This window comes from Pseudomonas sp. TSO6 (assembly GCF_056098905.1).
The window spans coordinates 1-57671 of sequence record NZ_JBLZWV010000034.1 but is presented as its reverse complement, the minus strand read 5'-3'; the positions used below and the strand labels follow the sequence as shown (position 1 = coordinate 57671).

The following is a 57671-nucleotide window of genomic DNA, read 5'->3' as shown; positions in this document are numbered from 1 at the left end:
TGTTCTAGACATCATGTCCTCGGAGTGCGGTGGAGCACGCAGGCGAATAGGCGCCAGGTCCTGATAAGGCTGGCGTACGGTGTTGGGGAAGTGTTTGCCTGCACCGGCCTCTTCGCGGCGGTTCGACGCCTCGACGAGCCCGCTCTCACAGGAATTGCACAGGCCTTGAGGTCAGTGATTTTCCTGTGGGAGCGGGCTCGTCGAGGCGTCGAACCGCCGCGAAGAGGCCGGTACAGCGAGTAGAGGTCTAGGCCGTGCGAGCGCTGCGCCCAGCCTCACGCTGTTCAACCAGCGCACGAATCCGCGGGATCAGGTCCTGCCCGTATTCCACCGCATCGCGCAGCTGGTCAAAGCCGCGGAACAGGAAGGTGGTCACCCCCAGTTCGTAGTAGGCCAATGCGGCCTCGGCCACCTGGTCCGCAGTGCCTACCAGCGAAGTGGAGTTACCGGCACCGCCACCCAGCGCCGCAATCTCGGTCCACAGCCGGGTGTCATGCACCTTGCGCTGACTGGCCAGTTGCACCAGGCGTTCGGAGCCGGCGTTGCTCTTGCCGAAGTTTTTCTCGCGGCGGTTGCCCTGGCGAATACCGATGCGGTTCTGGGCATCGGCCAGAATACGCTCGGCGCGGGCCCAGGCTTCGGCCTCGGTGCCGCCCAGGATCGGTCGCAACGACAAGCTGAAGCGGATGTGCTTCTCGCGCCCGTAGCGGGCGGCAGCCTTGCGCACCTTGGCGATGCGCTCGCGTACCTGCTCCAACGGTTCGCCCCACATCATGTAGACGTCGGCGTGCTTGGCGGCCACCTCGACTGCGGCGTCTGACGCGCCGGAGAAGTAGATTGGCAGATGCTGTACCGGTTTAACCAAGGTCAGGTTGTCTTCAACGCGGTAGTGAGTGCCCTGGTGGTTGAACGGCTCCTGGCGGGTCCAGGTGTTGCGCAGTACCTGCAGGTATTCATCGGTACGAGCATAACGGGCATCCTTGTCGAGGAAGTCGCCATCGCGCTGCAGGTCGCCGCTATCGCCGCCGGTGATGACGTTGATCGAGGCCCGGCCCCCGCTCAGCTGGTCAAGGGTGGCGAACTGGCGGGCAGCGAAAGTTGGCGCCTGGAAGCCCGGGCGGTGGGCGACCAGCAGGCCGATACGCTCGGTAAGCGCTGCCACGTAGCTGGCCAGGATCATCGAGTCCGGCGCACTGGTGTTGACTGCCAGCAATGCCTTGTCGAAGCCGCCATATTCCTGGGCCTGGGAGAAGGCCTTGATGAAATTCAGATCAACCAGCGGGCCACGTGGCGCCTGGGATTCGCTGCTTTCCTGCGGGCCGATGAGGCCGATGAATTCGAGGCTCATGAAACAAAACTCCTTGTCTGGGTGGGCTCAGGCAACCGCTGTCTGTTTGCGGCGCAGGGTGTTGCGGTTTTCTGGCACGCTGAGGCCGAAATTGTCGCGCAGGGTTTTACCGGTGTACTCACTGCGCACCAGGCCACGGGCTTGCAACAGCGGTACCACGTGTTCGGTGAAGTACTGCAGACCGTCCGGTAGCAACGAGTTGATGATGAAACCGTCGGCAGCGTCGTTTTCGAACCAGTGCTGCAAGGCATCGGCAACTTGCTCGGGGGTGCCGACGAAGTCTCTGCGTGGGCGCGAGAAGCGCAGTGCCAGTTCGCGCAGGCTCAGGCCTTCATCACGGGCCAGTTGCTTGAGCTGGTCCGAGGTGCCCTTGTGGCTGTCGTTGCCCAGGGTGCCGAGGTCGGGGAAGGGCGCGTCCAGGTCATGCTGGCTGAAGTCGTAGTCGTTGAAGGGGCGACCCAGGGCAACCAGGGCATCCTCGATGCTCACCAGGTTGACGGCCTGCTGGTAGCGCTGTTCAACCTCCTCGGCGTTGCGGCCGACGATGGGGCGGATGCCGGGCAGGATGAATAGTGCGTCGGGGTCGCGGCCATGGCGCGTGGCACGCTGCTTGAGGTCCTGGTAATAGGCGTGAGCGTCGTCGAACGATTCCGGGCTGACAAAGATGGCGTCGGCGTTCTGCGCCGCAAAGTTGCGGCCGTCTTCCGACACCCCAGCCTGGAAGATCAGCGGCTGGCCCTGGGGTGAGCGCTGGATGTTCAGCGGGCCCTTGACCTTGAAGTACTCGCCCTGGTGACCGAGGGTATGCAGTTTGGCCGGGTCGAAGAACTGCCCGCTTTGCTTGTCGCGGGTAAAGGCGTCGTCTTCCCACGAGTCCCACAGCCCCTTGACCACATCCACATGCTCACGGGCAATCCGGTAACGCACGGCATGCGGCGGGTGTTCAGCCTTGCCGAAGTTGTCGGCGGTGCCGGAAAGCCAGGAGGTCACCACGTTCCAGCCAGCACGCCCGCCGCTAATCAGGTCCAGCGAGGCGAACTGGCGTGCTACCTGGAACGGCTCGGTGTAGCTGACCGTGACCGTGGCCACCAGGCCGATGTGCTCGGTAACCGCAGCCAGCGCCGAAAGGATGGTCAGCGGCTCGAAACGGTTGAGGTAGTGGGGGCTGGAACGGGCGTGGATGTGCAGGCTGTCGGCGATGAAGCCGAAGTCGAACTTTGCCGCCTCGGCCAGCTTGGCCTGCTGTTTATAGAAGCCGAAATTGACACTGGCATCGGCCAACGCCTCTGGGTGGCGCCATTCGCCCCAGCCGTGGCCGACGCCATGGATCATGGCGCCCAGGCGGATCTGTCGTTTGCTCATCGGAGTACCTGTGGGTTGTGCTGCAAATGGAATGGGGACGGCCATGCGTCACCTGGCCCGTGGGCGAAGATGAGGCAGGGGTGCGGGTGAGGGAGGTGGCATGCGTGCAAGGCTCCTGGGGTGGTCGTGGTGGACGGCCTCCGCCAGGAAAGGGGTCGGTCTGGAGTGACCTTAGCGGGTGTGGGGTGGGGTTGTGAAAGGCTTTGTGGTTCTATGCTAATTATAAAATGCAGAAATAATCGTAATTAATAATGATGCTTTATGTGCATTTTGAATTTGGGGCTGATCTGAGATTTCTGGGGGCGCAAAGCAGCCCCCAAGGCCCTCAAGTTCAAGCCACAACAGTGATCGACCGCCCAGGAACGGAGGCAATCAGTTCTCGCGTGTATTCACTATTCGCCGCATTGGATGTTGCAACCGGGGAAGTCATCGGCCAGCTGAAGCGCCAGCATCGAAGCACCGAATTCCTCGCGTTGCTGAGGGAAATCGACACATCAGTCCCTTTCGGTAGAATAAAAAAGGCCGAGGACATCCTTGCCTCAGTCGCCCGCACGGCACGGGCACTGGGCAGTAAATTTTTAGTGAAACTTCTAAAACATCACCCTACTGCCCTACGGCTTATCTGGGGTGTGGGGAGTAAGTTTTTAGTCGGTAAACATCTTCGGGAAGATCGCCAGGTAAGCGCCTGATCCGCATCGAAATTTTAGTATAATGGCCTTCTTTCTGAGGGATCCATGCGGTTGTATCAATTGTGCCACCCGCAGCCCTCACAACAACCCCGGCCGAGTCAGCTAAATGTTGAGGAAAATTGGTCTTCCCCAAATTGCAGGCAAGGAGTGTGATTTTTCTATAATCTTTAGGGTTTAAATTATTTGATGACATCCAGCTTGTAAGCTGCGCTTGTGTTTTATTTTGTCCTGCTATGGAAATAGTTTGCCCTTGACCATGTGTGAAAATCACTAGCTTAGGTTTACGAAAAAAATCGTTAGTGGTTTTGTAAAGTCCGTCGCCGTCTTCCCCCCAGCTGTAAATTTCCTTCAATTTTTTATACGAGTTATACTTTCGACCAAAAAAGCGTGCGACGCTGGATTGGCCGTCCGGATCAGAGTTATTAACCGGATCATTCAGTGCATAGGCGTATGAGTTGATCCCGCCTTTGCCAAACGGACTCACCCTGTCAGGGCTTGTGAACCGCATCAATGTTGAAAGCCAGCGATAGCCAGCGCCTAATGGGTACTGCTGGCTCACTGGGTCCCATAGTTCTCCATTGAATCCCACCGGCACGTCGACAATTCCACGAGCAAAGCCAAAAGCGGAGTACACAATCAACAGACGGTCATTTGGGCTGATCGCTCCCTGAAGCGAATGCATACTATCAATAGCGGCCAGATCGGAAGGGCGCGATGCGCTATGCTGTATGGCAAGCGCTTGGCGACCCTGTCGCAGTATCCGGGTAGTCTTGGGGGGATGGATTAAAGTTGTGGGGTAAGTTTGTTGGTAGAAACGCAGCATTTGATAGGCTCCCGGTTTCCCTTTACTTCACTCTCATGGTTTCTCCGTAAGCTTGCAACTGGTAGAAATGTTAGGCCGCGGGAATCGCGTGAAACATATTCATTGCGCGCAACCTGACGTTGATATAGCGACACTTAGCAGCCCATCGCGACACAGGGTCGCTCTAAAACGGACCGCGTGGCCCCGTAGTCACCGCGACCGTTCCTCTTAAGTAGTCTCTCAAGGGTTTCAAGCTCAAGCCGCAACAGTACCCAACCGCCCGGGGACAGCGGCAATCAACTCTCGCGTGTAATCACTCATCGGCCTGTCGAATACCTGCGCCACCGTCCCGCGCTCTACCACCTGCCCCTGGCGCAGCACCAGCACCTGGTCGGCCATGCTCGCCACCACCGCCAGGTCATGCGACACCAGCACATAAGCCATGCCCAGCTCCCGTTGCAGCTCATCCAGCAGTGCCAGAATCTGTGCCTGTACCGATACATCCAGCGCACTCACCGGCTCGTCGAGCAGCAACAGTTCTGGCTGAAGTGCCAGCGCCCGGGCGATGGCCACCCGCTGGCGCTGGCCGCCGGACAGTTCGCGGGGCAGGCGGTCAAGGTAATGCAGAGGCAGGTGCACGCGTTCGATCAGTTCGCGGGCGCGTTGCTCCAGTGCCGCACCTTTGAGCAGGCCAAACGACACCAGCGGCTCGACGATGCTGTCGAACACCGTGAAACGCGGGTCGAGAGCGGCGAAGGGGTTTTGCTGCACCAGTTGCATGCGTCGGCGCAAGGGGCGGAACTGGCGCCAGCCGTGGCCCGTGACATCCTGCTGGTCGAACAGCACATGGCCTTGGCTGGGCGTTTCCAGGCCCAGCGCAATGCGCAGGGCGGTGCTCTTGCCCGAACCGGATTCACCGACGATGGCCAGCGTTTGCCCCGGGTGAACCTGCAAGTCCAGGCCCTGCAACGCGATAAAGCGGTTGTCCTGGCCTTTTACCTTGGGCAACTCGAACGTTTTGCCAACCCCCTGCAGGCTGAGGATCGGCTTTGCGCCCGGCGCCAGTTGCCGGGGCTGGCGTCGAGCGCTGAATGCCGGTGCGGCATTGAGCAGGGCGCGGGTGTATGGGTGCTGCGCTGCGTGCACAATCTGCGCGGGTGGGCCTTGCTCCACCAGTTCGCCTTGCTTCATCACCAGCAGGCGGTCGGCGCGGTCGGTGGCCATGCCCAGGTCGTGGGTGATGATCAGCAACGAGATGCCACGCTCGGCCACCAGCCGCTGCAAGTGATCGAGGATCTTGCGTTGCACGGTCACGTCCAGCGCGCTGGTGGGTTCGTCGGCGATGATCAGCCGTGGGTTACCGGCCAGGGCGATGGCGATCAGCACCCGCTGGCGCATACCGCCAGAGAGTTCGTGCGGGTACTGGCGGGCGCGCACCGCCGGGTTGTCGAGGCCAACCTGGGCTAGTAACTCCAGCACATCGGCATCGACACTGCGCGAGCGGCCGCCTTGGGCCAGCACTAGCGCCTCGCCGATCTGCTGGCCAATGCGCAGGGTGGGGTTGAGGCTGACCATCGGGTCTTGTGGCACCAGGCCGACGGTACGCCCACGCAGCTGGCGTTTCTGCCGTTCGCTGGCGCGCACTACATCCAGCCCGTCGACCCACAGCTGGCCACTGTCGATGCGCGCCGTGCCCGGTAGCAGGCCGAGCAGGGCGTTGGCCAAGGTCGACTTGCCCGAGCCTGACTCGCCGACAATGGCCACGGTCTCGCCCTGGGCCAGGCTGAAGGCAAGGTGCTTGACGGCCTGCGTAGCCTGGCCGGAGGCGTGATAGCTGATGCTGAGGTCGCGTACCACAAGCAATGGCTGGTCGTTCATCGTGGGTGCTCCTCGAAGGTGCGGGCAAGGTGGTTGAGGCTGAACACCACGGCCACCACGAACAGGCCGGGCAGCAGCGACACCCAGGGGGCGGTGATCAGGAAGTGCCGGCCGTTGGCAATCAAGGTGCCCCATTCGGCCGCTGGCGGTGCTGCGCCAAAACCGAGGAAGCTGAGGCCGGCCGTGGCCAGGATGGCGGCGCCGAAGTCCAGCGTGGCCAGCACGGCCACTGGCCCCCAGGCATTGGGCAGCACATGCCGCATCAAGGTGCGGCGCCAGCTGGCGCCACCCAAGCGTGCGGCCTCGACATAGGGCAAGGTCTTGACCCGCAGCACTTCGCCGCGGGTGGTGCGGGCAAAGCCTGGAATGATGCCGACGCCGACGGCGATCGCCACCGGCACCGTGCCAAAACCGATGGCGGTGACAATGGCCAGGGCCAGCAGCAGGCCGGGCAGGGCCAGCAGCACATCGACCAGGCGCATGAGGGCGGCATCCAGACGCCCGCCGGCAAACCCGGCGAGTACGCCCAGGCTCAACCCGCCTGCCAGGGCAATGCCAACCGCCAGCAATGCGGCCTGCACCGACAGGCTGGCGCCATAGACCACGCGGGTGTACAGGTCACGGCCCAGCTCGTCGGTGCCGAACCAGTGGACGGCGTCAGGGGCCCGTAGCTTGTCGACGGGCGACGTGGCGTATGGGTCGAAGCTGGTCAGCCAGTGCGGCGCCAATGCCGCCAGCAGGGCGAACAGCACCACCACTAGCGCCAGGCTGAAGCCCGGGCGCGCCAGCAAAGGGGCGAGCGCCTGGCCGAGGCGCTGCAGGCGAGTGCGGCGCTTCCAGGTGGCTGGCGGGGCGGCGGCACGCAGGGGGTGAGTATCGGCGGTCATGGTCAGGTCACCTTCGTGGCGTGGGCGATGCGGGGGTCAAGGTACGGGTACAGCAGGTCGACGATCAGGTTCACCAACACGAAGGCCGCCGCCGACACCGCGACAATCGCCAGCACTACCGGGATGTCTTGGCGCAGCACGGCTTCCTGGGCCAATCGGCCGACGCCATTGCGCGAAAAGATGGTCTCGACCAGTACCGCCCCGGACACTGTGTTGCCCACCTGCAAACCGACCAGGGTAAGAATGGGCAGGGCCGCATTGCGCAGGCCGTGCCGCGCCTGCACCTGCGCACGGCTCAGGCCTTTGGCGAACGCGGTAGCGATGTAGGGCTCCTGCCACACGCCCTGGAACCCGCGCTGCAACACCTGCGCGTACACCGCAGCACTGGGGATGGCCAGCGTCACCGCCGGCAGTACCAGGCTGGCAAAGCCCTGGCTGCCAGTGGCCGGGAACCAGCCCAGGCCAAAGGCGAACACCTGGATCAGCAGCAGCCCCATCCAGAAGACCGGTACGGAAAAGCCCAGTGACGGCAAGCGTGACAGCGCCACTTTCAGCGGTTGCCATTGCAGGTAGGCGGTGAGGTAGGCCAGGCCGATGCCCCCAAGCAACGACAGCGCGATGGCAAAACCGGCCAGGGCCAGGGTTTGCGGCAGGCGCTCGGCCAGCAGCGCGGTCACCGGCCGGTTCAGTGACAACGACTGGCCCAGGTCGCCGTGCAGAGCCCGCCACAGCAGGTCGAAGTACTGCTCGAAGATGCCCTTGTCCAGCCCGTAGTAGGCGCGGGCCTTGGCCAGGTCTTCGGGCGACAGGCCATCGGCTTCCATGCCCGATGCACTGAGCATGATCGCCAGGGTGTCACCGGGCAGCAGATAGAGGATGAAGTAGGTGATGGTGTAGGCGCCCCACAACACCAGCAGGGCCTGGCCGATGCGGCCGATCAGGTAACGGTTCATGGCTGCGCGACCTGGATGTCACTGAGGAAGGCAAAGCCTTCGGCGGTCCAGCGGAAGTCCTTGACCCGTGGTGCGGTGGCGGCTTGCCACACGCGCTCGTACAGCGGGAACGCCGAGGCTTCGTCAACCAGCAGGTCTTGCAGCTGGCCATAGGCCTGTGCGCGTTGTTCGTCGCGGGTGGCGGTAATGCCGCTGTCGAACAAGGTTTGCGCCTGCGCCAGGGTGTGTGGCTCGTAAGTGTTTGTGGCCAAGGTGGCACTGCTGGCGGCGCGCGGGTCGAGGATGGTCTGCAGGATGATCGGATCGGCGCGCGTCATGTAGGTGGAGGTGAGGTCGTAGTTGCCCGAGGCGTTGCCGGCCACCCATTCGGCACGGGTCAGCACGTTCAGCTTGAGGTCGATGCCGACCTTGCGCAGTTGGTCTTGCACCAGCACATCGCCGGCACTTTCGGCGGGGGTGAGGTTGTAACGCAGGGTCAGGCGTTTACCGTCCTTGTGCCGGTAGCCGTCGTCACCCTTGCTCCAGCCGGCGGCGTCCAGCAGGCGCTCGGCGCCCTGCGGGTCGTAGGCCAGCTTGTCGGCCTGGGGCTTGAAGTACGGCGTGGTCACGTCATACACCCCGGTCACCACCGGGAACTCGGCGTTGTATACGGTGTGGGCGTAGCTGGTGCGGTCGATTGCTTTCTGCAGGGCCAGGCGCACCTGGCGATCGCCCAGCAGGCGGTTGTTGCGGGTGTTGGGGTAGAGGTTGAGCGCCGGGCCTGGCAACGAGCGGCTCTGGATGGTCGCGCCTTTTGCCTGGAACAGCTTCAGGTCAACTTCGGAAAACGGGTTGCGTGGCCAGAGGATGTCGGCCTTGCCTTGCAGGAACAGGCCGTTGCGCACGCTTTCTTCGGGGATGTAGCTGATTTCCACGCGGTCCAGGTGGGCGGCGCCGGGGTTTTTGACGTTGGCGGAGGCCCAGGCATAATCCGCCCGCTTGACCAGGCGTGCGCCGACTTCCGGGGTGTAGTGCTCCAGGATGAACGGGCCAGTGCCGATGATCTTGCCCAGCGAACGCTCCTGAGCAGTGAGCGCGTAGGAGGCCGGAGCGAGGATGGCCAGGTTGGTGGTGGACGTGGCCTGCAGGAAGCCGGCGTTGGGCCGTGAAAGCACCAAGCGCACGGTGAACGGGTCGACCACTTCGGCATGGTCAAAACCGGCCAGGTAGGTGGCGCCGAACGTGGCAGGCAGTTGTGCCGCGAAAGCCTTGTTGCTGTCAAAGGCGGTTTTCACGGCTTGAGCGTCGAAGCGCTCGCCGTTGCTGAAGGAGACGTCCTGGCGCAGGTGGAAGGTGTACTGCAGCGCGTCGTCACTGACCTCCCAACTGCTGGCCAGCCAAGGGATGATACGGCCTGTGGCCGGGTCCTGGTCGGTAAGTGATTCGGCGACGTTGCGCAACAGTACGCGGTGTTCCAGCCAGTAGACCTGGAACGGGTCGACGCTGACCAGCGTGGTGTTGTCGCCCCAGAAGGCGATGTTCAGGGTTTTGCTGGTGGCATCTTCGCCGGAGGGGGAGCAGGCGGCGAGCGTGAAGGCCAGGGTGGCGCAGGCCAGCAGGCTTCTGGCCAGGTGTAATGGTGGCATTGGGTGATCCTTGAATGGGGTATGAGGTGTTTGTTCGGGCCCTATCGCCGGCAAGCCAGCTCCCGCAGGATCACCACAGGCCTCAATCCAGTGGGGTTCTTGTGGGAGCTGGAGGCCACAGAAAACCTGTCAGTCCTGGTAATCCAGCCCCTCCCGGTCCAGCTGCCGGATCAGCGCATCCCAGTGCCGCTGGATCCCCTCACCCAACCCGTCGGAAAACCGCTTGGACTGCTCATGCACCTTGGCAATCGCCGCCGGCGCAGCATGCAGCAACTGGTCGTTGCCCCCGGCCTGCGCCGCTACCTGGATGTTGCAGGCCCGCTCCAGCCCGTGCAGTTCACGGAAGGCATGCTCCACGCTGACACCCCCGGTCAGCAGGCCATGGTTGCGCAGGATGAGGATGTTGCTGTCGCCCAGGTTGGCCACCAGCCGCTGCTGCTCGTCCAGGTCCAGGGCGACGCCTTCGTAGTCGTGGTACGCCACCCGGCTGTAGTACGCCAGGGCGTGCTGCGAGATCGGCAGCAGGCCGTCGCGCTGGGCCGACACCGCCGAGCCATCGCGGGTGTGGGTGTGCAGCACGGCCTTGAGGTCATGCCGGGCGCGGTGGATCGCGCTGTGAATCACATAGCCCGCCTGGTTGATGCCCAGGCCCAGCGGGTCGTCGATGATGGTGCCGTCCACGTCCACCTTCACCAGGTTGGACGCGGTGATTTCGTCGAATAGCAGGCCGAAGGCATTGATCAGAAAGTGCTCGTCAGGCCCCGGCACGCGTGCCGAGAAGTGCGTGTAGATGTGGTCAGTCCAGCGGAACAGCGCGGCCAGGCGGTAGGCCGCCGCCAGTTTGACCCGCACCTCCCATTCTTCGGCGCTGACCCGTTGACGTACGGTGTTTTCCGGGGCGGTGACGACAGACAGTGCAGTCATGGTGTTCTCCAATAAGTGTGGGTTCAGTAGCCGCGCTGGGTGTCGACCAGGTTGTGCAGCGGCGCCTGTTCGCGGTAACGGGCAAAGTTGTCGAGGAATGCCTCGAGCAGCGCGGGGTAGCCGTCCTCGGAAATCGCCGAAGTGTGCGGCGACAGGAATACCCGAGGGTGGTGATAAAGCGGGTGGCCTGCTGGCAACGGTTCGGGTTCGGTGACATCGAGGCTGGCGCGGCCGATCAGCCCGTTGTCCAGGGCTTCGAGCAGGGCGCCCTGGTCCAGCAGCCCGCCACGAGCGATGTTGATCAGGTGCAGCCCGGGTTTGGCCTGGGCCAGCACCTGGCGGTCGATCAGGCCACGGGTGGCGGGGGTGAGCGGGGCGGCGATGACCAGGTGATCGCTGCCGGCAAATAGCTGCTGCAGGTTGTCGACGCGCTGCACGCCCGGCACCTCGGCAATGGGTTGGCCTGGGCGGTTCAGCGCCAGTACCGACATGCCCAGGGCGTTTGCCTTGCGTGCCAGGCTCTGGCCGATGCTGCCGAAACCGAAGATGCCCAAGGTGCGGCCACGCACGGGGGCCAGCGGGGTCAGGCGCCAGTCGGCGTCCTTGACCCACAGGCCCGGCAGCTGCTTGGCCGCGGCAAACACCAAGGCCAGGGCGAATTCGGCCACCTGCTCGGCATTGGCGCCGCGGCCGCTGGTGACCGGCGGGCCCTGAAACACCCAGTCGGGGTAGAAGTCGATGCCCGAGGACACTACCTGCACCCAGCGCAACGACCACGGCCAGCCCGCTGGCGGGTTGTCCACGCGGTTACCGCGTACATTGATCGGGCGCACGATGAACACATCGGCGGGGACGTCCAGCTGCAACTGGCCCGGGGCGATATCGATCACCTCGTGGTCGGGCAATCGGTTGCGCAGGTATTGGTTGGCCGGTGCGTCCAGCTGGCTGGCGATGATCGAGTGGCTCATGCCGCCACCTCCGCCAGGGCGGCACGGCCGACATGGCCGAGCACAACGTCGTCTTGAGGGGTGTGGATGCGGCTGCACAGCACATCACGGTAGTGCCGCTCCAGCGGGTTGCGCCGCGACAGGCCTGGGTTGCCGGCAGCCTCGATGGCCAGTTCCACGGCCTGGATGGCGTTGCGGCTGACCAGGTGCTTGAGCTGCCCGGCGTGGCGCGGATCGACTTGCCCGGTCACGGCCGCGTTCAACAGGCTCTGGTTGGCGAACAGCAAGGTGTCGATACGCCCAACCACGTCCTGGAAACGTGGCAGGCTGGCCAGCGGTGCACCCAGGTTGGACGGTGCGCGCTGGTTCAGGAACTGCACCAGCCAGTCGCGTGCGGCCTGGGCCACCCCGTCGTACAGCGCAGGCAGCAACACTGCCATCCACAGCAGGCCGGTGCTGTCGAGCTCGGCGCGCGGTGCGCTGGCCGGGCTGACGCTGACGGCATGATCGAGCGGGATCAGCACCTCGTCGAACTGCACCTCATGGCTGCAGGTGGCGCGCATGCCCAGGTGGTCCCAGTCTTCGACGATACGGACGCCCGGGGTGGCCTTGTGCACCAGGAAACCGCCCACCAGTGGGTCCTGGTCGTCGCTGCGGGCCCATACCAGGTACCAGGTCAGGCCATGGCTGCCGGTGGAGTAGATCTTGCGCCCGGACAACCGCCAGCCTTCGGCGGTGCGTCGGGCGACGGTGGCCGGCAGGCCGCCGCGGGCGGGTGTGCCCAGTTCGGGTTCAACGCGAAACGCGTTGATCAGCGCGCCGTCGGCCACCGCGTCGCGGGCCACTTGCAGGCGCAGGTGCTTGGGCCAGCGCTCTTCGTCCTGCAGGCGAAAGTGCTGCAGGTACTGCATGACGAGGATCAGTGCGGTGGACGGGCAACCTTTGCCGACCGCGGCGATGACCTGGCGCGCACTGGCCAGGTCGGCGCCACCGCCACCTATGTCACGGGGCACGGTGAAACCCAGCAGGCCGTGGCGGTGCAGCAGGTCGAAGTTATCGGCGGGGAACTGGCCGCTGCGGTCGTAGCGTTCGGCGTTGGCGGCCAGGGCCTGGGTGAGTTCGGCGAGCGCGCTGGCGGAAGGGGGGTGACTCATGGGTATTCATCCCTGGAACACGGTGGGTTTCTAAGACCGTATTCGTATGGATGATCGCTGTAAAAGTCTTTTTAGTTCTATGCTAATTATTAACTGTAAGAATTACATTAGTATTTGATTATGCGAGTTGGTTATTTTGATGTCAGTAAAATGCTAGGGCTGCTACGCAGCCCAATCGCGACGCAAGGCCGCTCCCACAGTGATCGCGCAAACTTTAGATTTTGATCAAGACATTTGCTCTCACAAGGGATTGCGATTTCAGCTCACCCGCACAGTTGCTGCCCGGCCACCCGGCCAAACAGCTCGACCGGCTCCTGCAGGTTGCCCAGGTAGCGTGGGTGGAACAGCCACAAATCCACCTGCGGCTTGAAGTCCGTCACACTGACCACGTCCAGCGCATCTCGGTGGCGGCTGTTCTGCAACAATGGCTCGGGCACCAGCCCAAGCCCCTGCCCATTGGCCACCAGCCCCAGTTGCAGCTCGGTGCCAAAGGTCTCCAGGTTGATCGACAGCCTCAGCCCCTGTTCGCTCAGGGCGCGCTGCAACCCGGCGCGAAAGCCGCAACCATCGGGGTTGAGCACCCAGCCACGGGTGTAGCAGTCCTTGAGCTTGAGGCTGCGCTTGCCGGTAGTTCCCTTGGCCGCCACCACGCGCAGCGGCATGCGTGCGATCGACTGGCTGGCAACGCCCTCGGGGAAGATCTTGCCGGGCGGGAACAGTGCCGCGGCGCCATCAAGTTCGCCGTTTTCCATGCGCGCGATCAGGCTGCTGCCCCAGCCACTGGTGACTTGGGTGCGCAGGTCGGGGTAGGTTTCCCGAATCTGTGCCAAGGCATCGAGCAGCACCACATCGCCAAGGGTTTGCGGCACGCCCAGGCGCAGGGTACCGGACGGGGCCCCGTCGTTGGCCACCAGCTCGCGCAGCGAGTCGATCTCACGCAAGATCGCCTTGCACTGCTCGTACACCCGCAGGCCCATGGGGGTGGGCTTGAGCGGCTTGGTGTTGCGGTCGAGCAGGGTGGCGCCCAGGTCTTCCTCGAAGTTCTGCACGCGGCGGGTGATGGCCGGCTGGGTCAGTTGCAGGGCCTCGGCGGCAAGGTTGGTCGACTGGCAACGGATGACCGCCACGAAGGCGTCCATGTCATCGATTTTCATATTCGGCGCTCACATATTGGGGCGGTGGGACATACCGGAGGAGAATAATCCTCAATGGCCGGATTGTCACAGCACCTGTGCAGCTCACGCGCTCTCGCGGGCAATCAACTCACACGCCAACAGGTTGAGCCGTTGTACCTCACCCTCACATGCCACCACCCCAAGGTGCTGCAACACGCGCAACGCCGCTAGTTCGCCAATTTCCCGCGAGGGCGGGCGCAGGGTGGTGAGGCTGGGCAACAGCATGTCGGCAAAGGGGTAGTCGCCAAAACCAACGATGGCCATGTCTTCGGGCAGGCGCAAACCGGCGCGCTGGCCCGCCAACAGGGCGCCGGCAGCCAGGTTGTCGTTGGCGAAGATGATCGCCTCGGGCCTTGGGTTGCGGCGGATCAACGCCTCCATGGCCTGCTTGCCGGCCTCGAACGGTGCGGTGTCGGCGGAGGGCACGAATACCCAGGGTTCCAGCCCGGCTTCATGCAACGCTTCGACATAGCCATCGCGCCGCTCCAGCGCACTCAAGTCGCCGGCCGCGCTGTTTTGCACGAAAGCGATGCGCCGGTGGCCCTTGTCCAGCAGATAGCGGCAGGCCTGTACGCCCACCTGGTGATGAAGGAAACCCACTTGCAAGGGCGACCGCTCAGGGCGGTAGTCCCATATTTCCACGACTGGCACGTCTGCGTCGGCCAGCATCTTTTCTGTGGTCGGGCTGTGGAAATGGCTGGTCACCACCAGCGCTGCCGGCGACCAGCCGAGAAAGGCCCGCACCGCGCTTTCTTCCTGCGCTTCGCTGAAGTAACTGGACGCCAGCAACAACTGGTAGCCATGGCGGCTGAGGGTGTCGCTGAACGCCTGGATCGTCTGGGCGAAGATCGGCCCGGAGATGTTCGGTATCACCATGCCGACAATGCGCCCACGGGCCGATGCCAGCCCCCCGGCCACCAGGTTGGGCACATAGCCCAGCGCTTGTACGGCGGCTTCGATGCGCTCGCGCAATGGTGGCGAAACCTGGTCTGGCTGGTTGAAGTAGCGCGACACGCTGATGGCCGAAACCTCAGCGGCCCGAGCCACCTCGGCAAGGGTGACACGGCCAGCGCCGCGGCGCTTGCGGGGGGGATCCTTGGCCTGGCTCACCGGGCTGCCTCCTGGGGAAATGGCGCGATGGTAGCGCTAACGGGAACGCACTTGGCAAATAGCTTTATTGCATATCAATCTGACTTTTAAGTATTTGACGTGCTAAGCGCAGCCCTCCGATACTTGCTCATGTTAGCGCTAACAAGCGCAGCTGTTGGCAAGCGCCTGCCACTCGCACGAGCGAGACCAGACAACCACAGCAACTCCGTGTCGGCCCCGCCTGAAGGGGCCTGGTCTGGTTTCCCGAGGCAGTGAGCATCATGCAGAAAAGCCGTATACCATTCCCCGCTACGCAACGTCGGCCGCTGGCCGCCGCCATCCTGCTGGCCGCTTTTGGCCAGGGTGCCCACGCCGCCGAACCGGCCGAAGCGGAGGCTGAGCAGGCCACTGCACTGGGCGCGGTCACAGTGACCGCCACGCGCCGCGAAGCCACGCTGCAGGAAGTGCCGGTGGCAGTGTCGGTGATCGATGGCGAACAGTTGGAGCGCGACAACCGCAACAACGTTGCCAGCATCGTCCAGCAGGTGCCTACCCTCAATTACCGCGCCGGCGCCTCGAACAAGGACACTTCGTTGTTCATCCGCGGCGTGGGCACCATTTCGACCTCGCCCGGCGTCGAGCCAACCGTGGCGACGGTGGTCGACGGCGTGGTGTTCGGCCGCCCGGGCCAGTCGACCCTCGACCTGCTCGACCTTGAACGCATCGAGGTACTGCGCGGGCCGCAGGGCACCCTGTTTGGAAAGAACGCCTCGGCGGGTGTACTCAACGTGGTCAGCAAGGCCATCCCCGAGCAGACCCAAGGCTATGTGGACTATTCGCACTTTGGCGGTGGCGACGAGAACCGCCTGCGCTTTGGTATTGGCGGGCGCCTGAGCGAGCAGTTCAAGGGGTCGTTGAGCACCTTGTGGGGCGACTACGATGGCAATGTCGAAAACGTTGCCAATGGCCACGACGTCAATGGTTACGAACGCAAAGGCGCCCGCGGCAAGCTGGAGGTCGAGCCCAACGAAGACTTGCGCCTCACCCTGATTGCCGACTACATGAAGGGCGAGGACACCTTGCCCAGCGGCGTGATCACCAGCGCCAGCGCCGCATTCGCCAGCCAGTTGCGCCCGGTGACGCCAAGCGCCCACAACCGCGACATCAACAGCGACTTCAAGACCCACGTCGAAGACGAGAACCAGGGGCTTTCGGCGCAACTGGACTGGCAGCTGGGCGACTACACCCTGACTTCGATCAGCGCCTGGCGGGGCTGGGACAACACCCAGTACCAGGACGGCGACCGCCTTGCCTTGCTGCCGGTGACAGCGTCGCATGACAAGGGCACAGTGGACTATGACCAGTACAGCCAGGAGTTTCGCCTGACTTCGCCCAAAGGGCAGTTCAACGAATACGTGCTGGGCGCTTTCTACATGCATGGCACATCCAACGAGACCTACCAGCGCCTGTCGGTCAATGGCGGCGTGGCCAACAATGGCCGCGCCGACTATTCCACCACCAACGACAGTGTCGCGCTGTTCGGTGAGAACACCTTCAACTTCACCGATGACTTGCGCGCCATTTTCGGCCTGCGCTGGACCCACGACGACCTTGAGTACGACCACCGCCGGGTCTCTACCTCCGCCACCGCAGTGACTGGTATCCAGCCCTCCACTGCAAGTTCCGGCTCGGTGGACGAAGACGGCTGGAGCGGGCGCACCGGCTTGCAATACGACTTCAACGACAACCTGACTGGCTACGTCACCTACTCGCGCGGCTATAAAGGGCCGGCCTACAACGTGTTCTTCAACATGCAGCCGCGCGACACCGGGGCACTCAAGCCCGAAACCTCGGATGCCTACGAAATCGGCTTGAAAAGCACGGCGCTGGACAATCGCCTGACCGCCAACCTGGCTGTGTTCCACACCGACTACGACAACTACCAGGCCAACTTCTTCGACACCGTGGCCAACCAGGTGGTAACCCGCCTGGTGAATGCCGGCAAGGTCAAGACCCAGGGTGTGGAGCTGGATGCCAGCTTCCAGGCCACCTCGCGGCTGAAGCTTTCCACAGCCGTGGCCTACACCAAGGCCCGTGTCGATCACTTCAACTGCCCGGCGGGTGCGGCGGCCAACTGCAACATCGATGGCGGCCGCCTGCCGTTCACGCCGGACTGGAAGACCTACCTGCGCGCCGATTACGTGATACCGCTGGACAACGGCCTGGATGTGGAACTGAGCAGCGATTACAGCTGGCAGGACGCCGTGCAGTTCAGCCTCGACCAGAACCCGGACACCGTGCAGGGCGCCTATGGCATCTGGAACGCCAGCATTGCCCTGGCCGACTACAACGATGGCTGGCGCGTAGCCCTGTTGGGCAAGAACCTGGGCGACAAATCGTATGCGCAGATGCTGGCCAGTGGCGGCGACAACATCTACCGCTCAGTACCGCGGGATGACGGACGCTACTTCGGCGTACAACTGCGCAAGGATTTCTGAGTGGCGACCGGTGGCCTGTACCGGCCTCATCGCCGGCAAGCCAGCTCCCACAGGTACAGAGCAGCCTGAATGAATTGCGCGCTCCCTGCGAGAGACGGCGTGCCAGCTCCCACAGGTACAGCGCAGCCCGAAAGATTTGCGCGCTCCCTGTAGGAGCCGGCTTGCCGGCGATGGGCCGCAAAGCGGCCCCAATCAAGATTTCAAGGAGAACAACATGCCCCGCCAAATGAATCTGGGCGCTTTCCTCATGGCTACCGGTCACCACGTGGCCGCCTGGCGCCACCCGGAGGTACCGGCCGACCCGCTGGATTTCGCCACCTACAAGCGCACCGCACAAATCGCCGAAGCCGCGTGTTTCGATGCCTTGTTCGTCGCTGACAGCGTCGCCGCGCCCAGCGACCCGCTGGCCAGCCACAGTGCCCGCTCGGTGTACTTCGAACCACTGACCCTGTTGTCGGCGCTGAGCGCAGTCACCGAACGCATCGGCCTGATCGCCACCGCCACCACCAGTTACAACGAGCCGTACCATGTGGCACGCAAGTTCGCCTCGCTGGATCACCTGTCCGCAGGCCGTGCCGGCTGGAACCTGGTCACCTCCGACGCTGCCGCCGAGGCCGGCAACTTTGGCCGCCAGGTGCACATCCCGCATGCCGAGCGTTACGCGCGCGCCCGTGAATTCCAGCAGGTGGTGCAAGGGCTGTGGGACAGCTGGGCCGATGACGCGTTCGTGCGCGACAAGGCCAGTGGTCTGTTCCACCACCCGAAGGCCGTGCGTACCCTCGACCATGTGGGCGAGCACTTTCGCGTCAAAGGCCCGCTCAACGTCGCCCGCTCTCCACAAGGGCGACCGGTGCTGGTGCAGGCTGGCTCGTCCGAGACCGGCCGCGAGCTGGCCGCACAAAGTGCCGAGGTGGTGTTCACCGCCCAGCCGAGTCTGGCTCGGGCACAGGCTTTTTACGCCGACCTCAAGGGCCGCCTGGCTCGCCATGGGCGAGATGAGCAATCGCTGAAAATCATGCCCGGCGTGTTCGTGGTGGTGGGGCAAAGCCAGGCGCAGGCCGAGGACAAGTACGAACATTTCCAGGCGCTGGTCGACCCGCGTGTCGGCGTTGGCTTGCTCGGGCGCATGCTTGGCAACTTCGACCTTTCCGGCTACCCGCTGGACGGCCCGCTGCCAGAGTTGCCGCCCACCGAGGATGGCCAGCGCAGCCGCCAGCAACTACTGACCGAACTGGCCGGCAACGAACAGCTGACCCTGGCCCAGCTGGGGCGGCGCATCGCCGGTGGGCGAGGGCACTACAGCCTGGTCGGTACCGCGACGCAGATCGCCGATGAGCTGCAAGCCTGGTTCGAAGGCGGCGCCGCCGATGGCTTCAACGTGCTGGTGCCGCACCTGCCCCTGGGCCTGGAAGACTTCGCTGTGCACGTGGTGCCCGAGCTGCAGCGTCGCGGCCTGTTCCGCCGTCAATACCAGGGCCACACCCTGCGCGAGCACCTGGGCCTGCAACGCCCAGCCAACCCACACTTTGCCGAACGAGGCCAACCATGAGCTACACCGCCAACCCCGAGCGCTATGCGCGCATGCCCTATCGTCGTGTCGGTCGCAGCGGCCTGGTGCTGCCGGCCCTGTCCCTGGGCCTGTGGCACAACTTTGGCGATGCCACGCCTATCAGCACCCAGCGCGCCTTGCTGCACACGGCGTTCGATGCCGGTATCAACCATTTTGACCTGGCCAACAACTACGGCCCGCCCTATGGCAGTGCCGAGACCAACTTCGGCCGGCTGCTGCGCGAGGACCTGCGTAGTTACCGCGACGAGCTGATCATTTCCAGCAAGGCCGGCTGGGACATGTGGCCCGGGCCATACGGGCAGGGCGGCAGCTCGCGCAAGTACCTCATCGCCAGCCTGGACCAGAGCCTGGCCCGGCTGGGCCTGGATTATGTCGACATCTTCTATTCGCACCGCTTCGATGCCGACACCCCCTTGGAAGAAACGGCCATCGCACTGGCCGACATCGTGCGCCAGGGCAAGGCGCTGTACATCGGCATCTCGTCCTATTCGGCCGGCAAGACCGCGGAAATTGCGGCGTTGCTGCAAGCATTGAAGGTGCCGCTGCTGATCCACCAGCCGTCGTACAACCTGTTCAACCGTTGGATCGAACGGGACCTGCTCGACACCACCTATGCCTTGGGCGCCGGGGTGATCGTGTTCACTGCGCTGGCCCAGGGCCTGCTCAGCGATAAATACCTCAATGGCATCCCGGCTGATGCCCGTGTGAACCGTGCGGGAGGTGGCTCGCTGCTACCCCAGCATTTGTCGCAAGCCAACATCGCCCGCGCACGCGCCCTGAATGAGATTGCCCGTCAGCGTGGCCAGAGCCTGGCCCAACTGGCGCTGGCCTGGACGCTGCGCGACCCACGGGTGAGCTCTGCGCTAATCGGCGCCAGCCGGCCCGAGCAGATCACCGAGAACGTGGCCGCGCTCGACAACTTGGCCTTTACCGCCGAAGAGCTGGCCGCCATCGACCAGTACGCCGTGGAAGGCGGGATCAACCTGTGGGAAAAACCCTCGACCGACTGGAAGGAGTGACCCATGCGCATGCTACGCCTTGCCATGCTGCTGTTGCTGGCCTTGGCCAGCGCGGCCCAGGCCGCAGACCCGGCTACCTTGCGTATTGGCTACCAGAAGGGCTCGATCAGCCTGGTGCTGGCCAAGCAGCATCGGCTGCTCGAGCAACGCTTTGCCAACACCCGCGTGCAATGGATCGAGTTCCCCGCCGGCCCGCAGATGCTTGAAGCGTTGAACATCGGCAGCCTCGATATCGGCTCGACCGGTGATATTCCGCCGATCTTCGCCCAGGCCGCCGGCGCCGACCTGTTGTACATCGGTGCCGAGCCGCCCAAGCCCGAGGCTGAAGTGATCCTGGTGCCGAAAGACAGCCCGATCAGCGAGGTGGGTGAACTCAAGGGCAAGCGCATTGCCCTGCAGAAGGGCTCCAGCGCGCACAACCTGCTGTTGCGTGCCCTGGCCAAGGCCGGGCTGAGCATTGGCGATGTTCAGCCGGTGTACCTGGCACCTGCCGATGCCCGGGCGGCGTTTGAGCGGGGCAGCGTGGACGCCTGGGCAATCTGGGACCCGTTCTACTCGGCTATCGACCTGGAGGGTAAGGCGCGGCTATTGGCCGACGGCCAAGGGCTGGGGCTGATCGGGCCGTTCATGCTGGGTTCACGGGCCTATGTCGAAGCCCATGGCGCCTTTGTCGCGCAATTGCTGGACGAAATCAGCCGAGCCGAAGCGCTTACCCGCAGCGACGAGGCCGGCAGCATCCGCTTGCTGGCGCAGTTCATGGGCTTGCCAGAAGAAGTGGTGCAGCGCAGTTTTAGCCACCGGCCGGCGTCACCGGTGCTGCCGGTGAGTGATGAGATCGTGGCGGCGCAGCAGCGCACGGCGCAGCTGTTCTTCGACAACAAGGTACTGCCCAAGCGGGTCGATATTGCCGGGGCAGTGTGGCGGCGGCAGTAACTTTACCTTTCCGGGCCCTATCGCCGGCAAGCCAGCTCCCACAGGATTAGCAGTGCCCTTAAGGGTTATACAGTGCCTGTGGGAGCTGGCTTGCCGGCGATAGGGCCGCATCAGCACGCGTGTCACCCGCGGGCGAATGCCGCCAGCTTCTCGCCATCCAGCCGGTAGCGGACCCACTCATCCTGCGCCTCGGCCCCCAGCTTCTGATAGAAGCCGATCGCCGGCTCGTTCCAGTCCAGCACGCTCCATTCCAGGCGCCCGCAATTGTTCGCCACCGCCTCGCGGGCAATGTGCCGCAGCAATTGCCGGCCAGCGCCGTCGCCACGTTGTTCAGGCGTGACGTACAGGTCTTCCAGGTAAATACCGTTGCGCCCGAGCCAGGTCGAGTAGCTGTAGAAGTACACGGCAAAACCGACTGCCCGGCCATCGCGTTCGCACATCAGACTACGCACTGTGCTGCCCTCGTCGAACAGGCTCTGTTCGATGTCGGCCAGGGTGGCGACCACCTCGTGGCGGGCACGTTCGTACTCGGCCAGCTCGGTGATAAAGGCCAGGATCTGCTCGGCATCGGTGCGAACGGCTGGGCGAATGGTGAGGCTCATGGTGACGGCTTCCTTGATGCGGGTTAGCGGTACAGTGATGTGTATCTGAATAATTTAATATAACTGTATCGGTCGCTAGAGTGGGCGACTCCGTTAGTGTGACAGCACCTATAACGAAAGTGGAATGCCCGCCATGCTTGCCTCTGCCGATCTGCTGACCGCTTTCGTGCTATTTGCCTTCGTATCCTCCATCACCCCCGGCCCCAACAACACCATGCTCCTGGCCTCGGGGGTTAACTTCGGCGTGCGTCGCTCCATCCCTCACGCCCTGGGCATCAGTGTCGGTTTCATGGTCATGGTGCTGGCCGTCGGCTTGGGCCTGGGTGAGGTATTCAAGGCCTGGCCACCGCTGTACACGGTACTGCGCTACACCGGGGCCGCCTACCTGCTGTACCTGGCCTGGAAGATCGCCACTGCCGGGCCGGTTGGCACGGCCTCGTCCAGCGCCCGTAAACCGCTGGGTTTCTGGGGTGCGGCGGCGTTTCAGTGGGTCAACCCCAAGGCCTGGGTGATGGCGGTGGGGGCGATTACTACCTACACACCGGCGCAAGGCTACGTGACCAACGTGGTTGTCATCGCCGCCGTGTTCGCTTTGGTCAACCTGCCCAGCGTCGGTGTGTGGGTCATGTTTGGCAGCGCCCTGCGCAACGTATTGCAAAACCCGCGCTGGCTGATGCTGTTCAATGTCCTGATGGCCTTGTTGCTGGTGATTTCCCTCTACCCGCTGCTGTTTGTAGAATCGGCGTTTTCCTAGCCTCGTGAGTACAGCAAACCCATGCAGTTGATCCCTTGGTCCCACGAATGCGCCGAAGGTTTCACCCTGCGGGGTTGGCGAACCCCGGCCAGTGGCAAGCCGTTGCTGCATTTTTTGCACGGCAATGGCTTCTGTTGCCTGGCCTACCAACCGCTGCTGATGCGCCTGGGCGAACATTTCGACCTGTGGCTTTGCGACGTTCAGGGGCATGGCGACACTGACCATGGTGGGGTTTTTCGGGGGTGGAACCGTACTGCCGAGCTCGCAGTGCAAGCTTTCCAGGCCGGGCGTGGCGAGTACGGCGATGTGCCGCGGTTTGCCGTGGGGCACAGCTTTGGCGGCGTGCTTACGGGCCTGATCCTGGCCGCTGAACCTGCGCTGTTCGAGCGTGCGGTGTTGCTTGACCCGGTGTTGTTCAGCCGTCGCATGCTGGGTGTGATGGGCGCGGCAGCACTGGTTGGCCTGCACCAGCGTCATGCTCTGGCGCGCAAGGCCGCCAGCCGCCGCAGCCACTGGCCTGATCGCGAGGCAGCGCTGGCATCGCTGCAAGGGCGGGGCATCTTCAAGGGCTGGACCGATGCGGCGCTGCAGGCTTATGTCGAACACGCCATCGGCGATTGTGGTGATGCGGTAGTGCTCAAGTGCCGGCCCAGCCGGGAAGTGGAAATCTTCAGTTCATTCCCTAAACGCATGTGGGCGCGCCTTGCAGCGATCAGCACGCCGACACGCATTCTGTATGGCGAACAGACTTATCCCTTCGTGCCACATTCGGTGAACCGCCTGGTCACGCTCAACCGGCATGTAACGGCCCGGCAAGTCGGCGGTGGGCACTGTTTCATGCAGGAAGACCCGGCCATGGCGGCCGAGCAGGTGCTCGCTTTCTTGCAGGGTTGACTGTTCCATAGGTGGAACGATGCATGTCGAATAACCCGCCTACCGCCTGATTGGTATCATTGATAAGGTTATCCCAGCTAAGAGAGGAGCCTTCTCATGAAAAATATTCTGGGTATCCACCGCAGCCTACACGCCCATTGGGTAGGTGATGGTTTTCCCGTTCGCAGCCTGTTCACTTACGACAACCTGGCCAGCCGGATCAGCCCGTTCCTTCTGCTGGACTACGCTGGCCCCCATGACTTCACCCCGACCACTGCGCGGCGCGGCGTTGGCCAGCACCCGCACCGCGGCTTCGAGACCGTGACCATCGTCTACCAGGGTGAGCTGGAGCACCGTGACTCCACGGGCGCTGGCGGCCTGATCGGGCCAGGTGATGTGCAGTGGATGACCGCCGCCAACGGCATCATCCATGAAGAGTTTCATTCCCCGGCCTTTGCCCGCAGTGGCGGTACGCTGGAAATGGTCCAGCTGTGGGTCAACTTGCCAGCGCGTGACAAGCGTGCAGCCGCCGGTTATCAGACGCTGCTGGGCAGCGACATCCCGGTGGTGGCGCTGGACGGAGACGCCGGTAGCTTGCGGGTGATCGCCGGTGACTACCGTGGGCACCAGGGGCCTGCCCGGACCTTTACCGCCATGGATGTGTGGGACCTGCGGCTGAATGCCGGCGCGTCCTTGCAGCTGCCAGTTGCTGCCGGTCGAAACGCCGCGCTGGTGGTGCTGCGCGGTAACGTGCGAATCAACGGCGAGCGTGAAGCGGGCCCGTCCAGCCTGGTCCTGCTGGACCGTCAGGGTGAGGATGTCACCGTCGAGGCGTTGGAAGGTGCCAGTGTGCTGCTGCTCAGTGGCGAGCCGATCGATGAGCCGATTGTCGGCTATGGCCCGTTCGTGATGAATAGCCAGGCGGAGATTGCCGAGTCGTTCGACGATTTCCATGCCGGGAGGTTCGGGCAGATGCAGGATGAGCGCGAAGGTGCTCAGCACTGAGTCTTGGCTGAAAAGCTGGGGTGCGAAGCGCCCCCGGCTTTCTTGAGCATGGATTGCCCCCCAGAGTTTTGGCATGATCAGCCCATGCCCAAGCCCACACTCCAGCACGCCGTCCGCCGATCATTGCCCACCCCCGGCCAACACACCTTGTGGCTGCGCTACCGTGCCCCGTATCACTGGCCCTCGACCCTGGGTTTCCTGACTGCCCGCTGCATCCCCGGTATTGAGACCTGCATCGACGGCACCTATCGCCGCACCCTGGCTATTGCCGGCCACCACGCTGTCTTGCACGCCACCCCCTTGCGCAACCAGTTGCGCGTGCACCTCGAAGGCGCTCCCTCAACTGCATTGCCTGGCCTGATCGCCAGACTGAGGCGCTTCTTCGACCTCGACGCCGACCCTGTGCGTATCGCGGCCGAATTGTCCCGCGACCCCTTGATGGCCCGTTTGGCTCGCGAGCGCCCGGGCCTGCGTGTGCCCCAAGGCTGGGATGCCTGCGAACAAGCCATGCGTACTGTGCTGGGCCAGCAAATCAGCGTGGCCGGCGCCATGACCCTGGCCGGCCGGCTGGTACAACGTCACGGCACAGCGCTGCGTCCGCCGGTCGCGGGGCTGAGCCATGTGTTCCCGGCTTTACCGGCATTGGCCAATGCGCAATTCGAAGACATGGGCATGCCGCGAGCGCGCGCCACCACCCTCGGCACCTTGGCCAATGCACTACTGGCTGAACCCGGGTTGCTGCGTCGCGGCCAAGCGCTGGATGAGCTGCTGTGCAACCTGTGTCGGCTAAAAGGCATTGGGCCGTGGAGTGCGCACTACCTGGCGCTGCGCCAGGCCGGCGCTGCTGATGCCTTGCCGTTGGGCGATGTGGCGTTGATCAAGGCATTGCGCCTGCTTGAGGGTGATGACGCGAAACTGGCCGAACGGGCGCTGGCCTGGCGACCGTGGCGGGCCTACGCGGCGCAGCACCTGTGGGCATCGCTGGGGTCGGCAGGGACCGCTCGTCGTTAAGTCGGCCAGTGCATTCGAACACTCGGCCCATGCCTGCAATCTTCCACTAAGGTGCTAGAGGATTCCCCGCATGATCATTGCCCCCGCGCATGGACGCCTGCCCGGGCATGTGCAATATCAATTGGCGCCCCGCCCGATAAAGGCGTACTCACTCACAACAGGCCATCGCACAGAGAGGGTCGTACCATGTCGTTGATAGGAGTTTCGATGCTGGAAATGCGGCAGATGATCGAGCAGGCCTGCTTGCCTGATCGCTGTGAAGTCAGCTGCCTGGATGGCGCCAACCTGACCATCCGCCTGGGTCAGGGTCAGAGTCTGGACGAGGGCGTGACCCTGAACGGGGTCCCGCTGCAAAGCCTTAACAGCTGCCGTGATCTGGTCCACCTGGTGGGGCAGCTGCACGCGCTGCGTGACAGCCGCCCGGCGCGAATCAGGTCGATTGCCTGAGCGCGCCCGTCGTGCCCCGGTCAGCCCAGGCTGGCCGGGCGTACGTATTCCGGCATCAGGCCGTTGAACCAGAACAGGATCATTGCCACCAGCATGGTCACCAAGAGTAGAAGCCCCACACCCCAGACGCACGTCGCAAACAGCATCGCCTGTTCCTTCTTCAGCCGCAGGAATGTCTGCAACCCGCCATACAGCAATACGCTGGCATAAGCCGAGGCGGCGAGCAGTGCGGCGAAGGCCAGCCAGCGGATCGGCACCAGCCCGACCACGCCGGCAAAGAACCACGGCGTGGCACAGTAGGCGGCAAAACCAATGCACTGGTTGAGGCTGGGCTGCGCATCGAACCCTCGCGACATCCAACGTATCATCACCCCCATCAGCATCACGCCCACGACGGTAGTGGCATACAGCAGCCCTGCCAGTTGCGCGGCGCTGCCCATGCTCAGGCGTACCCGCTCCTCGGCTGCGAGGCTCCAGCCGAAGGTGGTAGTACCGACAAACAGGCACACAGCGGGTATCAATGCCAGGGCAAGCAGGCGCGGCAGGTATTGCTGTGGGTGGTCCTCTTCGGCCCGGCGGATATCCAGCCAGGCGTCGGCGGGGTGGGTGAAGAGTTTGAGCAATGGACTGTTCATGGCGTTCTCCGGCAGGCACGGGCCCTTTTGCTATGGAGATACGCTGCACCGGGCCGGTTCAGCCGGTTTGGCCGCCGTTGATCGGCTTATTGCAGTTCCAGAAGCAAGTTCAGGCCGCCATCGCCGCACTTGCCCTTGTCGCGGACTACGCCATGGTAACTGCGCCCATCCCAGATAAAGGCCACGCTGTGAGCACGGTCGACCTTGTCAGGCAGTGGCGGGCAGATGTGCAGGCGCAGCCCCGGTCGGCCCTGCAGGTTGAGGGCGGCAAGCTGGCACTGGCATTCCACGCTTTGCGCCACCGGCCCGAACAGGGTGTCGCGTACGTAATCGAGCTGCAGCGAGGCATTCGGTGCGCGGCCAGGCATCTTCATCGGTAGGTGGCTCCATCGCAACGGCTTGATGGGCAGGGCGGGTTCGGCATGGCAGGCTCCAGGCAAAAGAAGGCGGCTTAATATTTGAAGCTTGCCTGGCCAAGATGTTCAACGTGTTTCATGTGCATTCATCTTGTTTGCGCCGGGTGGCAGACCACAGGTCCTGTTCAGGCACCCGCCTTGCGCAAGGTCAGGTTGATCCGCCGTTCGCCCATGCGTGGATGCACGCCAGGTTTTATAGGCAGCACGCCGTGAAAGCGCAAGCGGTCCTCACCGCCCCAGACCAGTACATCACCGTGGCTCAGCGGGATGCGACGGGCCTTGTCGGCGCGCTGCAGACCGCCGAACAGGAACACCGCCGGGAGGCCCAGTGATACCGACACGATCGGCTGGCCGAAGTCTTGCTCGTCGCGGTCCTGGTGCAGGCTCAGGCGTGTGCCTGGCAGGTAATGGTTGACCAGGCAGGCATCCGGCACGAAACCCTCGAAGCCGGCCAGGCCCGCAGCGCGGGCGGCGAGGGCGAGCAGCACCGGGGGCAGCGCGGGCCAGGGCTTGCCGCTGAGCGGGTCGCTGGGGCTGTAGCGGTAGCCGTGTTCGTCACTCACCCAACCCAGCGTACCGCAGTTGGTCAGGCCTACTGCCATGCGCAGGCCACCCGGCGTGTACATGTGCCGGAAGGGCGCTGCGCGCAGCACCGGGCGCAGGGCATCGAGCAGCGCCTCGGTTTCGGCCAGGGCGAAGCCGGGCAGCAGCAGGGTGTGGTTGGCCAGGCGTTGCGGCTGGGGGCCGAACAGGTCTAGATCGGACTGGATCATGGCATCGCACAGGTTCGAGGGATTGGACATTGTATCCCTGCAATTGCAATCCCTGTAGGAGCAGCCTTGTGCTGCGAAGAGGCCGGTATGCCTCCCAAAGATGTGCCGGTGCTGCAGGCCCTTTCGCAGCACAAGGCTGCTCCTACCGGGAATGCACATACCCGGCAGAACGAGAAGTTGCATAGGGTGTGAGCGAAAAAGGAACCGCGGCACCAGGGAGAGGAGTGCCGCGATTCAAGGGGGGAGAGGTTTACTTCTGGGTCACAGTGGCCAGGTTCGCGCTGCCCAGCTGGGTGATGGTGGCGGTTTGGGCGATACCGCTCTGGTCGACGAACGCCTTGTTGCCCTGGCCTCCCTGGGTCACGTAGGCGACGTTGATGCTGTCAGTCTGTTTGATGGTGGCTTCGTTGCCGCTACCGTACAGCTGGTTGGTATAGCTCTGGTTGCTGTAGCCGGACTGGTCCAGGGTGATGGAGTTACCGGTGCCCTGGCTGTTGCCGTAGGCATAGTTGTCGGTACCGCGCTGGTCGGCGATCAGGATGTTGTCGGTGCCGTTCTGCTCGAAATACAGCTCGTTGTTGACGTCGTCCTGCTTGGTCGACATCTGGTTGCCTTTACCGGTCTGGTTTAGCGTGGCCACTTGGTCAGCGCCTTTCTGGGTGAGGTTGACGCCGTTGCCATTGCCGTTCTGGTTGATGGTGGCGTTCTGGTTGGTACCGAACTGGCCGCCCATCTTGGCGCCTTTCCAGTTGCTGGCGGTGATGCTGTTGCCATTGCCCTTGGTGTTGATGGTCAGGTTGAGGTTTTCACCATTCTGGTAGGTGAAAAACAGGTTGTTGTTGCCGGTCTGGGTAATGGTGGCGGTCGCGTTATTGGTCTCGAACTGGTCCGACCAGCTGGCGTTGGCATTGCCTTGCTGCGACAGGCTGACCTTGTTGGCGGTGCCGAAGCTCTGGTCGATATAGCCTTCGTTCGTCTGGCCGGTCTGGACCACGGAGGCCTGGCTACCGACCTGGGTGTCCTGCCACACTTCCACCGAGTTGCCGCCACCGTACTGGCCAATGCCAATGGTGCCACCGGTGCCTTCGCGCTGGTCGCCGTAGGCCCAGTTGTCGTGGCCATCCTGGTACACCTGGATGTCGCCATCGACGTGGTTCAAGTGCTCGGCGGCGGCGTAGTTGTCCTGGCCGGTCTGGTTGACGGTACTACGGTTGTTGGTACCACCGAAGGTCTGCTCGATGAAGGCTTCGTTGCGCTGGCCGGATTGCCAGGTGGTGGCTTTGCTGCCTTCCTGGGTGTCCTGCCACACGGTGGATTTGTTGCCGACACCTTGCTGGGTTTGCAGCGATTCGTTGTTCAGCCCTACCGACTGGCTGGCGAAGGCATCGTTGTAGCTGCCCCCAGCGGTTTGGGTGATCTGGCTGCCGTTCTCGAACAGTTGCTCGGCGTAGCCTGCGTTGTACTGGCCGGTGGCGCTTTGCTGGATATCGCTGGTGCTCTCGGTCTGCACCGCCAGGTGGTTGTGCCCCTTGCCTGTCTGGTTCTGGGTGGCCGAGGCGAAGGATGCTTGGGTCTGCGAAACTTCGGCGATGTTTTCCTTGCCGTCCTGGGTCTGGGACGAGGTGCTGTCAGCAGCCATGGCCTGACCTGCGAGGGCCAGGACGATAGCGGCACTTAAAGGGGCGAGCTTGTACATGGTGGTGCCTCCAGGTCTATCGATATTGGGTGATCTGAACATGCTGGCCATTGCCGGTCTGGGTCACGGAACTGTTGAGGCCCGAGCCCGACTGCACGATGCTGGCGCTGTTGTCGTTGCCGATCTGCTCGATGGCAGCGCTGTTGCTGCTGCCGCTCTGGCGGATCGACGCGCTGTTGCCATTTCCCTGTTGGCTGATACTGGCCATCAGGTCACTGCCTTCCTGCAAGATGTAAGCTTCCTGCGCACCGCCAGACTGGACGATACGGCCCAGCAGGGCCTGACCGTTCTGGTCGAGGGCGGCGCGGTTGCCTGACCCTTGCTGCTCGATCACCGCAGCCTGACCGGCACCGACCGGCAGCAGGCGGATGATCACCGGTTCACCGAGGTCGTTGCCGGGCGCGAGGTCGGCATTGTCCATCAGGTCGTCGGCCCAGCAGGCCTGGCCCGCCAGGGCCAGGCTGAACAGCAGTGGATACAAGCGTTTCATGGCGTTTCCCCGCCTTTACTGCACAACCACATTGACGGTGCGGGTGGTACCCGGGCTGGTGGTGATGGTTGCCGTCGGCGCGGCGGTCGGGATGATCGTGGTGCTGTTGCTCACTGCCAGTCGCCAGCGGCCGGTCACTGGCACTGTGGCCGTACCCAACGTCTGCACCCCGGTGGTGGTGGTGACCCGGACGGTGACAACGTTGCCCGTGGTTACCGACGAGGTACCGCTGATGTCCCAGTTGTAACGGTTGTTGGAGCGCGCCGTGACGGTGGCTGCCGTGACTGCAAAGGTTTCGGCGGCAGGCCGGGGCGACACGTTGACGGTGACCGTACCTGGAGTAGACAGCGCGCCCAGTGAGTCCCGTGCCTGGTAGGTGAAGGTGGTGGTGAAGGCCGCAGTCACCGTGGCCGGTGGGGTATAGGTCACCGATGCACCGTCGGTACTGACCGTACCCCGGCCGGCAGCCGGTTGGGTGACGGCAGCAACGACCAGCGGTACGTTGCCTTCCGGATCGGTGTCGTTGGCCAGCACGTTGATGGTCAATGGCACACCCAGGGTGGCGACGGTTTCGGGGTTGGCTGTCGGTACCTGGTTAGGCGCAACGTTGATGGTTATTGTGGCCGGCTCTGACTTCAGGCCCTTGGCGTCTACCGCCCGGTAGCTGAAGGTGGCCACCAGCGGTTGCGTAGCCCCGGCTGGCGGAGTGTAGGTGACCGAGGTGGTGCCATTCAGTACTACACCGCCCAGGCCGGTACCCGGCTGTGTGAGGTCACTGATGGTCAACGGCACATTGCCATCAGGATCGCTGTCGTTTTGCAGCAGATTGAGGGTGATCGGCACGCCAACACTCGTGCTGCCGACATCTGCCTGGGCCAGCGGTGGCTGGTTGGCCGCCTCGACGGGTGCGTTGCCGACCACGATGACCGGTTCCACGTCAGTACCACCATGGGCAGACTTGACCGTGACGGTAGCTGGCGGTTGTGCCACGTCGTTGACCGTGATGCTTTGCAGCGTGCCGGATTTCGACAGGCGGCCGTAGCCCTGGGCGAGCATGTCGGGGATAGCGACTTCGTCACTGGACCTGGCCTCGATCAGCAGGCGCTTGTTGGCCCAGTCGTAGCGCGCGGTGCTGACCTTGACCACGTCGGTCAGCTTGCTCGACAGTGCGGTTGGCTGGGTGCCGCCAATATTGTTGCTGGCGGTCACCACCACGATTGCAGGTGGTGCGTCCTGGCCGAACTGTTGATGGAAGAACAGCCCGTTGTTGTCGGCGGTGAGTGTGAACTGGCACGGTGAAGGCGGGGTGCCGACCAATGCCAGGCCATTGCGCATACACAAGCTGGCCTCTATGGGCGCCTTGGCGAAGACTTCCGTACGGGTGCCGGTGGCGTTGCGTGAGTAGGTGGCGCGCTCCAGGGTCACCGGGGTCTGCGCACGTTGGTCCAGCACCTTGCCAGAGACTGTGAATGCGTTGGTCTGGATGATGCCGGCGGGCCCATCAATGCGTACGAAGTTGGTATTGAACGGGCTACCGGTGACCGCTTCGGTGATGTTGGGGTCACCGATGTAGGTTTCGGTGGAGCCAGTGTCAGGATTGACCTCGTTATAAGGCCCGCCAACCCCCTTCAGCCAAGGGCCGATCGCACCCGCCAGCGCACCCTGGAAGTTGCCCGGAGCGCCAATGCCTATGTCCCGGGTAATGTTGATCGCCCGGCGACCTGCCGTGGTCACGTTGACCGTTTCCACCCCGTAAGGATGCGTGATGGTGTAGGTACCGGTGCGTGGAACCGAAGCGCGGATACGGATGCGGGCGAAACTTTGCTGATCACCGTCTACCGGGTTTTCAGCAGCGAAGGCTGCCTCTATACCCGCAACGTAGACCTCCAGCTCATAACCGCTGTTGCCCACTTGTGGTATTGAGGTTTCGGCCAGGAACCAGAACATCTCTGGTGGCCAGTTATCTGGAAATACCAGCGGCAGGGCGTCGTCATAGATACCGGGCTCGGGCAGCAAGGTGCACATGTAGGCCGGCGCCCCTGGTGCGCCTGGCGCCCGGGTACTGGTCGCACGTGACTGGCACAGCTCCAGGGACTGGTTGAGGCTGTCCTTGTACCACATCGGGTAGCCGCCCGTGGCGAAGGTGTAAGGCCCCGGGTCTACATCAGACAACGCGGCAAAGGCGGCGCTGGTAACGGTGAGGGAAAAACCGGCGGCGAACAGCGCACGGCGCGACCAAGTGTTCATGCGGCCTCCTTGAAGGCTGAGCCTTTGTCTGTTCATGGCACCAGCACCACGTCTTCGGTGTCGCTACCGCCATTGGCACTGGTGACCTGCACCTTGGCCGGCGGGAGGGGCGAGAGGGTCATGCTCAACGTCTTCACTGCGCCGGTGCCGCCCAAGTTGCCGATCAACGTGCCGTTGCCGGTATGGGCGGTGAGCACGGGCGGGGTAGTTTCGTCGCTGGTGCTGGCCACCAGGGTCAGCTCGCCGGTGGACAGGCGGTACTGGGCCTGGGTGATGGTGACCAGGTCGGTCAGCGGCATGTTGCGGGTGGCCAGGCTACTGGTCGGGATCGCCACGCTGTTGTCGGCGGAAAGTGTCACGACGGTACCGGCTGCCGGGTTGAGCGCAGACTGGGCGTACCAGGCGCCAGTGCCGTTGGCCTCGGTCAGGCTCAGGTTGGGCGTCTGGCTGGTCAGGGTGACGCTGGCCGGTGGCGGCGGGGCCATCACGAAGATGTCTTGCTGGGCACGCAGGTCCCCGTTCTCGGTGTGCCGTGAGTAGGTGCTGCGCTGTGGCATCAGAGGGGTTGGCAGGGCCACTTCGGAAAGCTTGCCCGAGATCGCGAACAGTTCGGTGCGCAGGTCGATGCCGCCAGGGCCTTCGATGCGCACGAAGTTGGTGTTGAACGGGCTGCCGGTCACCCGCTCTTCAAGGTTCGGGTCGCCGACGAAGCGTTCGTTGCCTTCGGTATAAGGGCCGTTGACACTGCGCAGGAACGGCCCGACATCGCCCTTCAGCGCGCCGGTGAAGTCGCCTGCGCCGGCAATGCCGATGTCGCGGGTCATGTTGATCGCCCGGCGCCCGGCGGCGGGGACATCGAACACTTCCACGCCATAGGGGTGGGTGACCACGTAGGTGCCAGCGGTGGGGACATCGACCCGGATACGCACCCGGGCGAAGCTGACCTGGTCACCCTCGACCGGTTCTTCGGCGGCGAACGCCGCTTCGATCGCCGTGCCGTAGCTGAGGTCGATGCCGCGGGTGGCGTCGACGATAGCGGCGTCGGCGGTGAACCAGAACGCTTCGTCAGGGAAGTTGGTGGGGAAGACAATAGGTTGGGTATCGTCGAACACACCGGGCGTGGGCAGCAGTGTGCACATGTACGACGGTGCGCCGGGCGCGCCGGCGACCCTGGAGCTGACCGCCTTGGTCAGGCACAGGTCGAGGGTACGACCGTGACTGTCCTGGTACCAGGCGGGGAAGCCGCCGTTAGCGGGGATGTAAGCGCCTGGATCGACTGCGTTCAAGGCAGCCTGCGCCGGGAGCTGGAGCATGCCGGCGAAAATCGCCACTGCCAGCGGGTGGGGTATCGGTCGGTGCATGAGTCAATTCCTCCTGCAAACGGGCCCATGGACTTGGGGCGTCTGGGAGGAGATCGGCAAGAGCTGTGCCAGAACCTGCAAATGGCGTTGCACGCCTTGTGGGGCAAGGGGCGGAGCCTTTCAGCCGAGTATTTTGTGAGCGGCGGGCAGTGGGCTGCGTTGCCCCAAGGTTGGGGATTGGGGGCAGGTAATTCAAACCCAGTTTTCGAAGCAAATGCGGTTTTTGCTACATTGCACCGGCGGTCCCATTCCCCTGCCGAGCCAAGCGATGCAACCCCTCGACCAGCTTTCCCTGAACCTGTTCATCGTCGTCTGCGAAGAAGGCACCATCGCCCGCGCTGGCGAGCGCGCGTTCATGGCGCCCTCCGCCGTCAGCAAACGTATTTCAGATATCGAGGCGCGTTTTGGCACCGCCTTGCTTAAACGCAGCAAGCGCGGGGTGGAGCCTACCCCAGCAGGGTTGGCGCTGCTGCGCCATGCCCGCGAAATGACCCGCGCCATGGAACGCCTGGACAGCGAGCTGAGCGAATACGCCGAAGGTGCGCGTGGCCATGTGCGGGTGCTGGCCAATGTGTCGTCGATCATGGAGTTCCTGCCCGAGGAACTGTCGGCGTTCATGCTTGAGAATCCACTGATTCAGGCCGATATCGAGGAGCGCTTCAGCACCGATGTCGTTCGTGGTGTGGCCGAGGGCAATGCAGACCTCGGCATCTGCCGCAAATCCATGGCGGTGGGTGACCTGGAGTTCGTAGCGTACCGGCAGGATCACCTGGCCGTGGTCGTTGCGGCGGATCACCCGTTGGCCAGCCGCAGCCAGATTGCTTTTGAGGAAACCCTGGGCTACGACCACCTGGGCCTCTCGGCCTTCGCCACCTTGAACGCCTTCATGCGTAAAAGCGCCGAACAGGCAGGCAAAGAACTGCGGTTTCGTTCGTATGTATCGTCGTTCGACGCTGCATACCGCCTGGTGCAATTCGGGCTTGGCCTGGCGGTGTTCCCGCAAGAGGCCGTGGCCCGCTATGCGGCATTGTTCGATCTGCGGCTCATCCCGCTGACGGACGACTGGGCGCTTGGCGAATTCGTCATCTGCATGCGCGACCGGCACACGCTGTCGCTGTCGGCACGGCGCCTGCTTGACCACCTGCTGCTGCGTGCACCGGCCTGGCAGGTTGCGAGCTGATCCATCGTGGCTGACGATGGATCAGCCCGTGAAACACGTCTTTTCTGCCCGTCATCCAGCTCTTAGTCTGGCGCAACGCTTCAGACAGAGAGACCGTGATGATAACAATAACAATCAACGAAGTCGGCATGCGCGATGGCTTGCAGAGCCTGCAGACGATCATGCCAACCGCCGCCAAACGCCGCTGGATCGACGCCGCCTACGCCGCTGGCATGCGCCACATGGAGGTCGCTTCGTTCGTACCAGCACGCTTGCTGCCGCAAATGGCCGATGCCCGCGAAGTGGTGGCCCACGCCCTCACATACCCGGGCCTGCAGGTAACCGTGTTGGCCCCGAACCTGCGCGGCGCCAGGGACGCACTTGAGTCTGGCGCCCATCGCATCGTCGCCCCGGTATCGGTCAGCATGGCGCACAGCCTGGCCAACGTGCGCCGCACGCCCAGGGAAATGGTCGAGGAACTGGGGCGCATGTGCCAACTGCGTACTGAAATGGGCCTGCAGGATGTACAGGTCATTGCCGGCATCTCGGTCGCATTTGGCTGCACCCGTCAGGGCGAGGTACCGCTGGCCGACCTGTGTGCACTGACCCGCCACGTGATCGAAGCCGGTTGCGACCTTGTCTCGCTGGGTGACACCACTGGCTACGCCAACCCGGGCCAGGTGGCAACGGTGCTCCAGACTGTGCGGGCGATTGCCGGTGACCGCCTCAACGCCGCGCACTTCCATGACACCCGTGGCCTGGCCCTGGCCAACAGCCTGGTCGCGGTGCAGCAGGGCATCCGTGAGCTGGACGCCTCTCTGGCTGGCTTGGGAGGCTGCCCGTTCGCCCCTGGCGCGTCGGGCAACACTGTCACCGAAGACCTGGTGTTCATGTTGCAGAGCATGGGTTACGACACCGGTATCAACTTGCCCGCACTGATCGAGTCGCGCCAGGTGCTGAGCGAAGCGCTACCGGGCGAGCCCCTGTATGGCTGCATCGCCCGCGCCGGGCTACCGCTCAACTTCGCTGACGCTGCCGGCCACGCCTGACCCGCCTGAACGAGGAATACCATGATGTCCAGACTTCCCTTGGACGGCATCCGTGTCGTCGAAATTTCGCATATGGTCATGGGCCCGACCTGCGGCATGATCCTCGGTGACCTTGGCGCCGAAGTGATCAAGATCGAACCGGTGCGCGGCGACGGCACGCGCCGCCTGCTGGGCGCCGGGGCGGGCTTCTTTCGCACCTTCAACCGCAACAAGCAATGCATCGCCGTGGATGTCGAAACGCCCGAGGGGCGCGAGGCCGTGCTGCAATTGATCGATACGGCCGACGTGTTCATCGAAAATTTCAAACCTGGGCGCATGCGCACGCTGGGCCTGGACTACGCCGCGCTGCGCCAGCGCAACCCACGGCTGATTTACGCCTCGCACAAAGGCTTTCTCAGCGGGCCCTATGACAACCGCCTGGCGCTGGACGAGGTGGTGCAGATGATGGCCGGCCTGGCCTACATGACGGGGCCGGTGGGCCGGCCGTTGCGCGCGGGCAGCTCGGTAAACGACATCATGGGCGGCATGTTCGGCGCCATTGGCGTGCTGGCAGCGCTCAACGAGCGCCACACCACCGGCAGCGGCCGCGAGGTGCAAAGTGCCCTGTACGAGAACTGCGTGCTGCTGGCCGCCCAGCATATGCAGCAGTACGTGGTCACCGGCGAGGCAGCCGCGCCGATGCCCAATCGCATCAGTGCCTGGGCCATCTACGACGTGTTCACCTTCGCCGGTGGCGAGCAGATGTTTGTCGCCGCCACCGGCGAAGGGCAGTGGCATGCGCTGTGCCAGGTGCTGGGGCAGACCGCCTTGCTCGATGACCCGACACTGGCCAGCAACAACGACCGTGTGTTGCAACGCCCACGGCTGCTGGCGCACCTGGCCGAGGTGTTCGCGCCACTGGATGCTAGGCAACTGGCGCTGCAACTGGAGGCCAACGGCATCCCGTTTGCGCCGATCCGCCGCCCGGAAGAATTGTTCAATGACCCGCACTTGCAGCAGAGCGGCGGTATGGCCGACCTGCAACTGGAAGACGGCAGCCACACACCCATGCCGTTGCTGCCGCTGTCGCTGGACGGCCAGCGCTTGCAGCCACGCCGGGCGATAGCGCGGATTGGCGAGCACACCCGCCAGGTGATGCGCGAACTGGGTTACAGCGATGCGCACATTGCCGAGCTGTGCGCGGCCGGCGTGCTAAAAACCGACGACGCAGCTTGAGGAGGGTTTGAGATGGCGATTTACCAATACGACACCCTTGCGCCCAACCTGCACCCGGAAGCTTTCATTGCCGAGGATGCCACCGTGATCGGCGACGTAACCCTCGAGCAAGGGGTCAGCGTATGGCCGCAGGCCGTGCTAAGAGGCGACAACGAACCGATCCGTATCGGCCAGCACAGCAACGTGCAGGAAGGCGCAGTGCTGCATGCCGACCCCGGCTTTGCGTTGACGGTGGGGCAGGGCGTCACCATCGGCCACCAGGCCATGCTGCACGGCTGCACCATCGGTGATGGCGCGCTGATCGGCATCCAGGCGGTGGTGCTCAACGGCGCAGTCATCGGCAACAACTGCCTGGTCGGTGCCGGCGCTATCGTCACCGAGGGCAAGGTGTTCCCCGCTAACTCGCTGATTCTTGGTGCGCCTGCCAAGGTGGTGCGCGAGTTGACGGCCGAAGCCATCGCCAGCATGCAGCGCAACGCCGCCGAGTACGTCGCAAAAGGCCAGAGCTTCAAGGAAAAACTGATCCGCATCCGCTGAAAACCCGCTGGCGACGCCCATGAAGGCGTCGCTGCTCTCCAATAATTACAAGAATGGAGATCCACCATGGTTGCCATGACCGGCGAACTGGCGCGTGAGCGCAACGACAGCCACATCAATGAATTGCTGCTGTACCGCCGCGTGGCCTGGCGCATCATGCCGCTGGCCATCATCTGCTTCCTTTTCTCGTACTTCGACCGCATCAACATCAGTTTCGCCAAGGCGCAGATGCAGCAGGAACTGGGCCTCAGCGACGCCGCCTACGGCCTGGCCGCGAGCATGTTCTTCGTGGGGTATGTGCTGTTCGAAGTGCCCAGCAGCCTGGGCCTGAAGCGCTATGGCGCACCGGCCTGGATCTGCCGGATCATGGTGTCGTGGGGCCTGGCGACGGCGGCGCTGGTGTTTGCTTATACCCAGTACACCCTGTATTTCCTGCGCTTTCTGATCGGGGTGATGGAGGCCGGGTTCGGCCCGGCGATCCTGTTCTACCTGGCATGCTGGTTCCCCCGCAAGCACCTGGCGAAGATGAATGGCCTGTGGTTTCTGGCCGTGCCGCTGGCCGGTGCGGTGGGTGGCCCGGCAGCAGGTGTCTTGCTGGGGACCATGGATGGCGTGCTGGGCCTGGCCGGTTGGCACTGGTTGTTCCTGATGTCCGGCCTGCCGTGTGTGCTGCTGGGCTTGCTGGTGCTGTGGAAGCTGGACCGCGACATCGAAGCGGCGAAATGGTTGAGCCGTGAAGAGAAGGACCTGCTGGTGGAAAACCTGGCCCAGGACAAACGCGCTGCAAAGCCGGTCCTCGGCTCGATCTGGCGGGTATTGCTGACCCGCGAAGTGGCGATCATGGCGTTCATCTACTACGTGATCAAGACTGCGTCCTATGGCCTCAACTTCTGGATGCCGCACCTGATCAAATCATCAGGTGTGCAGGACATGCTCTGGGTCGGTGTGCTGTCGGCTTTGCCTTACGCGGTGGCCTGCATTGGCATGGTGTTGCTGACCCGGCTCTCCGACCGTACCGGCGAGCGCAAGCGCTATCTGGTGTACTGCCTGCTGGCGGCAGCTGTCGGCTACCTGCTGGCGTGCCTGTATTCCGACTCGTCGCTGGCGATGATGGCCGCGCTGGTGCTGGCCACCGCAGGTACGTTCATCGCCATCCCGATCTTCTGGACCATTCCACAGTCGACCTTCTCGGGCCTGGCAATTGCCACCGGTACTGCGGCGATCAACTCGGTCGGGCAGCTCAGCGGCATCGTCGCACCGGTGATGGTGGGCAAGATCAATGACCTCACCGGCAGCAACTCCATGGGCATGCTGTCCATCGCCCCGCTTATCCTGATCGCCTGCCTGGTGGTGATGCGCTTCGTGCGCAACCCCCGTACCTGATTGGCGCTGAGTCTTCTAACAACAAGAACAAGGCACACCCATGATCACTCTTTCCCGGCGAGCATCGCTGATGCTCGGGGCGCTTTGCTGCGCCTGTCAAAACGCGCAGGCCGGCGTCATCGATGACGCCAGCGGCAGCCTGGAACTGCGCAATTTCTATTTCGACCGCGACTTTCACGGTGACAGCGCCACGCAATCGCGGCGTGGTGAATGGGCCCAGGGCTTCATGCTGCGCCTGCAGTCTGGCTACACCGACGGTGTGGTCGGCTTTGGCCTGGACGCAGCCGGCATGCTTGGGCTCAAGCTGGACTCCTCGCCTGACCGCAGCGGCACCGGCCTGTTGCCGCGAAACAGCGACAAACGCGCCGCAGACGACTACACAAAGGCCGTGGCTACCTTCAAGGCCAGGCTCGCACAAAGCGAGTTGAAAGTGGGTGGCCTGAGCCCACAACTGCCCTTGCTGGCCTCCAACAACAGCCGCTTGTTCCCCCAGTGGTTCAACGGTGCGCAACTGGTGAGCAAGGACCTTGACCGGCTCACGCTCACCCTGCTGCAGGTGGATGCCACCAAATTGCGTGACTCCACCGACTATGAGGACCTGACCGCCATGGCGCAGCAAGGGGCCTACTCGGCGACGGTAACCAGTGACCGGCTGTACTACGGCGGTGTCGATTACCAGCCGCTGAACAACCTGACCCTCAGCCTTCACACCAGCACGCTCGAAGACCTGTTCCGGCGTGATTTTGCCGGGTTCAAGTTCAAGACCCGCCTGGGGCCCGGGGATGTGTTCACCGAGTGGCGCTGGTTCAACGCACGCGAGCAGGGCCGGGCATTGCTGGGCGAAGTCGACAACCAGACCCTCAGTACCAACTTCGGGTACAGCGTTCAGGGCCACACGTTCAGTGGTGGCTACCAGAAAGTGCGTGGCGATACGGCATATGCCTACGTGGGTGGCACCGATACCTACCTGTTCAGCGAACAGCAGGTCAGCACCTTTGCCTTGGCCAACGAACGGGCGTGGATGCTGCGATACGACTACAACTTCGCTGCGCTGGGTATCCCAGGGCTAACCTTCAATGTGCGCTACGTAAAGGGCGACCAGGTGGACCCGCAGCGCATCGCCAGCGCCAAGGGCCGGGCGCTGGCGGCTGGCGACGGAGAAGGGCGGGAGTGGGAGCGGACCACGGATGTCACCTACGTGGTGCAGTCGGGGGCGCTCCGGAATGTGTCGCTGCGTTGGCGCAATGCGAGCATGCGCTCGAATTTTGCCGATGCAGCGGATGGGAACCGGGTGATTGTGGGGTACACGTTCGAGTTCTGAGCTCTGACACAATCACTCTGTGGGTGCGGCCGGTTTCTCTTTTGACTTGAATCTGCGCGTTTTGCGTGGTTTTTTCTCAGGCCGTTTGCCGGGTTTGAGCTGCCAGCGGTAGGCATTGGCGAGCAGGCGCTCCTGGATTGCGGGTGGGTAGTCGCTGAGGGTGGTCACGGGTGGGACGGGCTTGCCGGGCAAGCCGGCCTCGCGGATTACTTTCGGCCAGCGCGGTCGCCAGCACAGCAGCAGGCTGAGCCAGTGGCCGGTGCCAACGATGACGAAAGCGGGCCAGACCATCAGCAAGATGACTTTGAATAGCCAGCTGCTCTTGCGGAAGAAACGCCCAAGCCCCTCGAACTGGGCGCAGAAGGCCTGGATGGGTGATGGTAGTTGTGTGCTCAGGCGGGGGCGTGGGACGGCGTGAGGGCCTTCTTCCATGTAGCGGCGGATGAATTCCCACTCGTCACGGAGTTCGCTGCCGCCTTGGCCTTGTTTTCCGATCTGGGCTATTTCCATGTGAGGAAGGCCGGTGCGGCTGGGGTGCCAGACTAGCCCTAGTCGCATGCCCAAGCTGAGTGAGTCATCTTCTGGGTCGATGGCTGTGCTTCCGGTTGTTTTCCAGGGGAAAGTGACGATGCCGCCGCAGTATTTCGGTCGATGTAGGTGAACTTGTTGGGTTACTCGATTGAAGCGAATGAGCAGGTGACGGCTAGTCAGCATTTCCAACCGCGTGAACCGAAGACCGTATTTGAGATACAGATAAACGATAGCACCGTCCATGACAGACATCATCATCATTATGATGATGTCGATGACAGCAGGATCTCTACCGGTGAAAAGGTAAAGGTAGATTGATCCCAAGGTTATTGTAACGCCGCTATACAGGATTGGGCCTAATCCTCCCAAAGTCATGATTGTAATCAAGCCGCGTTTTTCCTCTGACCCGCCGCAACGCATCTCTAGGAAACTTTCATTGAAGGCGTAAACAGGACTGCGTGCGCGAGGGTTTTCGCTGACCTTCCGAAAATGGACTTCCTCTTCCAAGTCACCTTCATAAAAGTCCCGCATTGCGCGTTTCTCTACTGGCGTCATTTCCGCTACATACGCCTTACGCGCAGCCTCAGACTCGATTGCCATCTGCCAGAAACCCCATTCGACTAGATACACTACAAGACCTCGCTGAAAGCCGAATGAAGCTCCTTCAATTCTTCGTGTTCTTTATAAGGCTTTGCTGTTTTTCCTATTCGGAAACAGCAGCGCCTACACCACTTCTCCAATGCATCCTCTTCAAGGAGGTAAATTACGATCGTCAGGACGAGACCTATCCAAAAAGCTCCGACTACCAAACGTGCGAGCAGAACGCGCGCAACTTGGGTTCCCAGTTTTTTTGCCAGCTCACCCATAGAGGATGCCAACATTCTTGCAAATTTAGTTTTGGCGCTCTGGGATAGGTGGTCAAAAAAAGGTTTTGCCATAGCAATTGCTGTTCCGCCCTCAGCGAGCGCAAGAGCTATCGTCGCCGCGCCTCGAGCCCTGTACGCGGAGGCCAGCCTTATGTTTCGGGCGCTTGATTCTTTGTTTTTGGCTTCACGGATGTGTTTATTGGCATCCGCGAAATCCCACCACGCCAATACCAATCCTCCAGTACCGGCCAATCCAGCCCCCCAAAGCTTCAACCTCCCCAAGGTCGCCGCAGCACCTCTGCCAGTCGCACTTCTGGCGCCGTATCGGGTTACAACCTGGTCCACATAGCTGGCTCCAACTTCGAAGCCCGCCGCTGCCGTGGTCATCGCGGCCGCCAGGAGTTCGGTCTTCACCCTAACATCACTGTCGGGCAGTTCGCGGGCCTTGAACGCCATCAGCATGCCTTCCAGTAAACACACCAGCCCGGAGACGCGCACTTTGTAGAAGTCACTGTTGTTGGCGTGCATCAGGTTTTCAGCCCAGGCCTGATCCAGATAGCGTGCTATCTGGCCACCGCTGCGTTGTGGGTCAATGGGTTGCCCGCTGCGCGCAGCGTCGCTGAGACGAATGTCGACCGCCGTCTCGTGCACCGATGCAAATAACGTTAAGCGCAGACCGTGATGCAGCGCTCGGTCTGCACTGTTGGGGGCGCCGGTTCGGAGTACCTGTCGCCCTAGCGCCACATACCACGCATGCAGGCCGATGCTGGCGGTGTTGTTGCTCTTCTGCAATTCCTCGTACAGCGAGTTGATACGCCCGAACGCATTCGCAGCGATGTGTGCCTGCCGGGCGAGCGATTCACGCAGCTCGACCGACGACTCGGCCGGTGGTCCGGCCTTAGCTGCTGCCCGCAGCGCCGCAAGCTCCTCTCGGATGTCATCCTGGTTGTAGCTGATGCCGCGTATTGCCAGGTTTGCCCGGTCGGCCACGTCGCTGCGCCACCAGTGGTCCAGCACCTTCGTCCCCCATTCACTCAACTCCATGCCGATCACGCACTGGCCGGTCTGCTCGGCAAAGGCCAGGCCGTTGATGAGGTCGGCGTTGTCGTAGCGGTCCAGCGCTTGCAGCAACCGTTCGCTGACGACCCAGCGGGCATGGTCCTTGGCGCGGTCTTCTGCCGCTTGCTGGGCTTGTTGCATGGCCTGCTCAAAGGCTTCGAGCTGATCGTGCATGGCCTGACGGTCGACCAGGTGGCCGTATTTCTGGTCGAACTTCTTGCTGAACTCGCCAGCATCCTGACGGACCTGGACTTTGGCGCGAACATCGCGCTCGAACTGCGCCAGGTGAGGCTTCATGCGTTCATCATGGGCATCGGCCTGCTGCCTGGCCCGTTCGGAAAACGCGTAGATCTCCGCGTGCACGTAGGGTTGGTTGCGTATGTTTTCAGCCATGACTTCGCGCTTGACGATCTGCTCGGCCATCATCTGCGGGTAGAGCTTTTCGATCTCCAGGAACGACTGCGCGACCAGCAGCTTGCGCTCGTTGTCCACGCCAGGCTCCACGGTGCGTTCCAGCCACTTGGTCTTCACATCATCGACAGCGGCATTGCGCCAGGCGTTGAGCTCCTGCGTAGTGCCGATGGCGTCTTCTATGACGAGGGCCGCGCCACGGGGTTTGCTCTGGTTCACCAGCGGTGCCAGCGCTTGCCGGGAGGCGTGCGGCGAGACGATCTGGTCATTGTTGAACGGCTGCAGGTCCAGCAGCGCCTGCAGGTCTGTATCGTCCTGGCCCTTGAAGTCGGCTACCCAACTCAGTTGGTCATGCTTGAGCACGTGGGGCTGTGGTGGGGCGTCGGAGGGTTGGATGAAACGGGCGACATCGATGGCGGGCAGGCTGCTGCGGTACTCGTCTTCAAGCAGGCGGTAGTTGTCGAGCATGCGCGGGGTCAGCGGAGAAGGGCTGAACAATGGGCGCAGCTCCTGGATGTCATCCAGGTCATAGAGGGTGATGGTCCAACCGAAGCTGCGGATGATCTCATCCAGATTGCCGGCACTGGGGGCGGGCTCCCAGGGGGCGTCGGCGCTGATGTACAGCAGTGAGCCATTGGACGCGACGCGGTACTGGCTGTGCCACTCGTAGGCCGGTGCGCTGTGGCGCTTGATCAGTAGGTAGAAAAAACCCTCGCGCAGCGGGCGGATGGCGTAGCTGGAATGGGTCATCTCGCCGACGTCCGAGAATGGGCTGAGATAGCTTGGCAGTTTGGGCAGGCGGGCGCGTTGTGCCGGGTTGCCGCCGATGGCGGCGTAGCGCAGGGGCAGCAGTTCGAAACGGCGGGTGCAGTTGGCGACCGGGCTGTTGCGCAGGGCGGGGCGGTAACCGGTGGTGATGCGCCTGCACAGCTCGAGGGTTTCGCTCAGAGAGTCCATGGTTATTTGCCTCAATCCTTGGTGCGCAGGCATCGCTGCACATTGTCCATCAGGGATGTCTGTTGCTCGCGGGTGGCGGCGACCGCCTCCTGCCAGGCCGGTGAGTTGCTGAGTTGTTCCCCACCGCGAGCCAGCATGAGCACATAGCTGATCAGATCGTCTTCACGGTCCAAGCCTTGCTCGCGTGCCTGATCCAGATAGTGCTGGATCAGGCCAATCCGCGTGCCGTGGCAAGCGGCAGCCAAGGCCGGGCAGGACGGCTCGCCCTTGAGCAACTCGGCAACCTGATAGCTCAGCGGGTCACCCGCCAATGCAGCCCAACACGCTTCGTTCAACGTGATTGGCGGGAAGTGCGTGGATTGGGGCTGATCACCGCCGGAAATCTGCAGCCACAAACGCTTGTTCGGGTGTGCGACGGGCGCCCACCAGTGATGGATGGGCGCCAGCCATTCGCTTACACCGGGCAGTTCACGGTGCGTATCCAGCACTTGCAAGGCTGCAGCGGTGTGAAAGCGCAGGAGGTACGAATGGCCGTCAGCACCCGTGACGATGTTGGCGTGGCTTAAATGCCGCGCAAGCCGGTCGGGGGGGAGGGCGCTGACTATCCATCCGCATACTGAGCCCGGTGCGCCCTGTTCAAGTTGCCATTGAAAATCATACTGCGCCGAGACATCCGAGCCCGGACGCGAACCAAACAACCAGGGGCCTGCTGTGCGCAGGTTGCTGAACTGTGCTTGCTGCAGTAGTGGCCAGCAGCGGTCGGCGTAGTGCCCGGTCAGTCTTTCCTGCACCTCGGGAGTCAGATTGGCCATTTCCACGATGGCGCTCAGGCGGTAACGGTCGGATGCTCGCAGCACCTCGACCATTGCTCTGACAAATGGGCTGGGCATCAGCTTGCTCCTTCCATGCGAATCATGTTGTGGCCGTCGGCGATCGCTTTCAGCAGGCAGCTGAGGCAAATGGGTTCGCCGGGATCAGGTACACCAGAAGTCGAAGTGATGCGATTGCTACCTGTAGCCTGCTGGCTGACCGGTCCTTTGAACGCCAGCGCCACGCCGTCCAGCGTGACTCCGGCGCCATCGATTCGCAGCAGGCCTGCTGGGCTCCTGATCGTCAGGCTTTCACTGACCTGTATGTCATAGACCTTCGTGGTGTGCCGGATAGCTTCACCCGTTTTCAGGTTGTGGTGACCGGCCACGACCTGTTCCAGATGGCCGCCGATTTCTACCGTGTGGTTGGCCTTGGTGATGTCCTGGCGGTGGTTGCCTACCTGTTCGATTCGATCCTTGCCTGTGGTGATCGTGTGGGTGCGACCAATGCTCAGGCTGTCGTCGTTGCCGATTTCCTGTACCCGGTCCTGGCCAATGCCGACGGACTCGTCACGGGCTACTTCTTCGAGACGGTCCTGCCCAATAGAAATTGTCTCGTCCCGTTCCACGCGTTCCGTGCGGTCATTGCCCACCCGCGTGGTTTCGTCGTGCTTGACGATGTTGTTCTGGTCCCGCTGTGCATGGATGAACACTTCCTCCTTGCCCAGTTCATCCTCGAAACGCAGTTCGTTGAAGCCTTTGCCCTTGTGGGTCTGGCTCTTGATGGTCATGCGTGTCTTGTGCTTGGGCAGGTCATACGGCGGCAGCTGATTGCCACAGTAGGTGCGCCCGGTGATCATCGGCTGGTCCGGGTCGGCGTCGACGTACTGGATGATCACGTCCTGGCCGATGCGCGGAATGGCCATCGAACCCCAGCTGCCGCCGGCCCAACCCTGTGACACGCGCACCCAGCAGGAGCTGAACTCGTTGTCCTGGCTTTCCCGGTCCCAGGGGAAGCTGACCTTCACCCGGCCCCATTGGTCGCAGTAGATCTCCTCGCCCTTGGGCCCCACCACCGTCGCCATCTGCGGGCCGTCGATGCGCGGCTTGGGTAGCGGCGCCGGGCGCCATTCGGTTCTGCCGGGCACCAGCACGGCTGCCTGCGTGTAGCGAGTGCCTTGCTGGGCACCCGCAGCCTCTTCCTGAAGGCTGGTGAACTGGCTGCCTTCGTGGTGCACGCGGGTTACCCGCCAATGCATGTTCAGGTCTTTGCGCGGGTGCTCGATCAGGGTGAAGCTCAGCCCCGGCTGCAGGCGTACATCGTCGCCTTCCACCTCGGCCATGCGGGCGTCATGGCGCCAGGCTGTGATGCGGGTGGCGGTGAAGGGGGCGCCGACGGCCCCGCGCTTGTAGCGACCGGGGTAGTCGAAGCGCTCGTACGTGGTGGACTGGTGCTTGAGGTCGCTGCCATCGGCACGCTGCTCCTGGCGGTAGGCGGGGTGGGTGAAGGTGTAGTCGCGCTGCACCTGGCGCGCGGTACGTACCTGCTCGCTGTAACGCAGGCGGCGCAGGCACGGCCTGGCCTGGTCGCCGCCGCTGTTGGCGTGGTACAGCACCTGGTTTAGGGTCAATGTCGTCCTGCTCGAAGAAGCCTTCGTCCTCCTCATCGCCCTTGATGGCACCCTGGCTGATCTGCCCCAGCCCCAACAGCCGGTCGGTGATGAGCAGCCTGTGCAGTTTCGGCGTGTGCTCGAAGCGGTAGACGAAGCCCTCTTCGGCGGCCAAGCGGGTGATGAAGTCGAGGTCGGTTTCACCGGCCTGCACGCAGAACTCGCGAACCTGGTGGTCGTCGTTCCTGCTGTACAGTTCGAAATGGGGTACGCCCTGATGCTTGAGCATGATTTCAAGGATCTGCGGCACGGTTTTCTGCTGGAAGATGCGCCAGTTCGAGCGCAGCCCGGCGCGGGCCAGCACGGGTTCGACCAGGGCGCGGTAACGGGTGCGATGGAAGCCCGTCTCACCCTGGCTGAAGGTGCTGACCAGGCCGTGCACGTAGCGCAGCGGGCGCTCGCCACGCCAGATCGTGAACAGCACCGGCTTGTCGAGCAACTGGCCAAAGTCGACATCGTCTTCGGAACTGACCAGTTCCAGCTTCAGCTGGAACGGCGTGCTGATGGCTTCGTCCAGTTCGAACGCCACCACTTCGAATTCACTCCGGCCCACCAGCGGCTGGAAGGTAAAGCTCAAATCGGATTGGCTAGGCATGTGGCGTCCCCCGCTACTGCTGCAGAATCGCGTCCAGCGATTCCAGGACTTCGGCGGTGAGCAGGTCGAGGCGGTAGCTGTAGTAGCTGTAAGCGCAGACCATGGCGAGGGCGGAGATCACCAGCGGGCTCCACCAGGGCCACTCCCAGCGTCGCGGGCGGTGGGGGCAATGAACGACGTTGCTGTAGGGGTCGCACAGCTCTTGCGGCGTGGGGCCACGCAGTTCGCGGATGACCGTGTGCATGCGCGAGATCAAGGCTTTGATGATGTCTTCGCATTTGGGGTCCAGCGCATGCTTGCCCCTGAGGCCCAGGCAAAAGCAGTAGTACAGGAACTCCAGTACATCCTGGAATTCCCTGGGCGCCTGCATGACGCGTTCGAGCAGCACGAAGATCTTCTCGCCGCCCTGGGTTTCGTCGTGGAAGATGCTGAGCAGCGGCTCGTGGCTCCAGCACGAATTGTTGCCCCAGGGGCGGCTCATCACGGCCTCGTCCAGATACAGGCACAGGGCATAGGAATAGACTTCCTGGTGCGCGATGGGGTACCCGTGCTGCTGGATTTCTTCGCGAATGTTGCTGACCTGGTTTTGCACGGTCCTGTGCACGTAGGCGAGGTTGGGCAGGTCATCCAGGGTGCGCAGGCGAATGACCAGCCCGAACAGCGGGCTTGCCGCGTCGAGCATCAGGTTTGCGAAGCCGCCACGCAGCTGGAACTCCGGGTCGGCGGGGTAGCCGGGTAGATTCGTTACGAGTTGAGGATCAGCGCCGGTACGAGACTTTTGGGTTTCCTCGATATCCTCAAGCAGGACTGGTTTTTTCTTGACCGGCACCGGTTTGTCAGTGCCATCGGACAGTCTGGACATCCTTAATCCTCGTCAATTAGCAGGGCAACTTACGCAATGGCCGCGGACTTCCCATGTGATCGAGCGCAAGCAATTTGCGAAAGCCTGAAGACTAACGAGGAATCAATTTCTATGGGAGATTGAAACTTCCTAAAGAGATGTAGGAAGTTTCGCTCCAGATTATTTTCAAAATATTATTCGCAGGCAACGGGTCGGTGCTTTGGTATATGTCGCGGTTGTTTTGTGTGGCTGCTGGTGCCTCTGCCACGAGGGCCACGGCACAGCAGCGGCCAGTAGTGCAGGGCTGTTTTCAGGTGCCAACGCAACGCGTATATATGAAGAGCCCTGCAGTTGCCCAGGTCGTAAGCCAAACAAAAATCCAGGCCCAGAACGTTTGGGACATATAGCGCCGGTTCTTCAGCGCGCGGGTAGTTCTATATAGCAACCCGATCAGCACAATTGCCAGCAGCAACTTACGTATGTCCACAGCGGTGGCGTGCCACGAAATACAGCGCTAACGCGTTAGACCCGGTGGAGGCGTGGTCACCCGGCCATCACCTGCCTTGCTCCAAAGTGAGCGTCGACACCCTAGGCAGCGGGATATCCGCAGAGAGTGAGGTAGATGGGAAAGACCTTTACCCGCCGGCAGTGTCTTGGCGGCTCAGCTTGTCATATGTCAAGCATGAAACCGGTTTCAAAACATTTCCGAACGCGCTAGATTATCCGGCTGTCTTCTTGATGGCCTATCAAGATCACCTCCCACAGAAAATCAGATGGCGCTTATCAAGGCCGCCGCACAGCCGATGAGGATTCGCAATGCCTGAGCATGCTCCAGACAACCCGCGCAGGGATTTTCTGCGCAAGACCTTGACCCTGATCCCCGTGGTTACCGTGGCCAGCACAGGGCTTGGCGTAGGCGCCAGCCAGCTGCTTGCGGCCCCCCAACCGCATCAGCAACCGAACGTGCCGGCCACGCCGCCTGCGGGCAACTATCAACCGACGTTCTTCAGCGCCGAAGAGTGGGCGTTTGTACAAGCTGCGGTATCGCGCATCATCCCGGCTGATGAGCTTGGCCCCGGCGCACTCGAAGCCGGCGCCGCCGAGTTCATCGACCGCCAGATGAACACCCCCTACGCGACTGGCGCGCAGTGGTACATGCAAGGCCCGTTCAACGCCGACGCCGTGCCCGAGCTGGGCTACCAGTTGCAGCTCAGCCCGCAACAAATCTATCGCCTGGGCATCGCTGCCGTGGACGGCTGGTGCAAAGCCAACGGCGGGCAAGTTTTTGCCGCGCAAGATAGCGCTACCCGAGACCGTATTCTCAGCAAAGTCGAGGCAGGAGAGCTGGTGTTCGACACCGTCCCGGCGAAGGTGTTCTTCAGCCTGTTGGTGCAGAACACCCGTGAGGGGTTCTTCTGCGACCCGATTCATGGCGGCAACAAAGGCATGGTCGGCTGGACCCAGATTGGCTTCCCCGGTGCCCGCGCCGACTTCATGGACTGGGTCGAGCGTAACGAGCCTTACCCGTTCCCGGCTGTATCGATCCGCGGCGAGAGGGCCTGAGGCATGGCGACTGTGTTGAACAAAGTGGATGCGGTTATCGTCGGCTTCGGCTGGGCTGGCGCGATCATGGCCAAGGAACTGACCGAGGCCGGGCTGCATGTGGTAGCCCTGGAGCGGGGGCCGATGCAGGATACCTACCCGGAAGGCAGCTACCCGCAAGTGATCGATGAGCTGACTTACAGCGTGCGCAAGAAGCTGTTCGTGGATGTGTCGAAAGAAACTGTCACTGTCCGCCACAGCGTGAATGACGTGGCACTGCCCAATCGCCAGCTCGGTGCCTTCCTGCCGGGCAAGGGCGTTGGCGGCGCAGGCCTGCACTGGTCGGGCGTGCACTTCCGGGTAGACCCGGTCGAGTTGCGTCTGCGCAGCCATTACGAAGAGCGCTACGGGCGCAAGTTCATCCCTGAGGGTATGACCATCCAGGACTTCGGCGTCAGTTACGAAGAGCTGGAACCGTATTTCGACTTTGCCGAAAAGGTCTTCGGCACCTCAGGCCAGGCCTGGACCGTCAACGGCAAGGTGGTGGGTGAAGGGAAGGGCGGCAACCCGTACGCGCCGGACCGCTCCAACCCGTTCCCGCTGCCCGCGCAGAAGAACGTGGTGTCGGCCAGGCTGTTCGAAAAAGCCGCCACCAGCCTGGGCTACAAACCCTACAACCTGCCATCGGCAAACACCTCCGGGCCTTACACCAACCCCTACGGGGCGCAGATGGGGCCGTGCAACTTCTGTGGTTTCTGCAGCGGCTACGTGTGCTACATGTACTCCAAGGCCTCGCCCAACGTGAATATTCTGCCGGCGCTGCGCCAGGTGCCCAACTTCGAGTTGCGGCCCAATGCCCATGTGCTGCGGGTAAACCTGGACGACAGCAAGCGCAAGGCCACTGGCGTGACGTACATTGATGCGCAGGGGCGCGAGGTGGAGCAGCCGGCGGAGCTGGTGATCCTGGCGGCGTTCCAGTTCAACAACGTGCGCCTGATGCTGCTTTCCGGCATCGGCAAGCCCTATGACCCAGTCAAGAACGAAGGTGTGGTCGGGCGTAACTTCGCCTATCAGAACATGGGCACGGTCAAGGCGTTCTTCGACAAGAACACCTACACCAACAACTTCATCGGCGCGGGTGGCAACGGCATTGCCATCGACGATTTCAATGCCGACAACTTCGACCATGGCCCCCACGGCTTTGTCGGCGGCTCGCCGATGTGGGTGAACCAGGCCGGCAGCCGGCCGATTGCCGGCACCTCCAACCCGCCGGGTACGCCGGCCTGGGGCAGTGCCTGGAAGAAAGCCACGGCCGACTACTACACCCACCAGGTGTCGATGGACGCCCACGGCGCCCACCAGTCCTACCGTGCCAATTACCTGGACCTGGACCCCACCTACCGCGACGCCTACGGCCAGCCGCTATTGCGCATGACCTTCGACTGGCAGGAAAACGACATCAAGATGAACCAGTTCATGGTCGACAAGCTGAGCAAGATCGCTCAGGCGATGAACCCCAAGGCCATTGCCGTGCTGGGCAAGCAGGTCAAGGACCACTTCAACACCGCCAGTTACCAGACCACTCACCTGAACGGCGGTGCGATCATGGGTACCGACCCCAAGACCAGTGCCCTGAACCGCTACCTGCAAAGCTGGGACGTGCATAACGTGTTCGTGCCGGGGGCTTCGGCGTTCCCGCAGGGCCTGGGTTACAACCCGACCGGGCTGGTGGCCGCGCTGACCTATTGGTCTGCACGTGCCATTCGCGAGCAGTATCTGAAAAACCCCGGCCCGCTGGTCCAGGCCTGAGGAGCGATGAGCATGAAGACAATGTTGATCGCAACCCTGCTGCTGGGTGCCACCGCGGCCGTACAGGCCTTGGCGAATGACGATGCACAGGTGCGCCAGGGCGAGTACCTGGCCCGCGCCGGTGACTGCGTGGCCTGCCATACCGCCAAGGGCGGCAAGCCCTTTGCCGGCGGCCTGCCAATGGAAACCCCTATCGGCACGGTGTACTCCACCAACATCACCCCGGCGGCCAGCGGCATTGGCCAGTACAGTTTCGAAGACTTCGACCAGGCTGTGCGCAAGGGTATCGGCAAAGATGGCAGCACCTTGTACCCCGCCATGCCATACCCGTCCTATGCACGGGTCAGCGAGCAGGACATGCAGGCGCTGTACGCCTACTTCATGAAAGGCGTGGAGCCGGTGGAGCAGGCGAACAAGGCTACTGACATTCCCTGGCCGCTGAGCATGCGTTGGCCGCTGGCAATCTGGCGCGGCCTGTTCGCACCAGAGCCCAAGCCCTGGCAGGCATCGGCGGCAGCCGACCCGGTGGTGAACCGTGGTGCTTACCTGGTCGAAGGCCTTGGGCATTGTGGCGCCTGCCATACACCGCGTGCGCTGACCATGCAGGAAAAGGCGCTGAGCCCTGCAGATGGCGAGCAGTTCCTGGCCGGCAGCGCACCGCTGGAAGGCTGGATTGCGAAAAACCTGCGTGGCGATCACAAGGACGGCCTGGGCAGCTGGAGCGAAGCGCAGCTGGTGCAGTTTCTGAAGACCGGGCGCAGCGATCGCAGCGCGGTGTTCGGCGGCATGAGCGATGTGGTCGAACACAGCATGCAGCACATGAGTGACGCCGACCTTACCGCAATCGCCCGTTACCTGAAGACCCTGCCACCGAGCGACCCGAATGACCAGCCGCACGTCTACGACAAGCAGGTGGCGGATGCGCTGTGGAAGGGTGATGACAGCAAACCCGGGGCGGCGGTGTACATAGACAACTGTGCGGCCTGCCACCGTACCGACGGCCAAGGCTACACCCGCGTGTTCCCGGCCTTAGCTGGCAACCCGGTGGTACAGACTGCAGATGCCACGTCGCTGATCCACGTGGTGCTGGCGGGGGGCACGGTGCCGGCGACGCACACCGCGCCGTCGAACTTCACCATGCCGGCGTTCGGTTGGCGCCTGAGCGATCAGGAGGTAGCCGAGGTGGTGAACTTCATTCGCAGCAGTTGGGGTAACCAGGGCAGCGCCGTTACGGCCGGTGATGTGAAGTCGCTTCGCTGACCTATCCAGCTGCACCCTGATCCACTGTGGGACCGGGTTTACCCGCGAATGCGATGTCGAAGCTACCGACGCATTCGCGGGTGAACCCGCTTCAATTTGTTTTTGGTTGAAATTGTCTTTGCATCAATCATTTAATTTTCTTATCTAATCTTGAATATCATCTTTGTTTCATCATTGCCGACCAACGGCAGGTTGACGAACTGCCGTAGTTTTGCTGTATTGAAACCGGTTTCATCGCTATCACAATAATCATAAGGACAGCCCATGACCGACGCGCCTGCCCATGCCCGCGAACGGGTCACCATCAGCGAAGTAGCGCGTGTCGCTGGCGTTTCCAAAGCCACCGTCTCCCGTTACATCGGTGGCGATCGCCAATTGCTGGCCGAAGCCACGGCCAAGCGCCTGGCAGATGTCATCGAACGCCTCGGCTACCGCCCCAACCAGATGGCCCGCGGCCTCAAGCGTGGCCAGACGCGACTGATCGGCATGCTGGTGGCCGATATCCTCAACCCCTATTCAGTGGCCGTGATGCATGGCGTGGAAACCGCCTGCCGTCAGCACGGTTACAGCCTGGTGGTGTGCAACACCAACCGCGACGACGAGCAGGAGCGTCACCACCTGGTGGCCCTGCAGAGTTACAACGTTGAAGGGTTGATCGTGAACACGCTGGGGCATCACCCCGGCGAATTGCTCAACCTGCAGCGTGACATCCCCATGGTGCTGGTCGACCGCCAATTGCCCGAGCTGAATGTCGACCTGGTCGGCCTGGACAATGCCGACGCCGTCGAGCAGGCCCTCGACCATCTGCAAGCCCAGGGTTACCGCGATATCCTGGCGGTCAGCGAGCCCCTCGATGGCACCAGCTCACGGCTGGAGCGGGTGCAGGCATTCGGCGCGTCGGTCAGCCGTCGGCCCGGCATGCGTCAGCAGGTACTGGAAATCAGCGCCGGGCTGCAGGGCCAACTGGCTTCGTTTCTTGCCAGCCGTGGCCATGGCCCGCAAGCAATCTTCACCTTCAACGGTATTGCCACCTTGGCGGTGACCCGAGTACTGCACGAGGCCGGGTGCAACCTGTTTGCCGACGTCGGGCTGATCGCCCTCGACGACCTCGACTGGTACCCCTTGGTCGGCAAAGGCATCACTGCATTGGCCCAACCCACCGAGCGTATCGGTGTGGCGGCATTCGAAAGCCTGCTCGGTCGCCTGCGCGGCGACAGCGGGGCAGCCCGACGCATCGACTTCAAGGCCAACCTCATCATCCGCGGTTCAACCCAACCCCAGTAACCAACGGCAGGCCTGCACCTGCTACTGCCGATTAAAAATGAAACCGGTTTCATAAGGATAAAAACAATGCACCCGAACCCCGTTTCCATCAGCCTCTCAAGCTACGGCGCCGAATTTGTGCGGCAACGTGGCCAGGAGCAGTTCCTGGACATGCTGGCAGCCGCTGGCGTCAGCCGAGTGGAATTGCGCGAAGAATTGTTTGCCAGTGCACCGGACGCGGCTGCACTCGGTGCGGTCATAGCCGCACTGCGCCTGGAATGCCTGTACTCGACCCCCCTTGAATTGTGGACCGCGCAAGGCGTGCCCGACCCGCTACTGGTGCAGAAGCTGGAAACCGCTCGGGCGCTTGGCGCGGTGGCGCTGAAGGTATCGCTGGGGCATTTCGATGAGCACTGCGATGTGATGGCACTGGCGGCGCTGCTGCCTGCCCATGGGCCGCTGTTGCTGGTGGAGAACGATCAGACCGCACAGGGTGGCAGGATCGAACCGCTGCTGCAGTTCTTCAAGCGGGCCGACACGCTTGGGCTGCGCCTGGGCATGACCTTCGACATCGGCAACTGGCAGTGGCAAGGCGAGCCTGCGCGGCAAGCCGCACGGCAACTGGGCCGTTGGGTGCGCTATGTGCATTGCAAGGCTGTGCAGCACCGGGCCGATGGTCGCCTGGTTGCCATACCGCCCCAAGCGGCGGACCTGCAGGCGTGGGCAGCGCTGATGGCCGAGTTCGCGCCCGGCGTGGTGCGCGCCGTCGAGTACCCGTTGGTTGGCGAAGACCTGCTGGCGCTGACCCGAGCCCAGGTGCGGAGCCTGGCTGCACTGGGCGCGGGGGAGGAGGTGGCCCATGCATGAGCATGACGTGCTGTGCTTTGGCGAAACCATGGCCATGTTCGTTGCCGAGCAGACCGGCGACCTGGCCAGTGTCGGCCAGTTCGGCAAACGCATCGCTGGCGCGGACAGCAACGTGGCCATCGGCTTGGCTCGCCTGGGTTTCAAGGTGCGCTGGCTGAGCCGTGTTGGTGACGATTCGCTGGGCCGTTTTGTGCTCGACAGCTTGCGCCACGAAGGCCTGGACTGTTCCGGTGTCGAGGTGGATGCCAGCTACCCGACTGGTTTTCAGCTCAAGGCCCGTTGCGATGATGGTAGCGACCCGGCAGTGGAGTACTACCGGCGCGGTTCGGCAGCCAGCAGGCTGTCGCCCGCGCTGCTTGGCCCAGCCTGCCTGCAGGCTCGCCACCTGCACGCCACCGGCATCCCGCCGGCGCTGTCCGACAGCTGCTGTGCGCTGTCCCACGCACTGATGGACGCCATCCGGGCAGCCGGGCGCAGCATCTCGTTCGACCCCAACCTGCGCCCCTCGCTGTGGCCGGATCAAGGCAGCATGGTCCGCGAAATCAATGCCCTGGCGGCGAAGGCCGATTGGGTTTTACCGGGCCTGGAGGAGGGGCGGTTGCTGACCGGCCAGCATACCCCGGCGGACATCGCCGCGTTCTACCTCGACCAAGGGGTGGAACTGGTGGTGATCAAGCTGGGCGACGCCGGCGCCTATTTCCGCAGCGCCAAGGGCGAAGGGCAGGTAGCACCCGTGCCGGTCAGCCGTGTGGTGGACACCGTCGGTGCGGGTGATGCCTTTGCCGTCGGCGTGCTCAGCGCGTTGCTGGAGGGCCGCGCTGTGCCCGCAGCAGTGGCGCGTGGCAACTGGTGCGGCAGCCGCGCCGTGCAGTCGCGCGGCGACATGGAAGGGCTGCCGTTGCGCCACGAGCTGGAGGCCTACGACCTGCGCAGGAGCGCGTGAGCCAGCCAACCCCGAATCACCTGTTGCAACAAAAAAAACAAGCTCAGGAGAACCAAACCATGCAAAGCCAAAGCCTGGCACCTCGCCGCTGGTGGTACATCATCCCGATTGTGTTCGTCACCTACAGCCTGGCGTACCTGGACCGCGCCAATTACGGCTTCGCCGCCGCCTCCGGCATGGCCGAAGACCTGCACATCACCCCCGTGCTGTCTTCGCTGTTGGGTGCGCTGTTCTTTCTCGGTTACTTCTTCTTCCAGGTGCCCGGCGCCATCTACGCCGAAAAGCGCAGCGTGAAGAAGCTGATCTTCGTCTGCCTGATCCTGTGGGGCGGCCTTGCCACGCTCACCGGCATGGTCAGCAACGTCTACATGCTGATCGGTATCCGCTTTCTGCTCGGGGTGGTAGAGGCCGCCGTCATGCCGGCCATGCTGGTGTACCTGTGCCACTGGTTCACCCGTGCCGAGCGCTCGCGCGCCAATACCTTCCTGATGCTCGGCAACCCGGTGACCATCCTGTGGATGTCGGTGGTTTCGGGGTACCTGATCAAGCATTACGACTGGCGCTGGATGTTTATCATCGAAGGCCTGCCTGCCGTGATCTGGGCGTTCTTCTGGTGGCGCCTGGTGGATGATCGCCCGGCCCAGGTGAAGTGGCTGAGCGATCAGGAGAAGGCGGCCCTGGCGCAGGCACTGGCTGCCGAGCAACAGGGTATCAAGCCCGTGAAGAACTACCGCGAGGCGTTCCGCTCGCCGCAGGTGATCATCCTGGCGCTGCAGTACTTCTGCTGGAGCATTGGCGTGTATGGCTTCGTGCTGTGGCTGCCGTCGATTCTCAAGCAGGCCGCGAATGTGGATATCGTGCAGGCCGGCTGGCTGGCCTCGGTGCCGTACCTGGCGGCGGTGCTGGCGATGGTGGGTGTGTCCTGGGCGTCCGACCGCCTGCAAAAGCGCAAGCGCTTCGTCTGGCCGCCACTGTTGATTGCCGCCGTGGCGTTCTATGGCTCGTACGCGTTGGGCAGCGAGCATTTCTGGCTGTCGTACGCGTTGCTGGTGGTTGCCGGCGCCTGCATGTACGCACCCTATGGCCCGTTCTTCGCGATCGTGCCCGAGATCCTGCCGGCCAACGTCGCAGGCGGGGCCATGGCGCTGATCAACAGCATGGGCGCGCTGGGCTCGTTCGGCGGCTCGTGGCTGGTGGGCTACCTGAATGGCGCTACGGGCGGGCCAGGGGCCTCTTACCTGTTCATGTGCGGCGCGCTGCTGACCGCAGTGGCACTTACCGCCGCACTCAATACATCCCAGACGTCTGGCCGGGCCAAGCGCGGTAGCTCGCGGCTGGCCATGAACCCATAGGAAAACTGCAATGAAGAAGCGAATCGTGCTGTACAAACGCCTGTCCGACGACTTGATGGCACGCCTGCAAGAGCGCGTTGAGGTGACCTGGGTGGATACCTCTCTGCCCGATGGCCTGGCCCGCCTGCGCGATGCGTTGCCGGGGGCTCACGGGTTGCTGGGGGCCAGCCTGCGCCTGGATGCCAGTCTGCTGGACCTGGCGCCTCAGCTGGAAGTGGTGTCCAGCGTTTCGGTGGGCGTGGACAACTACGATGTTGGCGAACTCAGCCGGCGTGGCGTGATGCTGACCAACACACCTGACGTGCTCACCGAAACCACTGCCGACACCGGCTTTGCCTTGATTCTGGCTACCGCCAGGCGGGTGGTGGAGCTGGCGAACTGGGTGCGTGACGGCCATTGGCAGGCCAACCTGGGGCCGGCGCATTTTGGCTGTGACGTGCATGGCAAGACCTTGGGCATCGTTGGCATGGGCCGCATCGGCGAAGCCTTGGCCCGGCGCGCGGCAGCTGGCTTTGGCATGCGCGTGCTGTACCACAGCCAACGCCCAAAACCGCAGGTGGAGGCACGCCATGCAGCACGTCAGTGCAGCCTTGATGAGTTGTTGCAGCAGGCAGATTTCGTGTGCCTGACCGTGCCGCTGAGCGCCAGCACCGAAGGCCTGATCGGCGCACGGGAACTGGCGTTGATGAAGCCTGAGGGGATACTGGTGAACATCTCACGCGGGCGCGTGGTGGATGAGCAGGCGCTGATCGAAGCGTTGCGGGCCAGGCGCATACGTGGCGCGGGGCTGGATGTGTTTGTGCAGGAGCCGCTATCAGTAGACTCGCCGCTGTTGCAGCTCGATAACGTGGTAGCGACACCGCATATTGGCTCCGCGACCGAGGAAACCCGCCAGGCCATGGCGCGTTGCGCGGTCGACAATCTGCTGAGCGCGCTGGCCGGTGAGCGGCCGGCGAATTTGGTGAATGAGGTGTGCAGGACGTGAGAACAAGGGGCCGCTATGCGGCCCATCGCCGGCAAGCCAGCTCCCACAGGGTTCCACAGGCCTGAGCCTTGCGCAGTCCCTGTG

At 63.0% G+C, this 57671-nt stretch carries 48 protein-coding genes and 3 pseudogenes (1 of these 51 running past the window's edge); 24 read left to right on the top strand and 27 right to left on the bottom strand.

The window, feature by feature from the left end; translation table 11 throughout:
- From ACN6NG_RS15340 to ACN6NG_RS15330, 3 genes are all read right to left on the bottom strand, one after another.
- Positions 1-12 carry the 5' end (the start) of a TonB-dependent receptor plug domain-containing protein gene (locus ACN6NG_RS15340; protein ID WP_474314887.1) on the bottom strand. Its footprint begins 2463 nt before the window's first position, so the window shows 12 of its 2475 coding nt (coding positions 1-12); the start codon lies at positions 10-12; the stop codon falls past the left edge of the window.
- Between the two features lie 235 nt (positions 13-247).
- Positions 248-1348: an LLM class flavin-dependent oxidoreductase gene (locus ACN6NG_RS15335; RefSeq protein WP_474314884.1), complete on the bottom strand. Its 1101-nt coding sequence runs from the start codon at positions 1346-1348 to the stop codon at positions 248-250.
- A gap of 27 nt (positions 1349-1375) precedes the next feature.
- A complete protein-coding gene (locus ACN6NG_RS15330) occupies positions 1376-2710 on the bottom strand; it encodes an LLM class flavin-dependent oxidoreductase (protein WP_474314881.1) in 1335 nt (444 codons plus the stop codon).
- Positions 2711-3099: 389 nt separating this feature from the next.
- On the opposite strand from ACN6NG_RS15330, the pseudogene ACN6NG_RS15325 reads away from it, so the two are divergent.
- Positions 3100-3213, top strand: a pseudogene (locus tag ACN6NG_RS15325) (IS630 family transposase); the annotation flags it as partial.
- Positions 3214-3328: 115 nt separating this feature from the next.
- Here the strand turns inward: ACN6NG_RS15325 and ACN6NG_RS15320 are convergent.
- The 10 genes from ACN6NG_RS15320 to ACN6NG_RS15275 all read right to left on the bottom strand — a co-directional run bounded on the left by ACN6NG_RS15320 (position 3329) and on the right by ACN6NG_RS15275 (position 14854).
- Positions 3329-4222 (bottom strand): RHS repeat-associated core domain-containing protein, encoded by an 894-nt coding sequence (locus ACN6NG_RS15320; protein WP_474314878.1) that lies wholly within the window; start codon positions 4220-4222, stop codon positions 3329-3331.
- A 234-nt stretch (positions 4223-4456) separates the two neighbouring features.
- Entirely contained in the window at positions 4457-6079 is a 1623-nt protein-coding gene (locus ACN6NG_RS15315; protein ID WP_063424774.1) for a dipeptide ABC transporter ATP-binding protein, read from the bottom strand.
- Positions 6076-6966, bottom strand: coding sequence for an ABC transporter permease (locus ACN6NG_RS15310; RefSeq protein ID WP_063424776.1), 891 nt, complete (start codon positions 6964-6966; stop codon positions 6076-6078). The genes ACN6NG_RS15315 and ACN6NG_RS15310 overlap by 4 nt, the downstream gene beginning before the upstream one ends.
- Before the next feature lie 2 nt (positions 6967-6968).
- Positions 6969-7919 (bottom strand): ABC transporter permease, encoded by a 951-nt coding sequence (locus ACN6NG_RS15305; protein WP_016486734.1) that lies wholly within the window; start codon positions 7917-7919, stop codon positions 6969-6971.
- A complete protein-coding gene (locus ACN6NG_RS15300) occupies positions 7916-9544 on the bottom strand; it encodes an ABC transporter substrate-binding protein (RefSeq protein ID WP_063424778.1) in 1629 nt (542 codons plus the stop codon). The genes ACN6NG_RS15305 and ACN6NG_RS15300 overlap by 4 nt, the downstream gene beginning before the upstream one ends.
- 129 nt (positions 9545-9673) lie before the next feature.
- Positions 9674-10468 (bottom strand): class II aldolase/adducin family protein, encoded by a 795-nt coding sequence (locus tag ACN6NG_RS15295; protein ID WP_474314872.1) that lies wholly within the window; start codon positions 10466-10468, stop codon positions 9674-9676.
- Positions 10469-10491: 23 nt separating this feature from the next.
- Positions 10492-11436 carry a D-isomer specific 2-hydroxyacid dehydrogenase family protein gene (locus ACN6NG_RS15290; RefSeq protein WP_474314870.1) on the bottom strand — a complete coding sequence of 315 codons (945 nt, stop codon included), beginning with the start codon at positions 11434-11436 and terminating at the stop codon, positions 10492-10494.
- Positions 11433-12569 (bottom strand): acyl-CoA dehydrogenase family protein, encoded by a 1137-nt coding sequence (locus ACN6NG_RS15285; RefSeq protein ID WP_474314867.1) that lies wholly within the window; start codon positions 12567-12569, stop codon positions 11433-11435. The genes ACN6NG_RS15290 and ACN6NG_RS15285 overlap by 4 nt, the downstream gene beginning before the upstream one ends.
- A gap of 263 nt (positions 12570-12832) precedes the next feature.
- Complete coding sequence (locus ACN6NG_RS15280) at positions 12833-13723, bottom strand: LysR family transcriptional regulator (RefSeq protein WP_353455721.1); 891 nt, start codon at positions 13721-13723, stop codon at positions 12833-12835.
- 84 nt (positions 13724-13807) lie between these two features.
- Positions 13808-14854: a LacI family DNA-binding transcriptional regulator gene (locus ACN6NG_RS15275; RefSeq protein WP_353455722.1), complete on the bottom strand. Its 1047-nt coding sequence runs from the start codon at positions 14852-14854 to the stop codon at positions 13808-13810.
- Positions 14855-15114: 260 nt separating this feature from the next.
- Here ACN6NG_RS15275 and ACN6NG_RS15270 point away from each other — a divergent pair, with 260 nt between their 5' ends.
- From ACN6NG_RS15270 to ACN6NG_RS15255, 4 genes are all read left to right on the top strand, one after another.
- The gene (locus ACN6NG_RS15270) at positions 15115-17331 is read left to right on the top strand and encodes a TonB-dependent receptor (protein WP_474314863.1); all 2217 of its coding nucleotides are present in this window, start codon (positions 15115-15117) and stop codon (positions 17329-17331) included.
- A 214-nt stretch (positions 17332-17545) separates the two neighbouring features.
- Positions 17546-18880, top strand: a complete 1335-nt coding sequence (locus tag ACN6NG_RS15265; RefSeq protein WP_474314861.1) for an LLM class flavin-dependent oxidoreductase — start codon at positions 17546-17548, stop codon at positions 18878-18880.
- Positions 18877-19920, top strand: a complete 1044-nt coding sequence (gene mgrA, locus ACN6NG_RS15260; RefSeq protein WP_474314859.1) for an L-glyceraldehyde 3-phosphate reductase — start codon at positions 18877-18879, stop codon at positions 19918-19920. The genes ACN6NG_RS15265 and mgrA overlap by 4 nt, the downstream gene beginning before the upstream one ends.
- A gap of 3 nt (positions 19921-19923) precedes the next feature.
- Complete coding sequence (locus ACN6NG_RS15255; RefSeq protein ID WP_197898765.1) at positions 19924-20853, top strand: aliphatic sulfonate ABC transporter substrate-binding protein; 930 nt, start codon at positions 19924-19926, stop codon at positions 20851-20853.
- A 122-nt stretch (positions 20854-20975) separates the two neighbouring features.
- Here ACN6NG_RS15255 and ACN6NG_RS15250 read toward each other — a convergent pair whose 3' ends face one another.
- The gene (locus tag ACN6NG_RS15250; RefSeq protein ID WP_061203872.1) at positions 20976-21455 is read right to left on the bottom strand and encodes a GNAT family N-acetyltransferase; all 480 of its coding nucleotides are present in this window, start codon (positions 21453-21455) and stop codon (positions 20976-20978) included.
- Between the two features lie 124 nt (positions 21456-21579).
- Here ACN6NG_RS15250 and ACN6NG_RS15245 point away from each other — a divergent pair, with 124 nt between their 5' ends.
- The 5 genes from ACN6NG_RS15245 to ACN6NG_RS15225 all read left to right on the top strand — a co-directional run bounded on the left by ACN6NG_RS15245 (position 21580) and on the right by ACN6NG_RS15225 (position 25545).
- Complete coding sequence (locus ACN6NG_RS15245; protein ID WP_197898766.1) at positions 21580-22209, top strand: LysE family translocator; 630 nt, start codon at positions 21580-21582, stop codon at positions 22207-22209.
- Between the two features lie 21 nt (positions 22210-22230).
- The gene (locus ACN6NG_RS15240; protein ID WP_061203871.1) at positions 22231-23103 is read left to right on the top strand and encodes an alpha/beta fold hydrolase; all 873 of its coding nucleotides are present in this window, start codon (positions 22231-22233) and stop codon (positions 23101-23103) included.
- Between the two features lie 96 nt (positions 23104-23199).
- The gene (locus ACN6NG_RS15235; RefSeq protein WP_474314856.1) at positions 23200-24087 is read left to right on the top strand and encodes a pirin family protein; all 888 of its coding nucleotides are present in this window, start codon (positions 23200-23202) and stop codon (positions 24085-24087) included.
- 84 nt (positions 24088-24171) lie between these two features.
- Positions 24172-25098 carry a DNA-3-methyladenine glycosylase family protein gene (locus ACN6NG_RS15230; protein ID WP_474314854.1) on the top strand — a complete coding sequence of 309 codons (927 nt, stop codon included), beginning with the start codon at positions 24172-24174 and terminating at the stop codon, positions 25096-25098.
- A 186-nt stretch (positions 25099-25284) separates the two neighbouring features.
- Entirely contained in the window at positions 25285-25545 is a 261-nt protein-coding gene (locus ACN6NG_RS15225; RefSeq protein WP_041167745.1) for a DUF1652 domain-containing protein, read from the top strand.
- 20 nt (positions 25546-25565) lie between these two features.
- Here ACN6NG_RS15225 and ACN6NG_RS15220 read toward each other — a convergent pair whose 3' ends face one another.
- The 7 genes from ACN6NG_RS15220 to ACN6NG_RS15190 form a co-directional block, all read right to left on the bottom strand.
- Positions 25566-26180, bottom strand: coding sequence for a Yip1 family protein (locus ACN6NG_RS15220; protein WP_016499858.1), 615 nt, complete (start codon positions 26178-26180; stop codon positions 25566-25568).
- A gap of 86 nt (positions 26181-26266) precedes the next feature.
- Positions 26267-26554 carry a hypothetical protein gene (locus ACN6NG_RS15215; protein ID WP_016499857.1) on the bottom strand — a complete coding sequence of 96 codons (288 nt, stop codon included), beginning with the start codon at positions 26552-26554 and terminating at the stop codon, positions 26267-26269.
- Between the two features lie 167 nt (positions 26555-26721).
- Positions 26722-27369, bottom strand: coding sequence for a DNA oxidative demethylase AlkB (alkB, locus tag ACN6NG_RS15210; RefSeq protein WP_059396010.1), 648 nt, complete (start codon positions 27367-27369; stop codon positions 26722-26724).
- 250 nt (positions 27370-27619) lie between these two features.
- Positions 27620-29065, bottom strand: a complete 1446-nt coding sequence (locus ACN6NG_RS15205) for a curlin (protein WP_061203868.1) — start codon at positions 29063-29065, stop codon at positions 27620-27622.
- 16 nt (positions 29066-29081) lie between these two features.
- The gene (locus tag ACN6NG_RS15200; protein ID WP_049275356.1) at positions 29082-29555 is read right to left on the bottom strand and encodes a curlin; all 474 of its coding nucleotides are present in this window, start codon (positions 29553-29555) and stop codon (positions 29082-29084) included.
- Positions 29556-29570: 15 nt separating this feature from the next.
- Complete coding sequence (locus tag ACN6NG_RS15195) at positions 29571-31802, bottom strand: Ig-like domain-containing protein (RefSeq protein WP_061203867.1); 2232 nt, start codon at positions 31800-31802, stop codon at positions 29571-29573.
- Positions 31803-31834: 32 nt separating this feature from the next.
- The gene (locus ACN6NG_RS15190) at positions 31835-33163 is read right to left on the bottom strand and encodes a hypothetical protein (protein WP_063424804.1); all 1329 of its coding nucleotides are present in this window, start codon (positions 33161-33163) and stop codon (positions 31835-31837) included.
- Between the two features lie 268 nt (positions 33164-33431).
- Between ACN6NG_RS15190 and ACN6NG_RS15185 the strand changes: the two genes are divergently transcribed.
- The 6 genes from ACN6NG_RS15185 to ACN6NG_RS15160 all read left to right on the top strand — a co-directional run bounded on the left by ACN6NG_RS15185 (position 33432) and on the right by ACN6NG_RS15160 (position 39827).
- Positions 33432-34343 (top strand): LysR family transcriptional regulator, encoded by a 912-nt coding sequence (locus ACN6NG_RS15185; protein ID WP_474314849.1) that lies wholly within the window; start codon positions 33432-33434, stop codon positions 34341-34343.
- Between the two features lie 98 nt (positions 34344-34441).
- Positions 34442-35371, top strand: coding sequence for a hydroxymethylglutaryl-CoA lyase (locus ACN6NG_RS15180; RefSeq protein WP_474314847.1), 930 nt, complete (start codon positions 34442-34444; stop codon positions 35369-35371).
- A 24-nt stretch (positions 35372-35395) separates the two neighbouring features.
- Positions 35396-36586, top strand: coding sequence for a CaiB/BaiF CoA transferase family protein (locus tag ACN6NG_RS15175; RefSeq protein WP_197898775.1), 1191 nt, complete (start codon positions 35396-35398; stop codon positions 36584-36586).
- A 12-nt stretch (positions 36587-36598) separates the two neighbouring features.
- Complete coding sequence (locus ACN6NG_RS15170; protein ID WP_132843153.1) at positions 36599-37123, top strand: gamma carbonic anhydrase family protein; 525 nt, start codon at positions 36599-36601, stop codon at positions 37121-37123.
- A gap of 66 nt (positions 37124-37189) precedes the next feature.
- A complete protein-coding gene (locus tag ACN6NG_RS15165) occupies positions 37190-38506 on the top strand; it encodes an MFS transporter (RefSeq protein ID WP_028612952.1) in 1317 nt (438 codons plus the stop codon).
- A gap of 40 nt (positions 38507-38546) precedes the next feature.
- Positions 38547-39827, top strand: coding sequence for an OprD family porin (locus tag ACN6NG_RS15160; protein WP_474314844.1), 1281 nt, complete (start codon positions 38547-38549; stop codon positions 39825-39827).
- Between the two features lie 12 nt (positions 39828-39839).
- Here the strand turns inward: ACN6NG_RS15160 and ACN6NG_RS15155 are convergent, their stop codons facing one another.
- The 6 genes and pseudogenes from ACN6NG_RS15155 to ACN6NG_RS15130 form a co-directional block, all read right to left on the bottom strand.
- Entirely contained in the window at positions 39840-40988 is a 1149-nt protein-coding gene (locus tag ACN6NG_RS15155; protein ID WP_474314842.1) for a DUF6708 domain-containing protein, read from the bottom strand.
- Positions 40988-43651, bottom strand: coding sequence for a T6SS effector BTH_I2691 family protein (locus tag ACN6NG_RS15150; protein WP_474314839.1), 2664 nt, complete (start codon positions 43649-43651; stop codon positions 40988-40990). The genes ACN6NG_RS15155 and ACN6NG_RS15150 overlap by 1 nt, the downstream gene beginning before the upstream one ends.
- Positions 43652-43662: 11 nt before the next feature.
- Entirely contained in the window at positions 43663-44541 is an 879-nt protein-coding gene (locus tag ACN6NG_RS15145; protein ID WP_474314837.1) for a DUF4123 domain-containing protein, read from the bottom strand.
- Positions 44541-46725, bottom strand: a pseudogene (locus ACN6NG_RS15140) (type VI secretion system Vgr family protein). Before ACN6NG_RS15140 ends, ACN6NG_RS15145 begins: the two are co-directional and overlap by 1 nt.
- 13 nt (positions 46726-46738) lie before the next feature.
- Positions 46739-47587, bottom strand: a complete 849-nt coding sequence (gene icmH, locus ACN6NG_RS15135) for a type IVB secretion system protein IcmH/DotU (protein WP_353455732.1) — start codon at positions 47585-47587, stop codon at positions 46739-46741.
- 261 nt (positions 47588-47848) lie between these two features.
- Positions 47849-48120, bottom strand: a pseudogene (locus tag ACN6NG_RS15130) (phosphatase PAP2 family protein); the annotation flags it as partial.
- A 262-nt stretch (positions 48121-48382) separates the two neighbouring features.
- Here ACN6NG_RS15130 and ACN6NG_RS15125 point away from each other — a divergent pair.
- The 8 genes from ACN6NG_RS15125 to ACN6NG_RS15090 all read left to right on the top strand — a co-directional run bounded on the left by ACN6NG_RS15125 (position 48383) and on the right by ACN6NG_RS15090 (position 57587).
- Positions 48383-49129, top strand: coding sequence for a gluconate 2-dehydrogenase subunit 3 family protein (locus tag ACN6NG_RS15125; protein WP_474314835.1), 747 nt, complete (start codon positions 48383-48385; stop codon positions 49127-49129).
- 3 nt (positions 49130-49132) lie between these two features.
- Complete coding sequence (locus ACN6NG_RS15120) at positions 49133-50917, top strand: GMC family oxidoreductase (RefSeq protein ID WP_474314832.1); 1785 nt, start codon at positions 49133-49135, stop codon at positions 50915-50917.
- 12 nt (positions 50918-50929) lie between these two features.
- The gene (locus tag ACN6NG_RS15115; RefSeq protein ID WP_474314830.1) at positions 50930-52177 is read left to right on the top strand and encodes a c-type cytochrome; all 1248 of its coding nucleotides are present in this window, start codon (positions 50930-50932) and stop codon (positions 52175-52177) included.
- A 264-nt stretch (positions 52178-52441) separates the two neighbouring features.
- Positions 52442-53461: a transcriptional regulator PtxS gene (gene ptxS, locus ACN6NG_RS15110; RefSeq protein WP_474314828.1), complete on the top strand. Its 1020-nt coding sequence runs from the start codon at positions 52442-52444 to the stop codon at positions 53459-53461.
- 66 nt (positions 53462-53527) lie between these two features.
- Positions 53528-54307 carry an AP endonuclease gene (locus tag ACN6NG_RS15105; RefSeq protein ID WP_474314826.1) on the top strand — a complete coding sequence of 260 codons (780 nt, stop codon included), beginning with the start codon at positions 53528-53530 and terminating at the stop codon, positions 54305-54307.
- Positions 54300-55250, top strand: a complete 951-nt coding sequence (locus ACN6NG_RS15100; RefSeq protein WP_474314823.1) for a sugar kinase — start codon at positions 54300-54302, stop codon at positions 55248-55250. Before ACN6NG_RS15105 ends, ACN6NG_RS15100 begins: the two co-directional genes overlap by 8 nt.
- A 59-nt stretch (positions 55251-55309) precedes the next feature.
- Positions 55310-56602 (top strand): MFS transporter, encoded by a 1293-nt coding sequence (locus ACN6NG_RS15095; RefSeq protein ID WP_016499836.1) that lies wholly within the window; start codon positions 55310-55312, stop codon positions 56600-56602.
- Positions 56603-56612: 10 nt separating this feature from the next.
- Complete coding sequence (locus ACN6NG_RS15090) at positions 56613-57587, top strand: 2-hydroxyacid dehydrogenase (RefSeq protein WP_197898788.1); 975 nt, start codon at positions 56613-56615, stop codon at positions 57585-57587.
- The last annotated feature ends 84 nt before the right edge of the window (positions 57588-57671 follow it).

Bases quoted from the DNA above. Each gene is read 5' to 3' on its own strand.
- ACN6NG_RS15335 (WP_474314884.1), bottom strand. From the start codon at position 1,348: ATGAGCCTCGAATTCATCGGCCTCATCGGCCCGCAGGAAAGCAGCGAA.
- ACN6NG_RS15330 (WP_474314881.1), bottom strand. From the start codon at position 2,710: ATGAGCAAACGACAGATCCGCCTGGGCGCCATGATCCATGGCGTCGGC.
- ACN6NG_RS15320 (WP_474314878.1), bottom strand. From the start codon at position 4,222: ATGCTGCGTTTCTACCAACAAACTTACCCCACAACTTTAATCCATCCC.
- ACN6NG_RS15315 (WP_063424774.1), bottom strand. From the start codon at position 6,079: ATGAACGACCAGCCATTGCTTGTGGTACGCGACCTCAGCATCAGCTAT.
- ACN6NG_RS15310 (WP_063424776.1), bottom strand. From the start codon at position 6,966: ATGACCGCCGATACTCACCCCCTGCGTGCCGCCGCCCCGCCAGCCACC.
- ACN6NG_RS15305 (WP_016486734.1), bottom strand. From the start codon at position 7,919: ATGAACCGTTACCTGATCGGCCGCATCGGCCAGGCCCTGCTGGTGTTG.
- ACN6NG_RS15300 (WP_063424778.1), bottom strand. From the start codon at position 9,544: ATGCCACCATTACACCTGGCCAGAAGCCTGCTGGCCTGCGCCACCCTG.
- ACN6NG_RS15295 (WP_474314872.1), bottom strand. From the start codon at position 10,468: ATGACTGCACTGTCTGTCGTCACCGCCCCGGAAAACACCGTACGTCAA.
- ACN6NG_RS15290 (WP_474314870.1), bottom strand. From the start codon at position 11,436: ATGAGCCACTCGATCATCGCCAGCCAGCTGGACGCACCGGCCAACCAA.
- ACN6NG_RS15285 (WP_474314867.1), bottom strand. From the start codon at position 12,569: ATGAGTCACCCCCCTTCCGCCAGCGCGCTCGCCGAACTCACCCAGGCC.
- ACN6NG_RS15280 (WP_353455721.1), bottom strand. From the start codon at position 13,723: ATGAAAATCGATGACATGGACGCCTTCGTGGCGGTCATCCGTTGCCAG.
- ACN6NG_RS15270 (WP_474314863.1), top strand. From the start codon at position 15,115: ATGCAGAAAAGCCGTATACCATTCCCCGCTACGCAACGTCGGCCGCTG.
- ACN6NG_RS15265 (WP_474314861.1), top strand. From the start codon at position 17,546: ATGCCCCGCCAAATGAATCTGGGCGCTTTCCTCATGGCTACCGGTCAC.
- mgrA (WP_474314859.1), top strand. From the start codon at position 18,877: ATGAGCTACACCGCCAACCCCGAGCGCTATGCGCGCATGCCCTATCGT.
- ACN6NG_RS15255 (WP_197898765.1), top strand. From the start codon at position 19,924: ATGCGCATGCTACGCCTTGCCATGCTGCTGTTGCTGGCCTTGGCCAGC.
- ACN6NG_RS15250 (WP_061203872.1), bottom strand. From the start codon at position 21,455: ATGAGCCTCACCATTCGCCCAGCCGTTCGCACCGATGCCGAGCAGATC.
- ACN6NG_RS15245 (WP_197898766.1), top strand. From the start codon at position 21,580: ATGCCCGCCATGCTTGCCTCTGCCGATCTGCTGACCGCTTTCGTGCTA.
- ACN6NG_RS15240 (WP_061203871.1), top strand. From the start codon at position 22,231: ATGCAGTTGATCCCTTGGTCCCACGAATGCGCCGAAGGTTTCACCCTG.
- ACN6NG_RS15235 (WP_474314856.1), top strand. From the start codon at position 23,200: ATGAAAAATATTCTGGGTATCCACCGCAGCCTACACGCCCATTGGGTA.
- ACN6NG_RS15230 (WP_474314854.1), top strand. From the start codon at position 24,172: ATGCCCAAGCCCACACTCCAGCACGCCGTCCGCCGATCATTGCCCACC.
- ACN6NG_RS15225 (WP_041167745.1), top strand. From the start codon at position 25,285: ATGTCGTTGATAGGAGTTTCGATGCTGGAAATGCGGCAGATGATCGAG.
- ACN6NG_RS15220 (WP_016499858.1), bottom strand. From the start codon at position 26,180: ATGAACAGTCCATTGCTCAAACTCTTCACCCACCCCGCCGACGCCTGG.
- ACN6NG_RS15215 (WP_016499857.1), bottom strand. From the start codon at position 26,554: ATGAAGATGCCTGGCCGCGCACCGAATGCCTCGCTGCAGCTCGATTAC.
- alkB (WP_059396010.1), bottom strand. From the start codon at position 27,369: ATGATCCAGTCCGATCTAGACCTGTTCGGCCCCCAGCCGCAACGCCTG.
- ACN6NG_RS15205 (WP_061203868.1), bottom strand. From the start codon at position 29,065: ATGTACAAGCTCGCCCCTTTAAGTGCCGCTATCGTCCTGGCCCTCGCA.
- ACN6NG_RS15200 (WP_049275356.1), bottom strand. From the start codon at position 29,555: ATGAAACGCTTGTATCCACTGCTGTTCAGCCTGGCCCTGGCGGGCCAG.
- ACN6NG_RS15195 (WP_061203867.1), bottom strand. From the start codon at position 31,802: ATGAACACTTGGTCGCGCCGTGCGCTGTTCGCCGCCGGTTTTTCCCTC.
- ACN6NG_RS15190 (WP_063424804.1), bottom strand. From the start codon at position 33,163: ATGCACCGACCGATACCCCACCCGCTGGCAGTGGCGATTTTCGCCGGC.
- ACN6NG_RS15185 (WP_474314849.1), top strand. From the start codon at position 33,432: ATGCAACCCCTCGACCAGCTTTCCCTGAACCTGTTCATCGTCGTCTGC.
- ACN6NG_RS15180 (WP_474314847.1), top strand. From the start codon at position 34,442: ATGATAACAATAACAATCAACGAAGTCGGCATGCGCGATGGCTTGCAG.
- ACN6NG_RS15175 (WP_197898775.1), top strand. From the start codon at position 35,396: ATGTCCAGACTTCCCTTGGACGGCATCCGTGTCGTCGAAATTTCGCAT.
- ACN6NG_RS15170 (WP_132843153.1), top strand. From the start codon at position 36,599: ATGGCGATTTACCAATACGACACCCTTGCGCCCAACCTGCACCCGGAA.
- ACN6NG_RS15165 (WP_028612952.1), top strand. From the start codon at position 37,190: ATGGTTGCCATGACCGGCGAACTGGCGCGTGAGCGCAACGACAGCCAC.
- ACN6NG_RS15160 (WP_474314844.1), top strand. From the start codon at position 38,547: ATGATCACTCTTTCCCGGCGAGCATCGCTGATGCTCGGGGCGCTTTGC.
- ACN6NG_RS15150 (WP_474314839.1), bottom strand. From the start codon at position 43,651: ATGGACTCTCTGAGCGAAACCCTCGAGCTGTGCAGGCGCATCACCACC.
- ACN6NG_RS15145 (WP_474314837.1), bottom strand. From the start codon at position 44,541: ATGCCCAGCCCATTTGTCAGAGCAATGGTCGAGGTGCTGCGAGCATCC.
- icmH (WP_353455732.1), bottom strand. From the start codon at position 47,587: ATGTCCAGACTGTCCGATGGCACTGACAAACCGGTGCCGGTCAAGAAA.
- ACN6NG_RS15125 (WP_474314835.1), top strand. From the start codon at position 48,383: ATGCCTGAGCATGCTCCAGACAACCCGCGCAGGGATTTTCTGCGCAAG.
- ACN6NG_RS15120 (WP_474314832.1), top strand. From the start codon at position 49,133: ATGGCGACTGTGTTGAACAAAGTGGATGCGGTTATCGTCGGCTTCGGC.
- ACN6NG_RS15115 (WP_474314830.1), top strand. From the start codon at position 50,930: ATGAAGACAATGTTGATCGCAACCCTGCTGCTGGGTGCCACCGCGGCC.
- ptxS (WP_474314828.1), top strand. From the start codon at position 52,442: ATGACCGACGCGCCTGCCCATGCCCGCGAACGGGTCACCATCAGCGAA.
- ACN6NG_RS15105 (WP_474314826.1), top strand. From the start codon at position 53,528: ATGCACCCGAACCCCGTTTCCATCAGCCTCTCAAGCTACGGCGCCGAA.
- ACN6NG_RS15100 (WP_474314823.1), top strand. From the start codon at position 54,300: ATGCATGAGCATGACGTGCTGTGCTTTGGCGAAACCATGGCCATGTTC.
- ACN6NG_RS15095 (WP_016499836.1), top strand. From the start codon at position 55,310: ATGCAAAGCCAAAGCCTGGCACCTCGCCGCTGGTGGTACATCATCCCG.
- ACN6NG_RS15090 (WP_197898788.1), top strand. From the start codon at position 56,613: ATGAAGAAGCGAATCGTGCTGTACAAACGCCTGTCCGACGACTTGATG.